Annotated in this window: 53 protein-coding genes and 1 tRNA gene (1 of these 54 running past the window's edge); 18 read left to right on the top strand and 36 right to left on the bottom strand. The window is 46.6% G+C overall.

Annotated elements, in window-relative coordinates:
* Positions 1-114 precede the first annotated feature (114 nt).
* The 14 genes from ACN084_RS04535 to ACN084_RS04600 all read right to left on the bottom strand — a co-directional run bounded on the left by ACN084_RS04535 (position 115) and on the right by ACN084_RS04600 (position 15,665).
* On the bottom strand, positions 115-864 hold the full coding sequence (locus ACN084_RS04535; protein WP_419101719.1) for a polyprenol monophosphomannose synthase: 750 nt from the start codon (positions 862-864) through the stop codon (positions 115-117).
* An 88-nt stretch (positions 865-952) separates the two neighbouring features.
* A complete protein-coding gene (locus tag ACN084_RS04540) occupies positions 953-2,050 on the bottom strand; it encodes a hypothetical protein (RefSeq protein ID WP_419106041.1) in 1,098 nt (365 codons plus the stop codon).
* Positions 2,051-2,056: 6 nt separating this feature from the next.
* Positions 2,057-4,882: a DEAD/DEAH box helicase gene (locus tag ACN084_RS04545; RefSeq protein ID WP_419106042.1), complete on the bottom strand. Its 2,826-nt coding sequence runs from the start codon at positions 4,880-4,882 to the stop codon at positions 2,057-2,059.
* Between the two features lie 87 nt (positions 4,883-4,969).
* Positions 4,970-5,833 carry a twin-arginine translocase subunit TatC gene (gene tatC / locus ACN084_RS04550; protein WP_419101722.1) on the bottom strand — a complete coding sequence of 288 codons (864 nt, stop codon included), beginning with the start codon at positions 5,831-5,833 and terminating at the stop codon, positions 4,970-4,972.
* A gap of 97 nt (positions 5,834-5,930) precedes the next feature.
* A complete protein-coding gene (tatA, locus tag ACN084_RS04555) occupies positions 5,931-6,185 on the bottom strand; it encodes a Sec-independent protein translocase subunit TatA (RefSeq protein WP_419101723.1) in 255 nt (84 codons plus the stop codon).
* Positions 6,178-6,549 carry a hypothetical protein gene (locus ACN084_RS04560; protein ID WP_419106043.1) on the bottom strand — a complete coding sequence of 124 codons (372 nt, stop codon included), beginning with the start codon at positions 6,547-6,549 and terminating at the stop codon, positions 6,178-6,180. Before ACN084_RS04560 ends, tatA begins: the two co-directional genes overlap by 8 nt.
* A gap of 128 nt (positions 6,550-6,677) precedes the next feature.
* The gene (locus ACN084_RS04565; protein WP_419101725.1) at positions 6,678-7,076 is read right to left on the bottom strand and encodes an FKBP-type peptidyl-prolyl cis-trans isomerase; all 399 of its coding nucleotides are present in this window, start codon (positions 7,074-7,076) and stop codon (positions 6,678-6,680) included.
* 36 nt (positions 7,077-7,112) lie between these two features.
* Complete coding sequence (locus ACN084_RS04570) at positions 7,113-8,204, bottom strand: FKBP-type peptidyl-prolyl cis-trans isomerase (protein ID WP_419101726.1); 1,092 nt, start codon at positions 8,202-8,204, stop codon at positions 7,113-7,115.
* A gap of 77 nt (positions 8,205-8,281) precedes the next feature.
* A complete protein-coding gene (pafA, locus tag ACN084_RS04575; protein WP_419106044.1) occupies positions 8,282-9,715 on the bottom strand; it encodes a Pup--protein ligase in 1,434 nt (477 codons plus the stop codon).
* A gap of 70 nt (positions 9,716-9,785) precedes the next feature.
* The gene (locus ACN084_RS04580) at positions 9,786-9,983 is read right to left on the bottom strand and encodes a ubiquitin-like protein Pup (protein WP_419101728.1); all 198 of its coding nucleotides are present in this window, start codon (positions 9,981-9,983) and stop codon (positions 9,786-9,788) included.
* A 2-nt stretch (positions 9,984-9,985) separates the two neighbouring features.
* Entirely contained in the window at positions 9,986-11,581 is a 1,596-nt protein-coding gene (gene dop, locus ACN084_RS04585; protein WP_419106045.1) for a depupylase/deamidase Dop, read from the bottom strand.
* Between the two features lie 68 nt (positions 11,582-11,649).
* Positions 11,650-13,317: a proteasome ATPase gene (arc, locus tag ACN084_RS04590; protein WP_419106046.1), complete on the bottom strand. Its 1,668-nt coding sequence runs from the start codon at positions 13,315-13,317 to the stop codon at positions 11,650-11,652.
* Between the two features lie 68 nt (positions 13,318-13,385).
* Positions 13,386-14,396, bottom strand: coding sequence for a tRNA (adenine-N1)-methyltransferase (locus ACN084_RS04595; protein ID WP_419101731.1), 1,011 nt, complete (start codon positions 14,394-14,396; stop codon positions 13,386-13,388).
* 138 nt (positions 14,397-14,534) lie between these two features.
* Positions 14,535-15,665, bottom strand: coding sequence for a site-2 protease family protein (locus tag ACN084_RS04600; RefSeq protein ID WP_419106047.1), 1,131 nt, complete (start codon positions 15,663-15,665; stop codon positions 14,535-14,537).
* 119 nt (positions 15,666-15,784) lie between these two features.
* Between ACN084_RS04600 and ACN084_RS04605 the strand changes: the two genes are divergently transcribed.
* Positions 15,785-16,648 (top strand): proteasome assembly chaperone family protein, encoded by an 864-nt coding sequence (locus ACN084_RS04605; RefSeq protein ID WP_419101733.1) that lies wholly within the window; start codon positions 15,785-15,787, stop codon positions 16,646-16,648.
* A 10-nt stretch (positions 16,649-16,658) separates the two neighbouring features.
* On the opposite strand, the gene mshC is transcribed toward ACN084_RS04605, so the two are convergent.
* The 4 genes from mshC to ACN084_RS04625 all read right to left on the bottom strand — a co-directional run bounded on the left by mshC (position 16,659) and on the right by ACN084_RS04625 (position 20,418).
* Positions 16,659-17,957: a cysteine--1-D-myo-inosityl 2-amino-2-deoxy-alpha-D-glucopyranoside ligase gene (gene mshC, locus ACN084_RS04610; protein WP_419106048.1), complete on the bottom strand. Its 1,299-nt coding sequence runs from the start codon at positions 17,955-17,957 to the stop codon at positions 16,659-16,661.
* Between the two features lie 128 nt (positions 17,958-18,085).
* Positions 18,086-18,922, bottom strand: a complete 837-nt coding sequence (locus tag ACN084_RS04615; RefSeq protein ID WP_419106049.1) for an undecaprenyl-diphosphate phosphatase — start codon at positions 18,920-18,922, stop codon at positions 18,086-18,088.
* Positions 18,923-19,012: 90 nt separating this feature from the next.
* Positions 19,013-19,276, bottom strand: coding sequence for a hypothetical protein (locus tag ACN084_RS04620; protein WP_419101736.1), 264 nt, complete (start codon positions 19,274-19,276; stop codon positions 19,013-19,015).
* A 179-nt stretch (positions 19,277-19,455) separates the two neighbouring features.
* Positions 19,456-20,418, bottom strand: a complete 963-nt coding sequence (locus tag ACN084_RS04625; protein ID WP_419101737.1) for an L-lactate dehydrogenase — start codon at positions 20,416-20,418, stop codon at positions 19,456-19,458.
* Between the two features lie 523 nt (positions 20,419-20,941).
* On the opposite strand from ACN084_RS04625, the gene ACN084_RS04630 reads away from it, so the two are divergent.
* Complete coding sequence (locus ACN084_RS04630) at positions 20,942-22,567, top strand: L-lactate permease (protein ID WP_419101738.1); 1,626 nt, start codon at positions 20,942-20,944, stop codon at positions 22,565-22,567.
* Between the two features lie 151 nt (positions 22,568-22,718).
* A complete protein-coding gene (locus ACN084_RS04635) occupies positions 22,719-23,207 on the top strand; it encodes a hypothetical protein (protein ID WP_419106050.1) in 489 nt (162 codons plus the stop codon).
* Between the two features lie 126 nt (positions 23,208-23,333).
* On the opposite strand, the gene ACN084_RS04640 is transcribed toward ACN084_RS04635, so the two are convergent.
* Positions 23,334-23,419 (bottom strand) — tRNA-Leu (locus ACN084_RS04640).
* A gap of 242 nt (positions 23,420-23,661) precedes the next feature.
* On the opposite strand from ACN084_RS04640, the gene pepN reads away from it, so the two are divergent.
* Both pepN and ACN084_RS04650 read left to right on the top strand, forming a co-directional pair.
* Positions 23,662-26,313, top strand: coding sequence for an aminopeptidase N (gene pepN / locus ACN084_RS04645; protein ID WP_419106129.1), 2,652 nt, complete (start codon positions 23,662-23,664; stop codon positions 26,311-26,313).
* Between the two features lie 113 nt (positions 26,314-26,426).
* On the top strand, positions 26,427-27,602 hold the full coding sequence (locus tag ACN084_RS04650) for a hypothetical protein (RefSeq protein ID WP_419101740.1): 1,176 nt from the start codon (positions 26,427-26,429) through the stop codon (positions 27,600-27,602).
* 158 nt (positions 27,603-27,760) lie between these two features.
* Here the strand turns inward: ACN084_RS04650 and ACN084_RS04655 are convergent, their stop codons facing one another.
* The 4 genes from ACN084_RS04655 to ACN084_RS04670 all read right to left on the bottom strand — a co-directional run bounded on the left by ACN084_RS04655 (position 27,761) and on the right by ACN084_RS04670 (position 31,332).
* Positions 27,761-29,053 carry an LCP family protein gene (locus ACN084_RS04655; protein ID WP_419106051.1) on the bottom strand — a complete coding sequence of 431 codons (1,293 nt, stop codon included), beginning with the start codon at positions 29,051-29,053 and terminating at the stop codon, positions 27,761-27,763.
* A gap of 157 nt (positions 29,054-29,210) precedes the next feature.
* Positions 29,211-29,468: a type B 50S ribosomal protein L31 gene (locus tag ACN084_RS04660; protein WP_419101742.1), complete on the bottom strand. Its 258-nt coding sequence runs from the start codon at positions 29,466-29,468 to the stop codon at positions 29,211-29,213.
* Between the two features lie 140 nt (positions 29,469-29,608).
* Positions 29,609-30,484 (bottom strand): TrmH family RNA methyltransferase, encoded by an 876-nt coding sequence (locus ACN084_RS04665; protein WP_419106052.1) that lies wholly within the window; start codon positions 30,482-30,484, stop codon positions 29,609-29,611.
* 56 nt (positions 30,485-30,540) lie between these two features.
* Positions 30,541-31,332, bottom strand: a complete 792-nt coding sequence (locus ACN084_RS04670) for an ABC transporter ATP-binding protein (RefSeq protein ID WP_419106053.1) — start codon at positions 31,330-31,332, stop codon at positions 30,541-30,543.
* 113 nt (positions 31,333-31,445) lie between these two features.
* Here ACN084_RS04670 and serB point away from each other — a divergent pair, with 113 nt between their 5' ends.
* Positions 31,446-32,378, top strand: coding sequence for a phosphoserine phosphatase SerB (gene serB / locus ACN084_RS04675; protein ID WP_419106054.1), 933 nt, complete (start codon positions 31,446-31,448; stop codon positions 32,376-32,378).
* Positions 32,379-32,447: 69 nt separating this feature from the next.
* Here the strand turns inward: serB and ACN084_RS04680 are convergent, their stop codons facing one another.
* Positions 32,448-33,191, bottom strand: a complete 744-nt coding sequence (locus ACN084_RS04680; RefSeq protein WP_419106055.1) for an SDR family oxidoreductase — start codon at positions 33,189-33,191, stop codon at positions 32,448-32,450.
* A 28-nt stretch (positions 33,192-33,219) separates the two neighbouring features.
* Entirely contained in the window at positions 33,220-33,936 is a 717-nt protein-coding gene (locus ACN084_RS04685) for a beta-ketoacyl-ACP reductase (RefSeq protein ID WP_419106056.1), read from the bottom strand.
* Between the two features lie 244 nt (positions 33,937-34,180).
* Here ACN084_RS04685 and ACN084_RS04690 point away from each other — a divergent pair, with 244 nt between their 5' ends.
* The 4 genes from ACN084_RS04690 (at position 34,181) to ACN084_RS04705 (ending at position 36,732) form a co-directional block, all read left to right on the top strand.
* Complete coding sequence (locus tag ACN084_RS04690; RefSeq protein ID WP_419101748.1) at positions 34,181-34,627, top strand: DUF3099 domain-containing protein; 447 nt, start codon at positions 34,181-34,183, stop codon at positions 34,625-34,627.
* A complete protein-coding gene (locus ACN084_RS04695; RefSeq protein ID WP_419101749.1) occupies positions 34,628-34,888 on the top strand; it encodes an acetone carboxylase in 261 nt (86 codons plus the stop codon).
* A gap of 102 nt (positions 34,889-34,990) precedes the next feature.
* Entirely contained in the window at positions 34,991-35,959 is a 969-nt protein-coding gene (locus tag ACN084_RS04700) for an SURF1 family protein (protein WP_419106057.1), read from the top strand.
* Positions 35,960-36,036: 77 nt separating this feature from the next.
* Entirely contained in the window at positions 36,037-36,732 is a 696-nt protein-coding gene (locus tag ACN084_RS04705) for a metal-dependent hydrolase (RefSeq protein WP_419106058.1), read from the top strand.
* Positions 36,733-36,739: 7 nt separating this feature from the next.
* Here the strand turns inward: ACN084_RS04705 and ACN084_RS04710 are convergent, their stop codons facing one another.
* From ACN084_RS04710 to ACN084_RS04735, 6 genes are all read right to left on the bottom strand, one after another.
* Positions 36,740-38,338: an ABC-F family ATP-binding cassette domain-containing protein gene (locus ACN084_RS04710; RefSeq protein ID WP_419101752.1), complete on the bottom strand. Its 1,599-nt coding sequence runs from the start codon at positions 38,336-38,338 to the stop codon at positions 36,740-36,742.
* Positions 38,339-38,536: 198 nt separating this feature from the next.
* Positions 38,537-38,869: a metal-sulfur cluster assembly factor gene (locus tag ACN084_RS04715; RefSeq protein ID WP_419101753.1), complete on the bottom strand. Its 333-nt coding sequence runs from the start codon at positions 38,867-38,869 to the stop codon at positions 38,537-38,539.
* 21 nt (positions 38,870-38,890) lie between these two features.
* Entirely contained in the window at positions 38,891-39,646 is a 756-nt protein-coding gene (gene sufC / locus ACN084_RS04720) for a Fe-S cluster assembly ATPase SufC (RefSeq protein ID WP_419101754.1), read from the bottom strand.
* 34 nt (positions 39,647-39,680) lie between these two features.
* Positions 39,681-40,913, bottom strand: a complete 1,233-nt coding sequence (gene sufD / locus ACN084_RS04725) for a Fe-S cluster assembly protein SufD (RefSeq protein WP_419101755.1) — start codon at positions 40,911-40,913, stop codon at positions 39,681-39,683.
* Positions 40,914-40,915: 2 nt separating this feature from the next.
* Positions 40,916-42,373, bottom strand: coding sequence for a Fe-S cluster assembly protein SufB (gene sufB, locus ACN084_RS04730; RefSeq protein WP_419101756.1), 1,458 nt, complete (start codon positions 42,371-42,373; stop codon positions 40,916-40,918).
* Between the two features lie 52 nt (positions 42,374-42,425).
* Positions 42,426-43,187 (bottom strand): helix-turn-helix transcriptional regulator, encoded by a 762-nt coding sequence (locus ACN084_RS04735; protein ID WP_419106059.1) that lies wholly within the window; start codon positions 43,185-43,187, stop codon positions 42,426-42,428.
* Positions 43,188-43,574: 387 nt separating this feature from the next.
* On the opposite strand from ACN084_RS04735, the gene ACN084_RS04740 reads away from it, so the two are divergent.
* Genes ACN084_RS04740 through ACN084_RS04750 form a run of 3 tightly spaced genes read left to right on the top strand, consistent with a single transcriptional unit; the run spans position 43,575 to position 46,480 of the window.
* Positions 43,575-44,600: an ABC transporter ATP-binding protein gene (locus tag ACN084_RS04740; RefSeq protein WP_419106060.1), complete on the top strand. Its 1,026-nt coding sequence runs from the start codon at positions 43,575-43,577 to the stop codon at positions 44,598-44,600.
* Positions 44,597-45,364 (top strand): ABC transporter permease, encoded by a 768-nt coding sequence (locus ACN084_RS04745; protein ID WP_419106061.1) that lies wholly within the window; start codon positions 44,597-44,599, stop codon positions 45,362-45,364. The genes ACN084_RS04740 and ACN084_RS04745 overlap by 4 nt, the downstream gene beginning before the upstream one ends.
* A 39-nt stretch (positions 45,365-45,403) precedes the next feature.
* Complete coding sequence (locus tag ACN084_RS04750) at positions 45,404-46,480, top strand: COX15/CtaA family protein (protein ID WP_419106062.1); 1,077 nt, start codon at positions 45,404-45,406, stop codon at positions 46,478-46,480.
* Between the two features lie 70 nt (positions 46,481-46,550).
* Here ACN084_RS04750 and ACN084_RS04755 read toward each other — a convergent pair whose 3' ends face one another.
* Positions 46,551-47,528, bottom strand: coding sequence for a heme o synthase (locus ACN084_RS04755; RefSeq protein WP_419106063.1), 978 nt, complete (start codon positions 47,526-47,528; stop codon positions 46,551-46,553).
* A 415-nt stretch (positions 47,529-47,943) separates the two neighbouring features.
* On the opposite strand from ACN084_RS04755, the gene tkt reads away from it, so the two are divergent.
* The 5 genes from tkt (at position 47,944) to pgl (ending at position 54,598) form a co-directional block, all read left to right on the top strand.
* Positions 47,944-50,061 carry a transketolase gene (gene tkt, locus ACN084_RS04760; protein WP_419106064.1) on the top strand — a complete coding sequence of 706 codons (2,118 nt, stop codon included), beginning with the start codon at positions 47,944-47,946 and terminating at the stop codon, positions 50,059-50,061.
* 35 nt (positions 50,062-50,096) lie between these two features.
* Complete coding sequence (gene tal, locus ACN084_RS04765; RefSeq protein WP_419106065.1) at positions 50,097-51,200, top strand: transaldolase; 1,104 nt, start codon at positions 50,097-50,099, stop codon at positions 51,198-51,200.
* A 116-nt stretch (positions 51,201-51,316) separates the two neighbouring features.
* Positions 51,317-52,852 (top strand): glucose-6-phosphate dehydrogenase, encoded by a 1,536-nt coding sequence (gene zwf, locus ACN084_RS04770; RefSeq protein ID WP_419101764.1) that lies wholly within the window; start codon positions 51,317-51,319, stop codon positions 52,850-52,852.
* On the top strand, positions 52,849-53,832 hold the full coding sequence (locus ACN084_RS04775) for a glucose-6-phosphate dehydrogenase assembly protein OpcA (RefSeq protein ID WP_419106066.1): 984 nt from the start codon (positions 52,849-52,851) through the stop codon (positions 53,830-53,832). The genes zwf and ACN084_RS04775 overlap by 4 nt, the downstream gene beginning before the upstream one ends.
* A complete protein-coding gene (pgl, locus tag ACN084_RS04780; RefSeq protein WP_419106067.1) occupies positions 53,825-54,598 on the top strand; it encodes a 6-phosphogluconolactonase in 774 nt (257 codons plus the stop codon). The genes ACN084_RS04775 and pgl overlap by 8 nt, the downstream gene beginning before the upstream one ends.
* A 117-nt stretch (positions 54,599-54,715) precedes the next feature.
* Here pgl and secG read toward each other — a convergent pair whose 3' ends face one another.
* The 4 genes from secG to gap all read right to left on the bottom strand — a co-directional run.
* Complete coding sequence (gene secG, locus ACN084_RS04785; RefSeq protein ID WP_419101767.1) at positions 54,716-54,970, bottom strand: preprotein translocase subunit SecG; 255 nt, start codon at positions 54,968-54,970, stop codon at positions 54,716-54,718.
* Positions 54,971-55,159: 189 nt separating this feature from the next.
* Positions 55,160-55,939: a triose-phosphate isomerase gene (gene tpiA / locus ACN084_RS04790; protein ID WP_419106068.1), complete on the bottom strand. Its 780-nt coding sequence runs from the start codon at positions 55,937-55,939 to the stop codon at positions 55,160-55,162.
* Between the two features lie 168 nt (positions 55,940-56,107).
* Entirely contained in the window at positions 56,108-57,331 is a 1,224-nt protein-coding gene (locus tag ACN084_RS04795; protein ID WP_419106069.1) for a phosphoglycerate kinase, read from the bottom strand.
* Between the two features lie 55 nt (positions 57,332-57,386).
* A protein-coding gene (gene gap / locus ACN084_RS04800; RefSeq protein WP_419101770.1) for a type I glyceraldehyde-3-phosphate dehydrogenase crosses the window boundary here: on the bottom strand, positions 57,387-57,671 show its 3' portion. Its footprint extends 720 nt past the window's final position; only the last 285 of its 1,005 coding nucleotides appear in the window; its start codon lies off the right edge, out of view; it ends in the stop codon at positions 57,387-57,389.

The following is a 57,671-nucleotide window of genomic DNA, read 5'->3' on the forward strand; positions in this document are numbered from 1 at the left end:
CGCCAACGATGTGGGGGGTTTTTCGTCACTAACTCGTGACGAAACACCCCCATCATCTTTAACGCATCAGGTGTGATACGACGACTTCTCGCATCACGCCTGATAACAAATGTCTTATGATTTACCGAGCAAAGAACCAGCCAATTGTTTTACCTTCTCATAACGAGAAGTTAGCCCCCAGCCTGTCACTTTGGTCATCGAATCAAGAATGATGGAACTATCCATCTTTGATGTGCCAATAGCACGTTCAACAAAAGTAATCGGAACTTCAACAATATTGAGTCCAGCTTGTTCTGCTCGCCATGCAAGATCAACCTGGAAAACGTATCCTTTAGAATCTGTATCGTTTAGAAGCAAACGTTCAATCGCCCCTCGACGGAAAGCACGATACCCGGCAGTAATATCATTAATCTTTGTACCTAAAATGATTTTGGTGTAAAGATTTGCGCCACGAGATAAAATCTGACGATGAATAGGCCAGTTCTCCGTCTTTCCACCAGGAACGTAACGAGAGCCAATAGCTAAATCCGCACCATTTTCAATGGCTTTGAGAAGCGCAGGTAATTGTTCTGGGCGGTGAGACCCATCTGCATCCATCTCAACAAGGACATCGTACCCTTCGCTAAGACCCCATTTAAAACCAGCGATATATGCTCCACCTAAACCGTCTTTGACAGCACGGTGTAATACATGAACCTGAGAATCTTTAGCAGCAATCTCATCAGCAAGATCACCAGTACCATCAGGGCTATTATCGTCTACCACTAAAATATGGCAGGTTGGAACTGCTGCACGAAGCTCCCTTACAACAACAGGAAGGTTCTCTTTTTCGTTGTATGTAGGAATCACCGTCAATACACGCATTAGCCATTACTCCTTGTGCGCTTTAAAAGAGCGCTTTGAAAAATTCAGATACCAGTATATAAGTTCTCACACAGGTCTTCTGGTAGTTTTAGGTGAGCCTAGGCCATGATTTTGCAGACGATTTACTCAAAATAAGCTGACCGCCAATATATAGCGACGATAAAACTGGCAAATTCGCTTCCTGAAGGTACGGCAAAGAAGGAACTCGAGAACGAGGATCGGTGCTCCAATTCTGCGCTATTCCTTGGTTCTGGGGTGATTCAAGAGAAGTAATCTCCCACAAAGCACAATCCGCCGGCGCAGAAGGGACCAGCTGCCCATAAAAGCTTGAGGACTCCCCCAAGCTGCGATACACGCTACGAGTTAATGTATGAAACATGCCACGTGATGTCACAGAAATCTCAGGCGTGTTGTGTTCCATGAATTGATGGATTAAATTCCATCCTAAAATTTCAGGCATAGAAGAATTCGGATCAGAACCGCAGAAAGTAACTGCACCTGAAGAAATTGCGGCAGATAATGAACGATGGACGTCTTCATTAACGTAGCAAGTAAAGCCTAAAGAAATTTTATACTCTACGCATTGCATGATGGATTCTTGGCTCAGATAGCGAACACCGTCACAGCGTATTGAAGGGAAATGGTGTAGTTCTTGGTCTACTAAACGCTTGATGAAAGGTTGATATTCGTCTTCTCCTTCAACGTGTACTGAAAGGTGATAGTTTCTCGAAGCTGCAACTTCAAGGATGTCCTCTAGTTCCAAACAGGTAGCAGACAGGGAAATACGGTCAACTCCCCTAGATAAAGATTCAACCTCACCTAAAGAGTTAACTTCACAATAAAGGTATCCGTGTACCCCTACTCTAGATAAGAGAGAAGACACCTCATCAAAAATATCGGCAGGAACATTATAAGTAACTCCCCCATAACCGTGCTCTAATAAACGCCTCGTTAACGTTTCAGCCTCAATAACGGTAGAAACACGTGCCATCCCCAAGCTAAAAGCCGCGCACAAAAGGCGTCCACCCATATCGACGCGTTGCATCCGACTATCGTAAAGAGAACGCGCCCCTGCTTCTGAACCTACCCACTCAATATTTGCACCGTCAATAAGAACAGCTGTCGCTTCGGGATCAACAGGGGTATGAACTAAACCAGAATGACATAAAAGAAGAGAAGAAGACATTTTTACCTACCGTCCCTCAAGCTCAGTCATGACAACACCACGACGAATCAAAAGAACTGCAGCTTCACACTGAGTACGAAGCTGAACGTCCGAAACACTAACATGAGAAATCTGGTTAAGAACATCAATGACCTGACGCATCCAACGCACAAAATCTCCCGCAGACATATCAGCATGCTCAAGAACCTCAGATAAAGATTTACCCCTAGCCCACTGGTAAGTAGACCATACAAAACCAAAATCAGGAGCTGATGTTACCGGCAAACGAGAACGTCTTTCAGAAGAACTCAGCTGTTCCCAATGAGAATACACTTTCTGGAGAGATAACTCGATAGAGCGGTGCGGGTACTTCTCTAACGGTACGTATTCCCCACTCTTTGAATGATATACCACAGCCGATATGACAGAAGCAGTCGCGGCAGAATCCAACCCGTCTAAGAAACCGTCCTCTAAACAAAGAGATAGCAAAAACTCCCGTTCTCCATGCAGACGACGTAAGTTCTCTCCGGCTTCTGTCAAATAATAATCATGTTCATCATGATACATATACCCATAATCTTCAAGTAGCCTAGTAATACGCTCAAAGACCTTAGCAATGGTATTAGTCCTCGTATCAATCTGCCGACGAAGAGTTTGAGTGGTAGCGTCAAGTTTACGCCAACGTTCTTCCCAACGGGCGTGTTCTTCCTTGTCAGGACACTCGTGACAAGGATGCTCCTGCATTTGCTGACGCAAATTTTCTAGCTTGTCAGAAGATGGGAAGCCTTCCCATGACAACGAAGTATCCCGGCGGGGAGGACGCCCCTCGTATAGAGCAGTTCTCATACGAGATGCAATATCTTGGCGCTCTTTAACGCTTCGACCCCGTACCTTACGCGGAATCTTTACATAAGAAACAGGTTCGATGGGAGCCTCAACTTTAGAGCTAGGTAAAGCTCTATGCTGAGCTTTCTCATTGATAATATCAACTTCAAGAACACCGTCTCGGGCTTCTCTACATTGAAGAACTGTTGCATAACCGCGATAACGTCCACCGGGCAATTCTATAATGTCTCCAGAACGCAAAGATTTTAAAGATTCAAGAGCAACAGCTTTTATATAGCTACGACGTCTCTTCTCAAGATTCTTCTTCTCCGTTCTAACAGCACGTACCAATTGCGCATATTCAAAGTAGTCACCACGTTCACACGATAATGATTTCTGGTATCCCGCTAAGGCGCGCTCATTTTTACGTACACGCTGAGCTACCCCCACAACAGACTTATCGGCCTGAAACTGAGCGAAGGACGATTCGAGAGTTTTCTTGGTTTCGTAGGTTCCAAATCGTGCTACTAAATTAGCGCTCATATTATAGGTAGGGCTGAAAGAAGAGTCCAAGGGATAGGTTCTTTTCGAAGCAAGTGATGCAACATGGTCAGGGTCTAGACCGCGTTTCCATATCACGACAGCATGACCTTCAATATCAATTCCTCGACGTCCAGCACGCCCGGTTAACTGTGTATATTGTCCAGGAGTAATATCTACATGGTTTTCTCCATTAAACTTTGTTAACTTTTCAAGAACAACAGAACGTGCTGGCATATTAATACCTAAAGCAAGAGTCTCTGTAGCAAAAACAACCTTAAGCAGACCTTGAGAAAAGAGTTTTTCCACAACATCCTTATATAACGGCAATAAGCCAGCATGATGTGCAGCAATTCCGCGAAGAAGACCGTCTTTCCAGCTATAAAAATCTAACGCTTGGAGATCTAAATGGTCAAGATGACGAGTAGCTTCAGTCACGTACTCTAAAATTTTATGTTGTTCTCGGTCTGTTGTAAGACGTACATCTCGCGCAATGCAATGTTTGACCGCGTCATCACAACCATTACGAGAAAAAATAAAGTAAATAGCTGGAAGAAGAGCATTCTTATCTAAATTCTGGAGTATTTGATAACGAGGAATTCGCCCCGGTATCGTCCGCGGATGACGAGAATACCCAGATTTATAGCCGTGGCGACCACGTCCATAATGACTATTTCGAGGAGAAGACTTTAGCTGACGTAGCCTCGGGTTAATAACATACCCTTTAGACGTTTCTTGTGCAGAACGATATTTTGCTAAACGAGGATCTTTCTCATCAGCAAACATATCAAAAAGTTCTCCGCCTGCCATCATATGTTGCAGAAGAGGAACGGGACGATGCTCAGAAACAATAATTTGAGTCTCTCCGCGGACGGTATCTAACCAATCTCCAAATTCTTCAGCGTTTGAAATCGTTGCTGATAAAGACACTAGAAGAATATCTTCAGGAAGGTTAATAATCACTTCCTCCCACACAGCACCGCGCGCACGATCAGCTAAGTAATGCACTTCGTCCATCACCACATAGCCGAGTTCTTCCAAGGTAGAAGAATCATCGTACAGCATATTTCGAAGTACCTCAGTTGTCATCACGACAATTTGCGCTTCAGAATTAATTGACGTATCGCCGGTAAGTAGCCCAATAGCATCCTCACCATAGATTTTCACTAAATCATGATACTTCTGGTTGCTGAGAGCTTTAATAGGAGCCGTGTAAAACGCCTTTTTCCTCTCATGAAGTGCACGATGTATAGCAAATTCACCCACAAGTGTTTTGCCCGCACCAGTAGGAGCAGCAACCAAAACATTTTTATTCTGTTCAATCGCCATACACGCATCTCGCTGAAAACCATCCAGCGGGAAGTTCAACGTATGAGCAAAATCGTCTAAAAGGTTAAAGCTGCCATTATCCATCATCTTCTCCATCATATTTTTAGTGACGTCGTAGGATGGCGCATTTTCTACAACGTAACAGCCTGTGTGAGTCAATCAGTGTTGTTTTCTACCCTATCGCATCTGAAACAAAGAGGGGTGAACGATTCTCGTTCACCCCTCTTTTATTTCAATATTATGATTTTATTCTTGGGTAGTAGGCTCTTCACGTCCCAAGCGTTCAAGCTCTTCAGCGCTTGTAGCTCTATTGAGTTCCTCATCAGTGAGTCCTTGTGCTAGTTTTGCTTGTTTTTTAGCTCGACGCTTATCTGACCATAGACAGATAAGAATTGCGATAAAGAAGAAAACAATCAATGGAGCAGCAAGATAGAACATGGTAGCAACGTCATTGCCAGGAGCTGTAGCTGCAGAAATTGTTGCAATAAAAATAACAACCCAACGCCAAGATTTGAGCACGGTCTTACCAGATAGCAGACCGATGAAGTTTAAACCAACGAGAATAACAGGAGTCACAAAAGCCAAAGCAAAGGAAAGCATAAACTTCACGAGGAAGGATATGTATATTTCTGCTGTCATCACGTTAGTGCCGTTAGTGGGAGTAAACGACGTGAAAGCTGTTACCACGCCAGGGAAGCTATACCACGCAACAATGAGCCCTAAAACAAACATCGGTACAGCACTAAAAATAAAGCCTAGAGCATAGCGACGTTCTTTTTTATACAGGGCAGGAGTAATAAAAGCCCAAAGCTGGTATAGCCATACAGGAGAGGCAAGAGCAATGCCAATATATAACGATACGGACACCAAAAGACCGAAGCCTGATTGGATGGTGTCATAGTTCAAAGAAGCTAAACGGCCCTCTTTTTGCAGCTCCTGTATAGGAACAGAGATTGCCTCGATAAAAGGCATATAAAGAAAGAAACCAGCAATAGTCGTCAATAAGGTAGCAACCGCAGATTTAATGACTCGGTTTTTGAATTCGCGGATATGCTCCTTCAACTCCATATTTGCTTGAGGATTATTCTTACGACTATGTTCCCGTGCCATTCTTACCCTAAAAAACTTGTACCAGCACAACCATGTAAACCCGCACCCTCAATACAGAGTAAAGGGGCGCGGGTCTACTAGTTAGAAGCAGCTCTCTTTATTTTGTCTCAGATTCAGTATGTGAAGGCTTGTTATCAATCACTTCGCCACTTACAACCTCATCTTCAGAAGTAGCAGTAGGAGTTGCATTCTTCTTAGAGTCTTTCTTCATGCCCTCAACTTCTGATTTGAAGATGCGCATCGACTGGCCAAGGCTACGAGCCATTCCAGGGAGCTTAGGAGCACCGAAAACTAGAAGAATAACAACCACCAAGATGAGGAGGTGTACCGGGCTGTCAAATAGTCTACCCATGAGAATCAGCACCCTTTCGTGTGTTTCGATAGAGGTCGCCCACGCGTTGTGGCTGACCGAGTGTATCTCGCTTCTGTATTCTACGCGAGATTCGTTCTTGTTGACGCTGTTTCTTACCTTGCTCATACGAAGCGTAGCTCTCAGATACCGGCGTAAAAATAGCCGGAGGAGATGTACGTTTCACTAAACGAGTAGCAGTAGCAGCAGATTCCTCCCAGGTTTTAGCACAGTTATCGCTCAACCGTAAAAACTCTTCAAAAGCCGAAGCTCCTTTAAGAATCATTCGGTAGGCGTGAAATGCCAGCCAAAGAACTGATACCAGAACTAAGACACTCCATAAAACTATCCAAAACCACCAAGGCATATTTCATAGTATATAAACCATTTACGGCTAAAACCGTAAAAACACTGCCTAAAACACCGTGGAGTTTGCTTAAGGTTTTTAAAAGACCCCATCTGAAACGCTATCTCTCAAGATGGGACCTCCTAAAATTATTGACGAACGTCTAAAAGATCTACAACAAAAATGAGGGACTCCCCCGGCGCAATAGCGGCACCGGCGCCACGTTCACCGTAGGCAAGTTCAGCGGGGATTTCTAAACGACGTCGTCCTCCAACGCGCATGCCCAGTAGTCCTTGGTCCCAGCCTTGAATAACTTGACCGACACCAACACGGAATTCTAGTGGAGTGCCACGATTCCAGGAAGCATCGAATTCTTCACCCGTTGAAAAAGCAACACCCACATAGTGGCAAGAAATAGCGTTTCCTGCCTCAACCTCGGGGCCTGTTCCAATAATTTGATCAATGATGACCAGTTCTTCTGGGGCGCCATTGGCAGGGAAATCAATTTCAGGTTTAGTACGATCGAGTTCGCGTTTACCAAAAGACATAATAATCCTTCTCCTCTGTTAATTATTCAAAGATTTTTATTGAGCCGGTGATTCTTCAGGCGTAGAGGCTTCCGGAGTGGGTTCGTTCTCCGCTGGAGCTTCAGCTTTTGATTCCGCAGGAGCTGGCGTTTCATCGCTCTTTGATTCTTCTGCCTTCTGATGAGCTTCTTCAGCGGCCTTCTGCTGAGCGATAACAGCTTCTGGCGTCGGCATAGCTCCAAGAATGTCGACAACAAAAACGAGAGCGCCACTAGGAGCACCACTTGCTGGATTTTCCCCATAAGCAAGCTCAGGCGGAATAATCAAAAGCACACGAGAACCAACTTTGTGACCAGATAGTCCTTCTTTCCAGCCTTTAATAACGCCGCCCAATGAGATGTCTAAAGGATCACCGTTATAATTGCCGTCGAAGGACTTCCCATCTTCCCAACGGACGCCCTCATACTTGACATATACTTGGTCTGTACTCTCAACGGTACGCCCTGAACCTTCAATGAGGTCCTGTGTAACAAGTTCCTTAGGAGCATCTCCACGGTCATCTTTAAGTTTGATGACACCAGCGCCACTATCTGCAATGTCAAAAGACTCTAAAGCTTTATTCCAGTCTTTTTTATCCAGCGCCTTTCCAGTTGCTTCGGGGAGAAGCTTCTGAACGACGGTATACACCTCAACATTAGTTGGTGAATCAGCAGGAGCAGTCGAAGGAGATGCTCCTGACTCAGAGCTAACAACATTTGTTGAATAGGAGAAAGAAGAACCTACTTTGTGTTCTGTTAGCATCGAATATAGTTCTGGCGCGTTCTCTTTAAGCTTTTCTCCCACCAAAATCATCAGAGGCTTTGACTCATAGGTTGTACCAAGCTCTTTAGCTTCTTTACCGTCAAAAATTGTTGCTTGGATCAGCAACGTATCTCCGTCTTTTACTGAATCTCCATCACCTTCCGAAATAAGGTGCGTTTCAGTTTTCCCCACGCTAAAAGGAGTCGCAAAAGAAACCGAAGGAGCGGCTGTCGCATCTTTGAGATCATAAGATACCTTATCTAGGTTATTATCACTTCCGCCTGAACAGGCAGACAACGCTAAAGATAAAACGATTCCGGCAGTAGTTAATACAATTTTCTTAGGCACGAAATATGACTTTCTGTTGGTTATACAATCTAGGAGCTCATAAGACACGAAGCCCTCACTAAAAACTGTAACAGTATCTAGACAAAAGGAGGAGCCCACTGTTGAGCACTATTATGACGCAAAGTTTCTAAAAGAGCCTGCACCTCAGAGTTAGAAACCTCAAAAGGATCTTGACACACAATATTAAATTGAGGCTTATTATTCAGGCGTAAGTGTACCCAATCCACAGTAAACGGCTCCCCTGCTGCACGAGAAGCACGAATAAACTCACCACGAATTTTAGCGCGAGTTTCTGGAGGAACCATGGTAGCCCGTTGAATACTCTCTGCATTAAGGAGACGTTGTGCTCGTCCTGCGCGTGCTAAGACATTGAAAATACCACGGTCAGGGTCAATATCGTGGTAGGCAAAATCAAGTTGGACGATACGTGGATCAGCATATCCGCTAGCTCCTCGAGCAATATAAGAATCAAGGAGTTTTTTCTTAATAGCCCAATCAATCTCTGTATCAATACTGCTGTACTCCCCTGTTTCAATGGCTTGAAGAGTACGCTCCCACAAGTCCAGAACATACGGAACATGCTCGTGGTGAGCACCATGGTGCTCAATATAGTTCCTCGCAGAATCCAAGTAATGACGCTGCATATCTAACGCACAGCAGAAAGAACCATCACGTAACGGGAATGACTCCCGAGCACTCAAATCATGTGAAACAACGCGTAGAGCAGTTGCCGTATCAGAAATCTCAAAATTACGAAGAGGATAATGATCCTCTAACATTCGAAGAACAATATCCGTAGAGCCAATCTTAAGAAGTGACGTTGTCTCCGACATATTTGAGTCACCATTAATCACGTGCATGCGACGGTACAACGTTGCATCAGCATGCGGCTCGTCACGAGTATTAATGAGAGGGCGAGCGCGAGTGGTTGCAGTAGAGGCGCCTTCCCAAATGTAGTCTGCTCGTTGTGAGAAAGAATAGCTAGGTTCTCCGGCTTTCCCGAGAGGACGTGGAGCCCATTCTGGTACTCCTTGCGGGTGCACTTTTCCTGCGCCGGCAATGATTTGTCGAGTAATCAGAAAAGGTATAAGACTTGTTGTGAGTTTTGCGAACTCTACTTTTCGTTCAAGTAAGTAGTTCTCGTGTGAGCCAAAAGAGTTTCCCGCAGAATCAACGTTATTTTTGAATAAGTAAATTCTGCCGTGATGGTCTTCTGCTTCTAGGGTGTCTTGTGCTTGATTGACGAGGTCAGCGAAGAGGACCTCGCCTGCTTTATCTTGGGCAATCAAATCTGTGATTGTTGCGCATTCGGCGGTAGCGTATTCGGGGTGAGATCCTACATCAAGATAGAGCCTTGAACCATTCGGAAGAAAGACATTTGTAGAGCGCCAAGTATCTACAACAGGTTTGAAAAGTATTCTTGAGGCTTCTTCTGGTCCGATAGGACCTAATGAGTCAGGTACGTAGGTGATTCCGTACTCGGTTTCTATTCCGAAGATTCGTTTTTGCATAGTTCTATTCTGTCAACGAGGGTGCTCTCAATAAGTGAAATCACCGATATTTTATTGGGTGATGGAGTGTTTATTCTCCACCTTTTTGGACGAACCCTTTAACAAAGTCTTCAGCGTTTTCCTCAAGAAGACCATCAATTTCTGCTAGGAGGTCATCTGTTTCTACGATGAGGTCTTGGTTAATCGCAGTGCTCTGAGATGCAATGTTGATGGGGGTTTCTTCTACAAGGTTTTGTTGTTGCTGCGCTTGTATGCGTTGGCGTTCCATTGTTATTCTCCTTCGTGGTTAAGTTGGTCAATTAGGGTGCTCGCATTATCGACGTTTAGTAGATGTTCGATACTCTTTTTAGTGTATGCCTTAGGTTCATCTAATCTCAACCGGTGAACAACAGTATCCCAGGGGCTTCTTGCTACTATGGTGTCCCAGTTGGCGCTGAGTATTTCTTCTGGCCATCGACGAATCATCGTGCCTCGTAGATAGGCGCGGGTGTCTTCTGGTGGGTAGTGGCTGGCAAAAGCAATCTGTTCTGGTGTAAATAGCGTTTTCATTCTGCCTAGCTGAACAAGCTTATGGTACAGGCCTTTATGTGGGCGGATATCTGCGTATTGAAGATCGATAGCTTGTAATTTGGGGTTATCCCAGTTAACACCTTTTTGAACATATTGATGTATGAGCTGGTATTTTGCGACCCAATCGAGAGTGTCAGCTAAAGCGAATAGGTCAGTTTCTAAGAGAGTGAGGGTTTTCTCCCAGAGATCTAAGATTTCTTGTGTGTGCGAATCTGGGTTTTGTTCATATTTTTGTGCAGCTTCAAGATACAGTCGTTGAATCTCTATAGCTGTTAGGGATGTGCCGTTCGTTAACGGTAATTGCTGTTTCAAGGTTAGGTCGTGGCTGACGGTGTGCATGGCTTTGACGGGGTCAGCTAATGCTATTTGAGGGGCTTGATGATTCTCAATCAAGTTCAATACTAAAGAAGTAGTACCAAATTTGAGAAGGTTCGAATAATGAGAGAGGTTTGCATCTCCGATAATGACGTGTAAACGTCGATATTTATCCGAATCTGCGTGTGGTTCGTCGCGAGTGTTAATCATTGGACGACGAATCGTTGTTTCTAAGCCGATAGTCCGTTCGAAGAAGTCGGCTCGTTGCGAAATCTGATAGCCAGGTTTTTCAGAAGCTGTGCCGATGCCAACACGTCCAGCACCAGTCATAATCTGTCGTGTTGCAAAGAACGGTAAGAGCGCTTCAGAGAGTTTATCAAAGTCTATTTTTCGTTGAATCAGATAGTTTTCATGCGAGCCATAGGATTGACCTTTGGAATCAGTATTGTTTTTATAGAGTTGCAGGTTAGGTAGTTTTGTCTCTTCTGCTGTTTCTTCAAGAGCTTGAATGGTTCGTGCTGCAAGATAATCTCCAGCAGCGTCCCATAGTACGGCGTCCCGCGGTGAAGAAGTTTCCGGTGATGAATACTCGGGGTGTGCGTGGTCAACGTAGAGGCGTGCACCGTTTGGCAAGATAGCGTTCATGGTAACGGCATCAGGGTCAAGGCGTTCTGCATACGCACCTGACTCTAACAATGCTTCTGCAGCAATATCTTCGCTGGTGAGTACCGCACTTTGGTGGGTGAGCTGGCTGGGATGAGCGGATTGTTCTTCTTGGGTGTGTCCGTAGGCGTCTTGTAGGGGTGTTTCAGAGTCGTATTCCCATATTGTTGAACTATTTTGTGCAGAAAGTTCTCGGCGGAATAGTTTGTTATAGGTATCAACCACTTCGGCAGAAAGCATCGTCGGGTTGGCGTGAGGGTGGGTAGGGGCAATAATCCCGTATTCGGTTTCTGCTCCGATAATGCGCTGTACGCTCACAATATGCTCCTTTGAGACGATGCTTGAGGTAACGCTCTACCTGTTTTTTCGGCTGAGCGTAGCTTTGGTTAGTATGCAGGTTCGACAGAGACAATGTTCTCTCGAATATGGCGTTGAGCTAATACTTGTTCAATCTCTGACAACGGGGGTATCTCCCGGTGCCCACCAAATTCTGCAGCAATGGCTCGGTTGATATGTTCTTGTGTTATGCCGCGGGTACCATCTCGTAGTTCATCTTTAATAGCATAGTTTTTTGCGGTATCAACGATATTTCGGATGACTGCCCCCGAAAGAAAATCTCCTCGTTTAAGCCAAAGTGTTTGGCCGTTGTCTAACGTGATGTGTAGATACCTGTTATGTGCAGAGTCTTCAAAAAGCTGGTTTAGCGCGCCGTTAATAAGGTGTTGCACTGTTTCGCTAGCGTTTTGTGCGCCTTGTTGGTCAGTCGCTCCAAGAGGAAGGTCCTCTGTAATATAGAGGCTAAAAATTTCTCGGGCACCGTGAATGTCGGGACGATCAATTCTTATTTTAATGTCAAGGCGTCCAGGTCGTAGCACTGCGGGGTCAATCATGTCCTCACGATTGGTTGCTCCGATGACAATCACGTTATCGAGCCGTTCAACACCGTCAATTTCAGTCAATAATTGTGGGACAATTGTTGTCTCGACATCAGAGGAACGACCGGTGCCACGTGTTCTAAAGAGTGATTCCATCTCGTCGAAGAAGACGACAACGGGGTTTCCTTCTTCTGCTTTTTCACGGGCAGCGGTGAAAATATCACGGATTTGTCGTTCCGTTTCGCCAACGTATTTGTCAAGAAGTTCGGGGCCTTTGATATTGAGAAAGTACCCAGTTTTCGCTTCCTTAGGGTGCACGCTTGCTGCCCTTTTTGCAAGAGAATTTGCAACGGCTTTAGCAATCAAGGTCTTTCCATTACCGGGAGGACCATACAGCAAGATACCGTGTGGTGGTGATAGCTGGTATTGGCGGAAAACATCAGGGTACAAGAAAGGAAGCTCAACAGCATCTTTAATCTGTTCGATTTGGGTATTTAGACCACCAATATGCTCGTAGGTGATGTCAGGAACCTCTTCAAGAACGAGTTGTTGCGCTTCTAAGCGAGGAACTCGTCCAAGCACCATCCCAATACGTGAATCGTAGGTGAGGTTATCCCCCGCTGAAAGTTCTTGTGTCTGTATCGCGCCGCTGACTCGGGCAACAGTCTTTGTTTGTTGTCCAAGGTCAATGAGCACACGCTCATTATCGAGAACCTCACGTAAAGTAACAACTTCACCATAGTTTTCGTAGCCGAGACTGATGACTGCTTGAGTCTGATCATTGAGCAGGACTGTCATACCTGGGGCAAGCGTTGTAATGTCTAATAATGGTGAGCAGGTGATGCGCACTCGCCGCCCAGAAAGCATGACATCAACGTATTCTTCTGCTTCTGCCGGTGTAACGCCCTGTGCGAGGTCGTCGTATGTCATCCGCCCTAAGCTGACGGCTAAAACGATAGCAGAGTTCAAAGGTGGGGAGACTTCTTGGGAGAGGCTCAAACGTAACCGTTCGATTTCAGCTTTAGTTTTACCAAGCGCGAAAACAAGTTTTTGGTTTCGTTCTCCGGCTTCTCGAAGCTGTCGGTCAAGGTTACGCCGGCTGTCTGTTGACACACTGAGCTGACGTAGCACTCTCTCGTAGTCTTGGGATGAAACAGTTTTGTTCGTTGAGTCAGTCATGATTCGTACCAGATTCTGCGGATAGGTCTCTAACGATAGATGAGGGTGCGCCCCCTATCGAATCAGGTTTATGGTGTATGGGTTGTTGATTGTGCAGATTTTTCAGCAAGATTTTGTGCGTCTCGTGCTGCCCTGCGTAATTTTCGGTCAGAAACGTTGCGTTCGCCTAGAGCTGCAGGAGTCCATGCGTTAAGGTCTTCTTCTGAGAAATCTGTTTTTGAAGCGCGACGTTTCGGAGCAAGTCGTTCTGCGCCGTCAGCAAGGCGACGAGCGGTGATGAGGAACCCAGTATGTGCCACCATACGGTGGTCGGGTCGAACAGCCAGACCTTCAACGTGCCAACCGCGAACCATAGTCTCATGCGATTCAGGCTCAGTAAATCGGCCGTCTGCACGGAGAGCTTCAGCAACTCGAGAAAGCTGCGTTACGGTTGCTACGTAGCAGATGATAACGCCGCCTGGTGTTAGTGCTTGTGCTACTGCGTCAAGGCATTCCCAAGGAGCTAACATATCAAGAACAGCGCGATCTACGCTTCCAGGTTCTTCAACGTCGCCGAGAGTTTCAGCAAGGTCTCCTAAAGTAATGTCCCACGCCGGATGCGGTCCACCAAACATGGTTTCGACGTTTCCTCGTGCGATTTCTGCAAATTCTTCTCGACGTTCAAAAGAGCGGAGGTGTCCGTAATCGCCGATAGCTCGTAGAAGGGCGATAGAAAGCGCACCAGAGCCTACGCCTGCTTCGATAACGCGAGCGCCAGGGAAGATGTCAGCCATAGTAACGATTTGTCCAGCATCTTTGGGGTACACTACGGCTGCCCCGCGGGGCATGGAGAGGACAAAATCTCGGTAGAGTGGTCGGAATGCTTGAATTTTTAGCCCCGAGGAGTTTTCGATAACGGTTCCTTCGGTTTTTCCGATGAGTTCTTCGTGGGTGAAGAAACCGTGATGAGAGTGGTATGCCCCGTTAGTTTCTAGGGTGATGGTAGTAATCTTTCCGCGTTCGTCGGTGAGTTGTACGCGTTCTCCGGGTCGGAAAGGTCCACGACGGTTGTTGCTTCCGGTGGGGGCATGATTGGTCATAGGGAGTTGTTCTCCTTGAGGTGTATAGGGCTCATGAGCTGCTGTTAGGTTAGTGTTCTTTATTTATTCTCTCAGATACTAGGCTGAGGTGTTGCATGTTGTTGTTCAATGAGGCTGACCTAACATTTAGCGGTGTTTTTAGATGAAGTCTTGATAGAACAAGATTCTTTGTTGTTTTTGTGATGTTGTTGTCATCCACGCAATAGGTTGTTCGCTGGCGTGTATGGGATCTGGTACCTGTTTTCGATGGTATTCGTAAAAGTGTTCGCGTAAGTCTAGGTGTAAGGCTGTATAGGGTATGTATTCGGGGGCGCTCGGATGTGAGATGGTTTTGAGGGGCTTGTTGAGAAGGTTTTGAAGTAGTTGGTCGTCGTTGGGTCCGGCGTGTTCGATGGAGGTGAGGACTGCAGGGTCTACCCAGTAAATGGTGTCGTGTTCTTGGTAGATGGGTACATCATGGTGGTTCCAGGTGCTGAGGAATTCTTGAATAGGTGTTTCTGGTGAAATGCGGATGGTTTTTCGTGACAGTTTTGCTGCGCTGATGGGGTAGTTTCTACTTTTTTGAGTCACGATGCGTTGTAGCGCTGGGTATGAATTTTTCCAAAGGGTGATGCTTAAGAATGCTGTCACCAGCAGATATATGGGTGAGGTGATATTTTCTGAGGTCACCAGGAAGAGTATGACTAACGGTAAAAGAAGTAATCCGATGAGGGCGGTGTAGAAAATTCCGGTGGATCGTTTTTTGCTGGTAAGAGTGATGAACGCTTCTAGAGCGTGTGCTCCGTCGAGTGGGTATACAGGAATGAGGTTGAAAAGAGCGATGAGGAGGTTAATATGGCTCGCTAGTAGTATTCCTAGGCTGATGTTGTGCTCTGTTGTGAGGGATTCTAGCATTCCAAGGAGTAGGGCGTACAGGATATTGATAGTTGGTCCGGCAAGGGATATGAGGATGGAGCTAAGAGGGCGGCCTTGGTCGCTTCTTGTGATTCCACCCCATAGGGTCATTGAGATGTAGTGAACTTTAAGGTTGAAAAGGTGTGCGGTAAGAGCATGTGCTAATTCGTGGATAAGCACCCCGAGGGCGATAAGTAGCGCCAGTATTGTAGAAGTGGTTAGTGCTGCAGTCCAGTTTGTGATGTAGGTTGTTTTTTGGGTGAGGTAAGTGGCGTATCCAAAGATGGTTATTGCCATGAAGATAAACCATGATATTCGAAGATAGATGGGGATACCGAAGAGTGTTGCGATGTTGAGCTCTGAAGGTCTTCTCAAGGTGTTTGTCCTCGTCCTCATGGTGGTGTGCTAGGCCTTTTCTCACTCTAGTGTATGCGGTGATATCTCACGTGGCGTTGGTGTGAGTCGTGGAAGATAATGGGCGTAGAATGTTGTTTGTGTCTACTGCCAAAAAATTTCCTCATAATATTTATTCTCTTTCGGAAGCTGATCAGCAGCCATGCACGGTGATGTTATGTGCTTTTGAGGGCTGGAATGATGCAGGTTCTGCGGCGACAGAGGTTATTGACTATTTGATGCGAGTTTTTCCGGCAGAGCCTATTGCTGGATTTAATACAGAATCTTTTTATAGTTTTACGGAGTCGCGTCCTCGTCTGGAGTCTTCTGCTGATGGTACTGGAAAAATTATTTGGCCAGAGCTTCGTTGTGTGGCGTTGCAGGTTCGTGAAAATCTTCAGTTGTTAGTGGTTTCTGGGCCTGAACCGAATGTTCAGTGGCGTAGTTTTGCAACGGCGTTATTGCAGTATGCGCAACAACTTTCTGTTGATCATTTGTTGTTCTTGGGCAGTCTTTTGGAAGAGATTCCCCATACTCGCCCTTTTCCTGTTTCAGTGAGTAGTTATACTTCTAAGTTGCGAGCCTTTGAAGGTGTGCAGGTGCAGTCTTATTCTGGTCCGACGGGGATTGTTGGTGTTCTTGCGTTGATGGCGGAGGATTACCCTATGACTGATGTTAGCTGTTGGGTGTCTATCCCTCATTATGCGGGTTTGCCGCCTCATCCTAAGGCGACTTTTGCGCTTTTACAGACGGTGGAATCTATTTTAGATATTCAGGTTCCGCACGGTCGTATTCTTCAGGAGGTACAGGCGTGGGAAGACGGTGCAGAGGCGTTATTGGAGGAAGACCCAGAGCTCGCTGCTTATGTGCGCGAGTTAGAGTCGCAGTCGGAGAATCTTGTGCAGTTCAGTGGCGAAGATATTGCTGCTGAATTAGAGCAATATCTTCGCCGTCGTGAGGAGTAAAAACAAGTATTTAGCAGGAGATACCTAAACGTGCTTCAAGTAAGTCACGCACGAGTTTTCCTCCTTTACCGCCGTTGTGGCAGATGTGGTGTGCCCATTGATCAATACGTTCAAGGGCTTCTGGAGTGTTCAGGTCGTCTGCTAGCAGTGCTCTAACATCTTGTACGAGTATTTGGGCTTCTTCGTCAGTCTCTTCAGATAACGCGCAGCTGAGGGCTTGTTGGTAAAGCTTATAACGTTGTTGTGCCTTTTCGAGGAGGTCTTCAGTCCAGAACCAGTCGCTACAATAATGGTTACTCATAATAGCAAGGCGGATAACGTTAGGGTTAGTGCCTTCTTTTCTGAGGGTAGAGACGAGTACGAGATTTCCAAGGGATTTACTCATTTTTTCACCGTCTAGTCCGACCATTCCGGTGTGCACATAGTGGTGAGCCATGGGTTTATCGTTCAGGGTGTAAGCGTGTCCTGCTCCCATATCGTGGTGTGGGAATTGGAGGTCAGATCCGCCGCCTTGAACGGTAAAAGGGGAAGGGAGGAATTTTTGTGCGATGGTGGTACATTCAATATGCCATCCGGGGCGTCCTTTCCCTAAAGTGGCACTGTCCCATGCTGGTTCGCCTTCGCGGTGAACACGCCACAGTAGAGGATCTAATTCGTCTCGTTTCCCTGGACGTTGAGGGTCTCCACCGCGTTCTCCAAAAATGTTGAGCATTTGTTCTCTCGTGAGCCCGCTAATATCTCCGAGTTTCCAGTGTTCGGGGTCTGCTGGTGCGTAGTGTTCTGCTGCTTTGATATCGAAGTAAATGTCACCATCAGGGTGAGTTGTTCCGTTTTCTTCGGTGTATCCGGGGACGGTGTAGGCAAGGTTTTTTGCAAGCAGTTCTGTAACAGCTTCAATGACCCAAGGAATAGATTCCACAGCACCGATATAGTGTGTGGGTGCAATAACGTTCAGTGCTTGCATATCGCTTCTGAACAGTTCAATTTGTTCTTGTGCGAGGTCTTCCCAGTTCACTCCGGTGGCTTCAGCTCTTTCTAGTAGTGGGTCGTCAACGTCGGTGACATTTTGGACGTATGTTACTGGAATTTTTGCATCGAGCCACGCGCGGTGTAGCACGTCAAAGGCAACGTAGGTAGAAGCGTGTCCCATATGGGTTGCATCGTAGGGGGTAATGCCGCAGACGTATAAGCTTGCGGTGTTCTGAGGAGTTTTGGTGAGGGTTTTTTCTCCCTTTGAGCTGTCAAAGATAGTAGGTTGTGGAGCTTGTCCAGGTAGTGTCGGAACCGATGCATATTCCCACGCTCTCATCAGATGTCCTTTCGTTGTGTGTTGTAGTTCAAAGAATACCCGCTTACCTCTGAATGAGGTAAGCGGGTACAGTCTTTCGTGATATTTCACGCAATATTATGGTTGAGAAAGTAGTCTCTCATCAGTGTTTAGGCATGCGCTGATAGTACGCCGAAGCCTAAAAGGACATATAGTGTTACACCGATGACGATACGGTACCAGACAAAGATGGTGTAACTGTTATGTGATACGTATTTGAGGAACCATCCAATAATGAGGTATCCGACCACAAATGCAACCAATGTTGCTACCATCGTTGAGCCAAAACCGTAGTATCCGTTGAAGCCTTCCGAAAGGCTACCGTAGAGCTCGTATAGGCCTGAAGCGAATACAGCCGGAATAGCTAAAAGGAACGAGTATCGAGCAGCTGCTTCGCGTGTGTACCCCATCAATAGGCCGGCAGTAATAGTTCCGCCAGAACGTGAGACGCCAGGAATTAAAGCGAGTGCCTGAGCGAAACCATAGATGATACCGTGTTTGACGTTAAGCTTGTCGAGGGTTCGTTGTTCTTTACCGATGCGGTCTGCGATAGCGATAAATACTCCAAAAACGATGAGCATTGTGGCGGTAATCCATAGTGACCTGAAGGTTGTGTCAATATACTTTTCGAGACCTAAACCTAGCAGCGCAATAGGAAGTGAGCCGATAATAATAAACCAACCCATCCGTGCATCTGGGTCTTTTTTGTCGACTGTTCCACGTAAAGAACCAAACCATTTGCTGATAATGCGTACGATGTCGCGCCAAAAGAATACTAGTACCGCAGATTCTGTGCCTAATTGTGTAATAGCAGTAAAGGCTGCACCGGGATCAGAAGTATTTGGTAAAAGCTGGCTGACAAATCTAATATGACCGGATGAAGAAACCGGTAGAAACTCTGTAAGACCTTGAACTAAGCCAAGGATTATTGCTTGAATCCATTCCACTTAACAGACTCTAGCGCTTTAAATTCGAGACAGCGACCCTATAGGGTCGCTGTCTCGAATTTAACAGTATTTTATAAGTTGAAAGAAAAATTAGTTTTCTTCTTCATAGTCAATGTCTTCGTCATCAAAATCTTCATAGTCATCATCGTCATCTTCGATATATACCTCAAGAGGTGTTACTTCCTCATATGTATCAAAGAGGACTTCTTCATAACGCTCAAAAGCATTAGCAATGGCCACATAGGCGTTATCGATTGCAGGGTCATGTTCACCGCGTCGGTTAATGATAGCGGTAAGATGCTCTTCAAGAGCATTGGTAAAAACTGACAGTGCAGCGCGAGGGTCGTTACTCATATATAGAACGTTATCGTGAAATGTAGCTACACGGTACTATTTAGGAAGAAAAGTTCTAAGAACGTGAGATATCGTACTCAAATAAGCAAAAATAACCTACCGGTAACAATGTATCGGCTTTTTAAAAGTAAACGGTGGTAGAGCTAAGTTGTTCTACCACCGTCTATTTTTGATGATGTTTAGTACCCCAAAGAAGCGAGGGAAGCGCTAATGGCGTCAGCAGAATTCTTGAGTTTTTGCAGTTCCTCATCGTTAAGAGGCATTTCGAGAACTCGCTCTACGCCGTTATAGGAAAGTACCGACGGTAACGAAACGGCAGCTTCACTGTGGATGCCGTAATATCCTTTCAGCTGGGTCGCAACAGGCAGAACCGCTTGCTCCCCTTGCAAAATGGCTTCAGCAATACGAGCAGCTGAGATGCCGATAGCGTAGTTAGTGGAACCTTTACCTTCAATAACGCGATATGCAGCCTTCATAGCTTCTTCTCCAAGGGCCGCTTTAACCTCGTCCGTGAAGACGCGCTCGCCGTGTGTTGTCCATTCGTCGAGGGGCACGAAGCCAATATTGGCACTTGACCATACGGGAAATTCCGAGTCGCCGTGCTCGCCAATAATGTTGACGTGAACAGATTTGATAGCCACACCAGCTTTGTTGGCGATAAGCCAACGTAGGCGAGAAGAATCTAGTGTGGTTCCGGAAGCAAAGCAACGGTTGGTGGGAAGTCCAGTAATTTTTTGTGCGACAACAGCTAGAACGTCACAGGGGTTTGTGACAATCATGAGCATTGTTTCGGGTGCTACTTCCATGACTTTAGGAAGCATTGCTTCAAAGATTTTTACATTAGCTTCAGCTAGTTCTAGGCGTGGTTGCCCTGGTTTTTGTCGTGCTCCTGCTGTGACAATAATGAGGTCGCAGTCTCGTAGTACTTCGATATCATCTCCACCGTAGACGATTGCTTCGGAGGCGAACATGCTTCCGTGAGCAATATCGAGCCCTTCGGCGGTGGCTCGTTCTCCGGCAATGTCGTAGATGGCGATTTCATCTGCAGTGCCACGCAATGTTGCCGCATAAGCGACGGCGGATCCTACTCCGCCTGCACCAATAACGCCAAGCTTGGTTCTCTTATGTGAGTGTGAAGCCATGATGGCTTTCCTTTCAATTTTGTTAGCTGGGACATGGCATAACAAGTATGGCACGAAAACATGAGGGTTTATGTTGGATTTTTGGGTTTTCGTTTGATAATTAGCGGGTAAATAGTTGATAATCGCTTCAAAAACCCGCTAAAAAACAACGCTTAAAGGTTACTTTTTGGCATTGGTCACATTTTCTATCATGAAAAAAATATTACAAAACCCTTAGTAAGTATGACAGGATCACCATATCTAGCATTGTGAACGATTGTTACTCGGCACTATTTGTACCATTCGTCACAATATTCTTCTTAGAGTCTAAGACACTAATAGTCAAAACTGGTGCAGAAAATCAACTAAAACCAATCAAAACAACAATTTTATGGTGGACTCAACCACCGAAAACATCCAAACATTTCACTAGTGAAAGATAAAACAACAGTGATAACTTCAAATATGGCATCTAACCACACACCATATATTCCCTTTCACAACACATAAAGATGCCCCTTGCTTCACCCGAAAGGAACGCCGCATGTGGCAACAGATTTATGACCCGCTCAGCTCAAGTGCGCTCTCAGCCGTTATCGCAGCACTACCAATTATCATCTTTCTTCTGGGACTAACGGTCTTCAAACTCACTGGTATCAAAGCAGCAAGTATTTCTCTAGCCAGCGCCTTAATCATCGCTGTCGCTGTCTTCCATATGCCGTGGACAGCGTCCTTATCTGCACTAACATATGGTGCGCTCGGTGGACTATGGCCTATTGGGTGGATTGTTCTCATGGCGGTCTGGCTCTACCGCATTGCAGTCAGAGCTGGAAACTTCAAAATTATTCAAGATTCTATCTCTGCCGTATCAGCTGACCAACGTATCCAAGTCCTCCTCATCGCATTCTGTTTTGGAGGGTTTCTTGAAGGTGCCGCAGGCTTTGGTATCCCCATCGCAATCTGCGCTGCACTTCTCGTAACATTAGGATTCGATGCTATTAAAGCTTCTGTCTATGCTCTTATTTCAAATGCTGCTTACGGAGCATATGGAGCAATTGGTATTCCTGTTATCGTTGGAGCAAAACAGGGGTCCGTCGAGCTATCTGCGTTAAGTGTCGAAATGATTCTCACGATTCAGCTCACGACCGCACTTATTCCGCTCATTCTCGTCTTTGTTCAAGACGGAATTCGAGCAGTCAAAGAAACTGGGCTCATTGCACTCATTATCGGTTTTGTGGTCTCAGGGTTACAGGCACTTATGCTTTGGACGCTAGGGCCAGAGCTAGCAGATATTATTCCGCCCCTTATTGGACTCGTAATCCTCGCTCTTGTGATGCGCCGTTGGCAACCTGCGCATATCTACCGAGAATCTGGGGCACCAGAAATTACATCAGAAAATGCCCCGACATTTACAGCTGTAGAAGTAGCAAAAGCATGGAGCCCTTTCTGCATTCTTTCAGGAATGATTCTGCTCTGGTCTACACCTTTTATGAAAGCTCTTTGGGCTGTCGGCGGACCATTAGACTTCACAACCATTAAGTTCTCTATGCCCTATCTGCACCAGAGTATTCTCCAAGTAGCCCCTATTGTTGCAGAACCTAAACCGATGTCGGCAATCTTTAGTTGGGGCATCCTTTCCGCTTCAGGAACTGCTATTTTTATTGCAGCGTTACTAACCATTGTTACCTCAAATATCACCATCGGCGCTGCTATCCAAGAGCTCCAAGGAACAGTTAAACAACTATGGAAGCCTATTGTGATGATTTGCCTCGTTATGGCGGTAGCAAATGTCATGAATTTTGGAGGCCTTAGCTCTTCTATCGCTCTAGCAGTTGCGGCAGCAGGATCTATTTTCCCGTTGCTCTCCCCTATTATTGGCTGGATTGGTGTATTCGTAACGGGATCTGTCGTTAATAACAACACCCTCTTTGCCGCGTTACAGGCAACCACTGCACAACAGATTGGAACAAGCCCTACCCTTCTCGTTGCGTCAAATACTACAGGTGGCGTGATGGCTAAAATTGTTTCCCCGCAATCCATTGCTATTGCAGCTGCCTCTGTAGGACTATCTGGTGAAGAGTCAAAGATTACTTCTGCAGCATTTAAATATAGTGTCGTGCTCTTAGCATGGACGTGCCTCTGGGTCTTCGCTCTATCGCTGGTACTCTAAAATTCCTTCATATCCAGAAAAACCCTGTTAGTACCTCACCTTGATGAGGCACCAACAGGGTTTTCTTTAATCTACAGTAATTAACTGTTTTTCTTTTTCTAACCTATTATCCTTATTAACTTAGGTAACCCTAAATAACATGTGAGGAAATATGAAACACCTGTCAGCATCTCTTGCTGTAATTCTTCTGACATGCAGCGTGTGTGCATGCAGCAGTTCTTCTCAAAAATCAGAGAGTCCCGACCAGTCAACCAACACAACAGTGAACAGCTCTAATGCAGCAACAAGGCAGAACACGAATACTCAAACCCCAAATTTGACGGGTACGTGGAGCCAGAGAAACCCCAAAACTGACGGCATATGGTTAGAAGCTCTTGTTCATGACAACACCATTAGTATTCATTGGGTTCATGAAGAAGATGGAGCGCGCACTTTGTATTGGGAAGGTAGCTTTGAGGCTCCTCAGGCGGCAGGTGACTACACATGGGTTTCGCAGACAGCAGTAGAGAAAGATGCAGAGTCTTCTCAAACCTCACGTGAACTGACAAAAACTTTCCGATATTCTCAAGATGGAACCTTGCATTACGCTGTCACAACACCTGATGGTGACCAAGAAGAGGTAACAATGCAAAAACCCTAGACGGTAGTCAAACGAATATATCTTGAGCGGGTAACTGTTAGGGAAGGTTACCCCTCCCCTGATGTTTGTAGTGCTTTTAAAAGCATTGAAGCCCCTACGGTAACCGTAGGGGCTTCAAATTTGTTGTGCGCGGAGGGGGACTTGAACCCCCACCCTCTAATACGAGGACTAGCACCTCAAGCTAGCGCGTCTGCCTATTCCGCCACCCGCGCAGGTGACATAGTGATGTTGACTTTTCGTAACATCTCTCGACAACAGGTAATAATCTACACGACCCGAAACGGGGTTGCAACTTGAAACAGCATTTTTTACAGCGACGCTCGTCACATACATGCTAACAGTAGCCATATTTACAGAAAAACACCTAGTCAAGAACATATTTAAGAGAATAAATTTTTTTACTTCACCTAAAAACTCCTCATCGACCCCATCTATCCGATACATTAAAACTGTGATGAATGAAAACCTAACCCAAGAAGAAGCCAGCGCCAGAGCAGAACTACTCACCGTCGACAGCTACGACGTGCTCATCGACCTTACCTACGCCAAAGACACAACATTCGACTCCTACCCCGTAGTAACAACAGTCCGTTTCACAGCAACAGAAAACGCCGAAACATTTATCGACTACATCCACCACAGCGTTGAAAGCGTTAAACTCAACGGAAAAACACTCAACATTAATGACTGTGTTGTAGGTTCACGCATTGTGCTCACCGAATTACGCGCAGAAAATATCCTCACCATTCATGGGCGCTCATTCTTCTCGCGCTCGGGCGAAGGACTACATCGCTATCTCGACCCCAAAGACGGAAAAATCTACCTCTACACCCAATACGAACCAGCAGATTGCCGTAGAGTCTTCCCAAACTTTGAGCAGCCCGACCTCAAAGCAATCTTCAATTTCCGTATTACAGCCCCTAAAGACTGGGTCGTCTCATCAAACGCCCCGCTCATAGAAGAAATACCAGACCCCACAAACGAAAACATCACTAAACGAGTCTTTGCACCCACCGAAAGAATCTCAACCTACATCACGACAATCCTCGCCGGTGAATACTTTGCAGCGTACGAACACTACAGCCCACGCACAAAAGTCTCAGACTCATCCTTTGAACTCGTAGCCTATTGTCGCCAATCGCTAAAAGAATATTTTGACTACGACAATATCTTTACCATCACCAAAGCTGGACTAGATTTCTTCCAGACGCTCTTTGACACCCCATACCCCTACCCCCAATACCAGCAAGCGTTCGTACCCGAGTACAACCTTGGGGCTATGGAAAACCCTGGGCTTGTTACTTTCACCGAATCCTACATTTTTGAATCTGGAGCGACAGAAGCTCAATATGAGGCACGAGCGAACGTCATCTGCCACGAGATGTCTCACATGTGGTTTGGGGACCTCGTCACCATGAAATGGTGGAATGACCTATGGCTCAAAGAATCATTTGCAGAATATATGGGCACCCTTGGCGCACATGAGGCGGCAGGCTTTAATAATGCTTGGGTCTCCTTCGCTAACCAACGTAAGGCGTGGGCATATACTCAAGACCAGCTTCCAACGACCCACCCCATTGTGGCAGATATCCAAAACCTTGAAGCTGCAAAACAAAACTTTGATGGAATCACGTACGCAAAAGGTTCCTCAGCACTCAAACAACTCGTTGCCTATGTCGGATTTGATACCTTCATCGCAGCATCACGTCTTTATTTTCAACGTTATGCAGGATTAAACACCACCCTCAACGATTTTCTTGAAGTACTCGATGAATGCTCCACCGAAGACGTTTACACATGGGCGCAAGCATGGTTACAGACGAGTGGGTTAAGCACCCTCATCGTGGAACGTCACTACACTCAGCAACAAGAGTTTAAATCACTAACGATTTCTCAGCTTCTACCAGAAGACGTCCCCACAGAACTTGGAAGGCCACACCATCTGCTCCTAGAAACATTCCAGCTTCAGGAGGATCAGCTTATCTCAACGAGCCTTATCGAATGTTCTATTCCAGCTGGCCCCGTTGAAGACATGGAATTGCCACTCAACGAGGAAGAAAGAACACACGTCGCGCAAGCAGAACTTTTGGTACTCAATAGTGGTGATTTGACGTATGCCAAAACTGTTATTAGCAAGGAAAACGGTCAAGAACTTGCACTATCACATGTACATACTATTGAGAATCCCCTTACACGCGGCATTATCTGGAGCAGCTTGTGGAATCAAGTCAGAGACGGATTCCTTGAAGTTGAAAAGTTTTTAACAGCAGTCGAAAAGACACTCGGCTCAGAACCGGTTTCTGTCATTCTGTCAAACCTCTTAGCTCAAACAAACCTTGCTATTTCAAGTTATGCGCAACCGGCTCTTCGAAAACAGCTATGGGATCAGTTCACAGATTCTCTTAAAACAGCCTTGTATCAGGCACCGGAGGGAAGTGACGAGCAGCTAATCATTACTCGCGCTTTCTTAGAAGCAAGCGCCCACAATCTCAACGGGGAATCCCTAGTACGCCATATTGCTCGTTATGCTAGCTCTGAAGAATCCATCACGTCTACTGAAATTCCCGGGCTAGAGCTTAACTCCACTTTAGGGTGGAACGCGCTAATTGCTCTAAGCGTTCATGGGCTCACCACCGTAGAAGAGCTTCAACAGCAACAGCAGCAGTTACCCGGTTCCATTTCGGAACGCAGCTACGCTCAGGCTCAAGCTTCTTTACCGCATCAAGATTCTAAAATGGCAGCTTTTGAACGTGTTCTGACCCAAACTGATGTATCTAACGATATTCTCACAGCAACAGCACGCGGATTCCAGCAAGGAGGATACCGGTTATGCCCGTCATTGATTCAGCAGTACTTTGATGCTCTCAATGGTGTGTGGGAAAACCGTTCAATTGGCATGGCGACACGTACTGTTTCTGGGCTGTTCCCTCCAGCTAATCTCCAAGCAGATCAAGCAGTAGAGCAAAATCCTGTTATCGTAGGAGCCCAACAGTGGCTTGAGCACAACAGTCAAGCGCCGGGAGCTTTACGTCGTTTGATTCTAGAGCATCTTGATCAAAGCAAACGTGCCCTCAAAGCACAGCAATTCAACGCAGAGTCTGTGTAAATACTCTCATCTGAAAAACTTGTTGCCGGTTTAGCGCTAAATTGTTAGTGCTAAACCGGCAATTCATGAGAAGCTATTAGGTGAGTAAAACTGTAGGATAAAGGAGCAACACTTTGACCGATTATGCACTGGGTGATCGTGGAACAGTTGAAGTCATTACTCATGACTTCTACGATGCCGAGATTCTTCAGGTCTTTGAAGAGCTCCAGATGGATCGTGAACGCGTATGGAATGGACAAGCTCGTCTAGTACCAGAACCGGATAACCCTTATGAACCGGGTAGCATCGCTGTTTACGTTGACGAACTTAAAATCGGTCGTTTGCATCCTCATGATTCTAAAACCTATTGGAATCCCATTACTCGCGTTATCGCCTCTGGGTATGATGCGGTAGCGCATTTACAGCTGTCTGCCGTTGCTCGAAGAAAATCTGGGCATAATATGATCGAAAGTTCCGGTATTCTTTCGTTGAGCGCACCGGGGTCTTTGTTCCCGCTCAATAATGCCCCCACGCAAGCAGCTCTCCTTCCTCAAGGCCCTTCTATGAAGGTTCTTGATGAGAAAAACCATGCAGAGTATCTTCATTCGATTCTTCCGCCGAGCGGTGAAGGACGCGTCATCCTCACGCTTGAAGCAAATCGTCTACGTCAAGGAGACGGTAGCTTTATTGATTCAGTAGAAGTATTCCACGACCGCAAAAAAGTAGGGCGCCTGAGCACTCAGATGTCTGAACAATTAGCGCCCGTGATTCGTTATGCTTTCGAAAAGAATAAGCTCACGAGTGCGTGGGGAACGATTCGTGGTAATTCCTTTGAGCTGTCGCTCACGGTCCAGGCCGTTCGTGCAGAAGATTTACCAGCGGAATGGTACGAAGAACTACCTAATAACGTTCCAGAGCTCTTGAGTCCAGCTGATGAGTATGAAGTAACAACGGTCTATGTACCGACTCAAGGTGAAATTGACGCTCAAACTCCTCAACGGAAAAAGCGTTCTGGTTTTGTGAGCCCGTTCAGTTCTGCTCGTCATCATTCCGAAGAAGAATCCGTTGAAGAGTACGATACGTTTACCGAGTTAAATCCTAACCGACGGGTATCCATCTTGATGGGGGTTGTAGGTGCAGCAGTATTACTCTTTGGTGTGTTCCTCATTTTTTCTTATCCGATGCTTGGACTCATCAGTATTGTCTTAGGTTTTTCTCTAGCACTTCTTGCTCTATTTATGGGAAGAGCTCCTGAAGATCATGAAGAATACGAACATTATGAAGAAGATTTAGAAGAACACCACAAGTAGCGTTTCTTACCCCATAAATTTTCGGGGTTCTTTCTCATAGCCAGCGATGGAGAAAGAACCCCTTTTCTATGCTCAAAAGTTTTTAAACCTAAGGCGGGTACGAGATTCCTCGTACCCGCCTTACTCATAAATCGTCTATATCAAAGATTCACAAGATTTTAGTCTTCACCATAGACTGCGGTATATGACCCCATGGTATCAGAGCGTAATGCTTGCGAAAGTGCAGCTGTCGCGTTGCTATCAAGAACCACAATAGACTGACCATCAACAGACCAACCCGTTCCAGCATTAGGAAGAGTGAGCATATGCATCCGAGTACCGCCAGAGGAGATATAAGGTGCTCCCATGGAGAAGAGCGTAGATGCGTTTAGGCCACTATCTACGGTGACGTACGGTGCAATAGAATCAATCACGGAGCGAAGCTCTGTTGCGCTGGTGAAAGCTCCCTTAGAAGTAATTGTTTGGAGCAAGCCGCGCATGAATGCACGTTGGTTACGTACACGTTGGTAGTCACCATCACTGAAGGCGTAACGTTGACGGACAAAGGCAAGAGCTTGGTTACCATTCATATGGTTAGGTCCTGCAGTGAAGCTATAAGAGTCAGCAGTAAAGTTGAAAGGAACCTGTACAGTTACACCTCCGAGCGCATCAGTAAGACTTTTGAAGCCAGAGAAATCAATCTCAGCAACGTGGTCGATACGCACGCCGAGGAGCTGTTCGAGTGTTGCAATTTGTAACCCCACGCCACCATAGTTGAGTGCAGCGTTAATTTTTGCAGCACCATATCCGGGGATGTTAACCCAAGTATCACGCATAATGGAAATCAGGTAAGGGTCAGCTCCCCCACCGGGAACGTGAAGAATCATGATGGTATCGGCTCGTTGTCCGCTCACGTGGATTGATTCTGGAGTTCCAGCGCGAGAGTCGCTACCTAGGAGCAGAATATTTTTTGCTCCTGTTGCGGCTGGGCGAGGAGTTACGGCCCCACCTTCAACAGAGTCTGGGATACCATCGCCATCAGAATCTTGTTCGGTAACGTTGTTGATACCTTGTGAGTTGACAATTTTCCCTTTATCTCGTGAAGCACGAGTATCTGAGGTATCTGAGTCTTTCGACTGTTCTTCGTCGTTGTTCTTCGAATCTTCTGCATCAGCTTTGTCAGAAGAACCCTCCTGTTTACCGTCTTCAGATTCTGTTACTTTAGTCTGCGCGGCTTCGTAGTTTTTCTTAAACTCTTTGAGGGTTTCTTCGTCGACAGCACCATCATCGCCGGGGAATACCTGTTCTTCACTAAACTTCTGAGTACCGTTATTCCATGCTGAGCTGATGGAAGCGACGTAGGAGCAGCCGGCAATGCCGAGAATCAGTAAAAGGGTGAGCAATACACCCAATGTGATTTTTCCTTTTTTGCTTTTTTTCTGTGGGGCTGTCTCCGGTGATGGTTCTGCCATATGTGTGTTCTCCTAAGGTTTGAGTGTTTCAGGTGCGATACGACGATGCGGAAAACAGAGTCGTTCACTCTCATTGTAGCTACCGAATATAGAAAAACACCCCACAACAGGTGACAAAAACCTGTGTGAGGTGTGATTCTGATTTCTCAATCTAAACTTATGCGGATTTACCGAAGTTCTTGAAACGTGCGTTGAATCGCTCAACACGACCAGCGGAGTCCATAATGCGCTGCTTGCCAGTGTAGAAGGGGTGGGATTCAGAGGAAATTTCAACCTCAACAACAGGGTATTCGTTGCCGTCTTCCCATTTCTCAGTCTTAGCAGAAGTCATGGTTGACTTGGTGAGGAAGCTCTTGCCAGATGCAAGGTCGCGGAAAATAACGGGATTGTAGTCTGGGTGAATTTCAGCCTTCATAATTATACTTTCTTTAGTGTCTCTGGATTTTGCCAGAAACTATGATGAGTCACTAAAACGAATGTTTTAGTAGTTTTACAACCAGCTAATAACGATATCACTTCTTACGAGAAGATGGCGTACCAACTCTAAGAAATACGTCACTTTTGATAACGTGTCTCCCAGAAAGCCACCGCGCTAGCAGCTGCAACGTTTAAAGAATCTACCTGAGCTGCCATCGGAATCATCACAGTATCTTGAGCTGCAGCCAAAGTTTTAGACGTCAACCCGTGACCTTCAGAACCAAATATGAGTGCAAGTTTCTCGTCATCACGTGCAGAAAGTTCCGAAAGAGACAGCGAATCTTGAGATAGGGCAAAAGCGGCGCTACGAAAACCTAACGTATGAAGGAGTTCAAGATCTTCAGGCCACGATTGAAGACGACCCCACGGAACTTGAAATACTGTTCCCATCGAAACACGGATAGAACGACGGTATAGTGGGTCAGCGCATCGGGGAGTTACCAGAACCGCATCTACCGATAACGCGGCAGCTGAACGAAAGATAGCGCCAACATTCGTGTGGTCCACGATATCTTCTAAAATTGCAATACGATGAGCACCAGAAACCAAAGAATTGATACTCAACGGTTCAGGGCGACGTACCGCAGCAAGAGCGCCACGGTGCAAGTGAAAACCGACAATTCCTTCCAGTTCTTCTTCACTGCCAACGTAACATACCGTCTCAGGGTGCGAAAGAACTACATCTAAAAGATCGTCAGCCCATTTTTCGCTCATGACCATAGCTACAATAGGATGCCCAACAGCTACGGCTCGGCGAATCACCTTTGATGATTCTGCAATATAAATACCCCATTGAGGTTCTGCTAGTTTTCGTAAATGAACATCAGTCAATGCATGAAAATATTCTTTGTGTCTGATGCTCATCTCACGAAGAGGAAGAACATTTGGGTAGGAGAAGACCCGCTGTTTTCGCTCATAAATATCTTGCTCAGAAAGCTGCTTTTTTCTACCCATTATTAAGAAGGTTCTTTCTTACCTAAAACACCATGCACAACAGCTTTAACTGTGTGTTAAGAATTTTTTGCGAAAGCAGAATAACGCCCTTGAGCGTTAATAGTCAGTTCAAAATCCATACCATAAGTTTTTTTCAAGTTCTCTGCTGTAATGGTCTGAGCAATCTCACCAGAAGCGACAACTTCGCCCTCTCGGAGTAAAAGAGCATGAGTGAAGCCGACAGGGATTTCTTCAAGATGATGAGTTACTAAAATAGTCGCTGGAGCATACGGGTCTTGTGTTAGATGGTGTAGACGTTGCACTAAATCTTCACGTCCGGCTATATCCATGCCTGCGCCGGGCTCGTCCAAAAGAAGAAGTTCGGGGTCTGTCATCAATGCTCGAGCAATCAACGTACGCTTCTTTTCGCCTTCCGACAAGGTTCCAAAACGACGCTGTGCTAAATCCGCGATACCCCAGTCACGTAGCAATTCTTCTGCACGTGTGTTATCTAAAGTATCGTAGTCTTCGTTCCAACGCCCTGAGACCGCGTATGCTGCCGTCAAGACAACGTCAAGAACTTTCTCATCATCAGGAATGGTTGCGGCAAGCAAGGAAGAAGAAATACCAATACGTGGACGCAAGTCAAAGACATCTACAGCGCCTAAAATCTCATCAAGAATATCTACCATCCCGTTCGTTGGGTGCAAACGTGCACCAGCAATAGCAAGAAGAGTAGACTTTCCTGCGCCATTTGGGCCTAGGACAATCCATTTCTCACCTTCGTTGACCGTCCAGTTAACATGGTGCAAAAGATTCTTTTGCTGACGGACAACATCTACCTGTACAAAATCAAGAACTGCGCTCATATCTTTAACTCTAACGGTTCTCAACACTCTCTTTGGACATTCAACGAACAATACTTCTGTTATATGGCCATAGTTACGCTCTCTATCTCATCAGGCTGAGTACACTAACTCTTATGAGCATTGCCGTACGTATAACTTCCTTATGCACCGAACCAGAGTTCTTTTTGCAACAACACTCCCACCTCTCTCAGATAGTTTCAGCCACACCTTCTTTATCGGTAAATTCCAACCAAACATCAGAGGTGTTCTCTCCCATTCACCATTCACAAGAAGCGCCCGGCCCCGGTTACCAGATGGTACAAGTATGCGCACACTATGAGGGTTCAATACAAGAACTACGGAAAGAACTTAACCAACAGGTGAAGAATACTGCAACGTTAAGTGTTCATGTCGTCCAAGAAGAACTCTATACCTCCGCAAAAAAGCTCATAGTTTTAGACGTTGATTCAACACTCATCCGAGAAGAAGTGATTGACGAACTGGCACGGCACGCTGGTAAAGCAGAGCACGTGCAGTACATCACCGAACGTGCCATGAACGGTCACCTTGTTTTTGAGGAATCGCTCAAAGAGAGGGTGAAAGTCCTTGCTGGAGTCTCCGTTGAAGCCATTGAACAGGTCACACACCAGTTAACGCTCTCCCCCGGAGTTTTGCACCTTATTGATTCTCTCCACTCAAAAGGCCATAAGATTGCGGCTGTTTCTGGTGGTTTTATACAGATTCTTCGTCCTTTATCCCAACGTATTGGACTTGATAATGCTCAGGCTAATACGTTAGAGATTGTTCATGAAACACTCACTGGAAAAGTCGTAGGTGAGGTGGTAACACCAGAAACCAAACGCTTATATCTTCAAAAGTGGGCGGCAGAAGAGAATGTTCCGTTATCGTATGTTGTTGCAATTGGGGATGGAGCCAATGACATTCTCATGTTAGAGGAAGCGGCTTTAGGAATTGCTTTTTGCGCGAAGCCTTCACTTCAGTTAGCATCTGATGTTCAGCTCAATTTCTTACGTTTAGATGCGGTGCAACATTTTATGGGTCTTTAAAATGAAGAGTCCCCTTCGATAAGAATTACTCTGTTCGAAAGAGACTCAACAATAAAAAGTTATCCTACTCTATTTGATAAAACCTTGTGCGCCACCGACTAATTCAATATGCCCACTGGGGACATCTTCTGTCACCATCCGCGCAATTTCCTGAGCAAACTCATGAACGGTATAGAGTTTTCCTGCCTCTTCACGGCGTTGTTCTAGCGCCCCCGGATGCAGACGGTTTAATAGCGTCGCAGTAACAGTTCCTTCAATCATGTCAGCAGAGACAACAACTAAAGAGATTCCTTGTTTCTGCAGTGCTGGCACCTCTGCAAGAAGAGCATCTTCTCCTGCACGTTTAGATTCAGCTACAGGCTGGTACTCTGCCATCGTAGGCACGTCACGAATAAAATGTGCTTGGTGGCTAGTCACAAAGACGATACGTGATCCTGGGTTCATATGTTCTGTGGCTAAACGGGCTAGACGTAGTTGCGAGTCACGGTTAAGAACCATAGCGTAGTCCTCTGGCATTCCACTTTCCATGCCGCCTGAGGCGTTAAGAATGAGGTAGTCAATAGGGCCGTATGCTGCGACTGCATCATGAATCAGTTTCTGCGCTTCAGCTTCTACCGTGATGTCTGCACCAATGGCGGTGGCTTCGCCACCTGCTTCGTGAATTGTGCGCACAACTTTTTGTGCCCTTGGAGCTTTAGAACGATAGTTAACAACGACTCTTGCTCCTTGATTGGCAAGGATTTCTGCGGTATCTGCTCCGACTCCTCTCGAAGAGCCGGTAATAATAATGTGTTTTTGGTGTAGTTCTGTCATCGTCTTAGTACCTTTCGATAAAGCGTTGTTAGTGTCCCATGCCTAATCCACCGTCTACGGGGATTACTGCACCGCTGATGTAATGGGCTTGTTCGCTGGCAAGCCATGTTGCCACGTGTGCGATATCTTCTGGTTCAGCAAATTTTTTGGCAGGGATAGCGTCTCGATATTGTTGTTGAACTTTTTCGGGTAGAGCGGCAGTCATTTCAGTGTTAACAAAACCTGGGGCGATGACGTTAGCAGTGATGTTGCGAGCACCGAGTTCTCGGGTGATGGAGCGTGCCATTCCGATAAGGGCAGATTTTGAGGCTGCATAGTTTGTTTGTCCGGCACTTCCGTAGAGTCCTACGACGGAGGAAATGAAGATAATACGTCCTCGTTTAAGTTTAAGCATTCCTTTGACGGCTCGTTGTACTACGCGGAAAGCTCCGGTGAGGTTAGTGTCGATAACGTCGGTAAAATCTTCTTCGGTCATGCGCATGAGGAGAGTGTCGCGTGTGATACCGGCGTTAGCAATGAGTATTTCTACTGGCCCGTAGGTTTTTTCGATGAGTTCGTAGGCGTCGTTGAGGGATTTGGTGTCTTTTACGTCAGCTTTGACGCTGAAGAATTCTTGTGGTGCTTCTCCACTACGGTAGGTAATACAGACGTTGTGGCCTTGAGCTTTGAACGCTTGTGCAATAGCGTATCCGATACCTCGGTTTCCACCGGTGACGAGGATAGTTTTGGGTGTTTGTTCGGTCATTATTTTTCTTTTCTGGTGGTTTGGTCGTAGTGTCTTGTGGGTAATACTACGCTTTTTGGGCTTTGGTTACTGGAGTTGTTTTTGCGGCTAAAAGCTTTTTTGAAGATATTGTGGGGTTTTGTGCAGAATTCTATTCTTAGTTGCACTTGCTAGTTTAAGTGTCATAAAAATTGTTGTGTTCTTCGGTTAAAGTTCTAGACTGGTGTGTGCATGATGCTCTCTGAGGTTGAGGGAAGGAGGTTCCGTGTCAAAGAAATATTGGACAGCAGAAGATATCGAACAATTAGGGTATGTCGGTTCATCTGAGCCTGAGGTGTATTCCATTACTCACGCTCCTAGTCCTCATTCAGAAAGTGTCGATTATCGGTGGCGTTTATACTCCATTAAGATGGCTTTGCGCGTGGTATGCATTATTGGTGCGGTACTTACTCACGGGTGGGTGTCTGTCGTATTCTTTATAGGTGCTGCTCTTTTGCCGTGGTTTGCTGTAGTAGTTGCTAATGGGCATCATCGTGGCGCTGGTGGTGATTTTTCGCCCTATCATGTTCCTAGTCAGGAGCCTTTAGCTCTTTGTACTGATATGGGTCAGGATTCGAGGAACCGTACCTCTGATGAGAATGACTCAGCTGAGGTGTGGGTTATTGATGGTGAGGTTATTCCTCCTTCGGATTCTCTAGGACGTGATGTTTAAGTGGATATTTTAGGTGCGTTATCGGATACGGGACAGCTTCCGGAGGGGCCGGTAGAGGCTCCTTTATCGTATTGTTCTCGTCGTGGTTGCCAAGAAATAGCCCAGTGGAAATTACTGTGGAATAATCCTAAAGTTCATACTTCTGAACGGCGAAAAGTGTGGTTGGCGTGTTCTGAGCACCGCCAGTTCTTAGAAGATTTTCTAAGTTCGCGTTCCTTTTTAAAAGAGGTTCTGCCTTTTTCTGCAGAGGATGAGCTGTAGCGTACTGCGAGAGTTGTGCTTCAAGGTAGACTAGTGTGAGGTTCCCTTACGTAGTGGTGAAGCAAGCATAATCCTTCTTTTAGGTCTTGAAAGCATGAGGCAATGGTGTACAGGTTTTTATTCTCTGGTAAGTGGATTGCTGGTTTCATTTTTTGTATCTTATTTTCGTTGTTGTGCCTTTATCTTGCGCAATGGCAGATGAGCCGTAAAGAAGCTTTAGATTATAAAAATTCTCTGATTACAGATAACTATCATGCTGTTGCGTATCCTTTTGAGGAAGTACCTCATATCTTTGACGATTTTCAGATATCTGAACAGTGGCATCCGGTAAGTCTTCGTGGAGAGTATGTTTCAGACCAGACGCTTCTTGTGCGCAACCGACCTTTTGAAGGTCTCAACGGTTTTGAGGTGTTAGTTCCTTTTCGAGTATCTGATAGTTCGACGGTCGTGCTGGTGGATCGTGGTTGGATTCCTGCAGAACTTTTTGATACTACAGCTGAAAATATTGAGGTTCCTCCGGCTCCAGCAGGTCACCTTTCCGTCGTTGTTAGAGTTCATCGTGGTGAGTTATCAACTGGTAAAGATTCTCCATCGGGGCAGATTCCGTCTATTAATTTAGCGGAGGCAGCCAAACGTACTGGGCTAGATATTGCTCAAGGCGCTTATGGAATCCTCGTATCGGAATCCCCTGCTCCCCCCGTTGCTCCGGAGAAACTTAAAGAACCAGAATTAGATGTTGGACCGAATCTTTCATATTCGGTGCAATGGTATGTTTTTGCGGCGATGAGTTATATTGCCTTTATTTGGTTAGCTCGTCAAAAAGTACGCAATGACGAAATTGATCGCCAAGTTGCTGCGGAGTTAGAGCAATATTATCGCCAGTTTTACGATGAACACGGAAATTATATTGGCGAAGAAGATGAAGAAGTTGTTCTTCGTAAAATGGAAATGGCAGATGATATGCCGGCCCATATGAAATCTATTGTTCGCCCAAGAATTCAGAAAAAGCGTGCTCGCCCCAGTGATGAGGAAGAAGAGGATGCTTTATTAGAAATGTATGATAACCCATAATTTCTACCCCATAATAGCGTTCTGACTAGAGAATATGTTAATCTTTTATCTTTGCTGTTGATGAGAGCGAGATAATTATGATGGGTTATACACATTCTCTAAGCGCTGCAGCCGTGTGGTTAGCGTTAGTCCATCATGGCGTTGTTCCTATCAGTGATCGTCCAACCATACTCGTGACGACATTAGCGTGCGCAGGGGCAGGAATGCTCCCAGATATTGACCATAAAAACGGTACTATTGCACATTCCATACCGCCTATATCTCGTTGGACATGTGCAGTTATACAACGTATAAGTGGTGGTCATCGTCAAGGCACTCATTCGTTAATCGGTGTGGGAATCTTTTGGGTTCTTGCACTGAGTTCTCCTCACTACCTGTGGTGGGGAGTTCCTTGGGTATCTATTATTCTGGTTGCGTATGCCGGTGGTCTAGCATTACGAACTTTTGGTGCACCAGGTGGTTGGATAGGTGCTGTTGCTGTTGCTTCTTTCGCCTATTATTCTTCACAGCCTATAGAGTTTTTCCCTCTAGTCATTGGTGTGGGTTCAAGCGTTCATATTCTGGGAGACGCGCTGACTCGACGTGGAGTTAACCTATTATGGCCCTTAACTGTCAAAGCTCCTATTTCATCCATTTTCTGGAAAAAATCTGGCAATATGGCGTTACCTATTCTTGGGGCGTCAGGGTCACGACGAGAGCAATTTCTCGCCGTGGCTCTGATGTTCTATGTGGTATGGGCGCTCATATCTTTAACCGGTTTTATCAAGTTTTAGTCGATGCTTATGCCAGACTAATGAGGTCTTCATACGCTTTGCTCCAGAGGTCCTCGACACCGTCTGGTAAAAGCAGTACACGTTCTGGTTTGAGAGCTTTTACCGCACCTTCGTCGTGTGAGACCATGACAATTGCACCCTCATATGTTTTTAGAGCTTTAAGAATCTCTGCACGAGATGCGGGGTCGAGGTTGTTTGTCGGCTCATCAAGTAGTAAAACATTTGCTGAAGAAGCAACCAAGGTAGCCAAAGATAGTCGAGTCTTTTCGCCACCAGAGAGTACGCCTGCGGGTTTGTCGACATCGTCTCCAGAGAATAAGAAGGATCCTAGGATAGTGCGAACCTTAGTATCGTCGAGATCTGGTGCGGCAGAACGCATGTTTTCAACTACGGACCGTTCTGGGTCAAGAATTTCATGTTCCTGAGCAAAATACCCGATTTTGGCGCCGTGACCATAATGCACTTCACCGGTATCAGCGGTAGTGACTTTAGCGAGCATACGAAGTAAGGTAGTTTTTCCGGCACCGTTGAGTCCGAGAATCACCACGCGAGAGCCACGGTCAATAGCTAGATCTACGTCCGTAAAAATCTCTAAAGAACCATATGATTTTGAGAGACTTTCTGCCGTAATGGGGGTTTTACCGCATCGTGCAGGTGAAGGGAAACGGATGGCGGCAACCCTATCAACAGCCCGTTCTTCTTCTACGCTACGCATTAGACGTTCGGCACGTTTCATCATTTGCTGAGCAGCCACTGCTTTAGTTGCTTTGGCGCGCATTTTCTGGGCTTGTTCCATCAAGGTTGAAGCTTTTTTCTGTGCGTTAGCTCGTTCACGTTTACGTCGCGCTTCGTCTTGTTCACGCTGTGTTAGATAGTTTTTCCAGCTCATGTTGTAGACGTCAACTAGGCAGCGGTTCGCGTCAAGGTATAGCACCTTGTTGACGACTAATTCCATCAGCTCCACATCGTGGCTGATAATGAGCAGCCCGCCTTGGAAGTTTTTAAGAAATTCTCGAAGCCACATCACAGAGTCAGCGTCAAGGTGGTTGGTTGGCTCGTCAAGAAGCATTGTATCTGCGTCAGAGAATAGGATGCGTGCTAATTCGACACGTCGACGTTGACCGCCAGAAAGTGTCGACAGTGGCTGGTTGAGAATACGTTCAGGTAAATCAAGGTTATTGGTAATTGATGCAGCTTCTGATTCGGCAGCGTATCCCCCACCGGCGATGAACTCTGCTTCAAGTCGGTCATACCGGCGCATTCCGCGAGCACAGATGGCAGGGTCTTCGCTGGCCATTTCTTCTTGGGCTTGACGCATTTTACGTGATATTCCGTCTAGCCCGCGAGCAGAGAAAATACGATCTTTTGCCAGTTGAGACATGTCCTCAATTGCTGGATCTTGAGGAAGGTACCCGATTTTTCCTTGACGTTTTATCTCGCCGCCGGCTGGCAATGTTGCCCCTGCAAGAACTTTGGTCATGGTGGTTTTTCCGGCGCCGTTACGTCCCACTAAGCCGATTTTATCGCCCTTATCAATACGGAAGTTTACATCTTCCATGAGCAGACGAGCTCCGGCTCTTAGTTCGAGGTCAGAAACAGTAATCAAGGAAAAACCTTTCACCTAAAGTAAACGTATTTATTTAGTCTAGTACGACTTATCAAGAACACCTCGTCTTCTACGCGTTCTTTGATAATAGAGCTGTAGAACACCCTGTTAAAGAACAGATTGCCTTGGTGCAAGAATAACTTTTCATTCTTACACCAAGGCAATCACATATGGGTTTCTAATCTATACATGAAGTCATTAGATATTAAACCCTAAAGCGCGCATCATATCGCGTCCGTCTTCGGTAATACGTTCAGGACCCCACGGTGGCATCCATACCCAGTTCACATGCCAAGCGTCAAGGATAAGCTCCAGGTTTTGTTTAACCTGTTCTTCGATGACGTCTTGTAGCGGGCATGCGGCTGTTGTGAGTGTCATATCAAGAACAAGGATGCCTTCGTCATTCCAGCGCATACCGTAGAGTAGGCCGAGGTCGACGATGTTGACTCCAAGTTCTGGGTCAATCACGTTTTTGAGGACTTCTTCAAGTTCCTCTTGTGAGGGACGACCAGCTGCGGTTGTCTCGTCCATGGGGTAGGTCCCTTTCGTTCGTTACTTACCGAGGTAGGAAACGTAGCCTTCTTCTTCTAGACGGTCTGCAAGTTCGGGTCCGCCTTGATCTACCATGTGTCCGTCAACAAAAACGTGAACGAATTCAGGCTTGATGTAACGAAGGATACGAGTGTAGTGAGTAATGAGCATAACACCCATATCGTTATCTTGGTGTGCACGGTTGACACCTTCAGAAACAATCTTCAACGCGTCAACGTCAAGACCTGAGTCGGTTTCGTCAAGAACAGCAAATTTTGGTTTGAGCAGTTCAAGCTGAAGAATCTCGTGGCGTTTCTTCTCGCCGCCAGAGAAGCCTTCATTGACGTTACGAGAAATGAAGTCTGCATCAATTTTGAGCTTGCTCATTGCTTCTTTGACGTCTTTTGTCCAGGTACGTAGAGCTGGTGCTTGTCCGTCAATAGCGGTCTTTGCAGAACGCAAGAAGTTGGACATTGTTACACCGGGAATTTCGACGGGGTACTGCATAGCAAGGAAAAGACCTGCGCGAGCACGCTCGTCAACAGACATTTCTGTGACGTCTTCACCGTCGAGGAGAATCTCACCGGAATCTACACGGTATTTAGGGTGTCCGGCGATAGTTGCTGCCAAAGTAGATTTGCCAGAACCATTGGGTCCCATAATAGCGTGGATTTCACCGGAGTTAATGGTGAGGTTAACGCCTTTGAGAATCTGCTTAGAGTTTTCATCGTCAAGGATGACAGAAACGTAGAGTTCCTTAATTTCGAGAGTAGACATTGTTCTCCTAAAAACTTTTGTACCGTCGTAACCGTTAGTTATTGCTGATTGCAAGTTCTGCTTCAAGAGCTTGCATGAGTTGTTCTTCCAACTCAGGGATACGTACTTGCTGAATGATTTCGTTCAAGAATCCACGCACGACAAGGCGACGAGCTTCGTCTGCGGGGATACCGCGAGCTTGTAGGTACCAGAGGTGCTGCTCATCGAGCTGACCTGTAGTTGATGCGTGTCCGGCACCTTCGATAAGACCAGTCTCAATTTCTAGGTTTGGCACAGAGTCTGCACGAGGTCCGTCTTCAAGAAGAAGGTTACGGTTGAGCTCGTAGGTGTCGGTTCCTTCAGCTTCTTTACCGATTAAGACGTCGCCAACCCATACGGAGTGGGCGTTACGTCCCTGAAGCGCACCCTTATAGGTCACACGGGATTTACAGCGAGGAACACTGTGATCGACAAAGAGTCGTGATTCAAGGTGCTGACCGGCATCGACAAAGTACAGTCCGTACATCTCAGTTTCGGCACCGGGCGCACTGAATTTCGTTGAGGGGGTGACACGAACGAGGTCTCCACCGAGTGAAATACTCACGTGTTTGAATCGGCTGTCACGTCCGAGGGAAGCGTATTGTGCTGATGCGTGAACTGCGTCGTCATCCCATTCTTGAAGGGAGATAACGGTCAAGGTGGAGGAATCGCCAACGACGAACTCAACGTTCTGGCTCAACACTGCAGAACCGGTATGACGTAGTACAACGACAGCCCGAGAGAAAGGCTTCGTCTCGATAAGTAGATGTTGTGCAGTAGGTTCGCTGTGTTCACCGTGAATTTCTACGTTGATGCGCTGGTCTAGCTCAGTTTCTTGAGGAATAGTGAGCACAGTTGCTTCTGCAAAGTGTGACCATGCGTTCGCTGCAACACGATCTTCGGGGATACCGGCAGAACCGATACGAGAGTCTTCTCGTGAGACAGTCTCAACCAGTACGGCGTCTGGAGCGTCGATAGATGTTGATACCGGTGTTCCAGTCAGTGCGTCGGTGTGTAAACCTTTGAGACGTTTGAGAGGGGTAAAACGCCAGTCTTCTTCACGTCCTGTGAGCGCAGGGAAGTCTTCTACTCGATATGAGGTTTTACGACCTGCACGTGAAGAGTCCACGCTTTGAGTTTCAACACGTAGGGTGTCGTCATGTGCGTGTTCAGTCGCTAGTTTTTCTCCTTCATCGTCCATTCCGGGGATTGCAGGAGAGTTATGGGTGATGGTTTCTTTAGCTGTCATCGTTAGCCCACAGATCCTTCCATTTGAAGTTCAATAAGGCGATTGAGTTCAAGAGCGTATTCCATAGGAAGCTCACGAGCAATAGGTTCTACGAATCCGCGAACAATCATGGCCATTGCTTCTTCTTCGCTTAGTCCTCGCTGCATGAGGTAGAACAATTGTTCTTCGGAAACACGAGAAACGGTTGCTTCGTGTCCCATGGTGACGTCATCTTCTCGTACATCCACGTAGGGGTAGGTGTCCGAACGAGAGATTGTGTCGACAAGCAGCGCGTCACAGACAACGTTTGATTTGGAGTGTGATGCGCCTTCACGAACCTGCACTAAGCCACGGTATGCGGAGCGTCCGCCATTACGTGCGATGGATTTAGAGATAATAGAGGAAGAGGTGTTTGGGGCGATGTGCACCATCTTGGATCCAGTATCTTGATGTTGTCCTTCACCAGCAAATGCGATGGACAGTGTCTCGCCTTTAGCGTGTTCACCAACCATGTATACGGCGGGGTATTTTTGGGTGACTTTAGAGCCAATGTTACCGTCGACCCATTCCATGGTGGCACCTTCATGGCAGATGGTGCGTTTGGTAACGAGGTTGTATACGTTATTGGACCAGTTTTGAATGGTTGTGTAGCGTACACGTGCGTTCTTTTTAACCACGATTTCTACAACAGCTGAGTGCAAGGAATCAGACTTGTAGATAGGTGCGGTGCAGCCTTCAATGTAGTGAACGTAAGATCCTTCATCAGCAATGATGAGGGTACGTTCGAACTGTCCCATATTTTCAGTATTGATTCTGAAGTATGCCTGGAGAGGGATTTCGACGTGGACTCCAGGAGGAACATAGACGAAAGACCCGCCAGACCATACTGCGGTGTTCAGTGCAGCAAATTTGTTGTCGCCGGTGGGGATAACGGTGCCAAAGTATTCGCGGAAGATGTCTTCGTGTTCGCGTAGTGCAGTGTCGGTGTCGACGAAGATGACCCCTTGTTTTTCGAGGTCTTCACGAATTTGGTGGTAGACCACCTCAGACTCGTACTGGGCGGCGACACCTGCAACGAGGCGTTCACGTTCTGCTTCGGGGATACCGAGCTTTTCGTAGGTGTTGCGAATATCTTCGGGAAGGTCTTCCCAGCTTTCTGCTTGACGTTCGGTAGAACGCACGAAGTATTTGATGTTGTCGAAGTCAATTTCTGATAGGTCTGCACCCCATGTGGGCATGGGTTTACGTTCGAAGAATTTGAGTGCCTTAAGACGCATTTTGAGCATCCATTCGGGTTCGTTCTTCTTTGCAGAGATGTCGCGTACAACATCTTCGTCGAGGCCACGTTTAGCAGTTGCACCAGCTACGTCGGAATCTTTCCAACCGTACTCGTAGGTACCGATACCTTCGAGTTCAGGGTTGGCCTCGAGAATCTCTGAAATGACGGTGTTGTTGACGTTACGTTCAACTTGTTCAGTCATCATGGCCTTTCTTGTAGGAAATCTATCAGTTGTGTGATGGTCGAAAGAATGTTTATTTCTTTGCCTGTATTTCGCTGTTTTCACTCATGTCACGTGCTAGAGGTACGTGTGTGGTGCACACGTGTGCTCCTGCTGCCATGGTGGATAGACGGCGGACATCTACTCCCAGTAAGTCAGCAATAATTTTGGTTTCTTGGTCGCAGAAGATTTGGAAGTCTTCTGCGAGGTCTCGCACTGGGCAGTGCCCTTGGCAGAGTTGAATACTTGCCAGTAGGTGGCGAGGCAGTGTCCTGCCGCGTGGGGGTTCCATCACCTGTGCGGTTGCGACGAAGCCGTCGCGGGTCATTGCTTCGGCAAGGGCTTGTGCACGGTTTGCGACGTTCTCCCCTGCCGCTTCAACGATGGGACGGTATTTTTGTTCCATCTCTGAAGCTCTTGCTGAGGCGAATGCGCGTAGTGCGTCTTCTCCAACTTGTTGTTGCAACATTTTGAGTGCTTCTCGAGCGATGTCGAGATAGTCGTTGCCAAGCTGGGTGTGCCCTTGGGGTGCAATGACGTATCGTCTGGCAGGGCGTCCTGCGCCGGCTCCGTATTGTTTGAGAGGCGCTACGACAATGAGTTCTTCTGCTTCGAGTGCGTCGAGGTGACGACGCACCGCTGCAGGAGTGAGATTGAGTTCCTCGCCGAGACTAGCAGCAGAAACTGGACCGTGATTAAGTACGCCACGCAAAACTCTGTCTCGAGTTTTTTCTTCTGTCTCTGCATTGCGCGTACCAGGTACCTTCTTTTTGGAAGTTTGATTCGCTGAATACACAACTAAAGTATGTCCTAATTATGAGTAGTTCTCTAGTAAGGTTTACCTATCTTCAGATTAGAGGAGTGTCACACTTAGGTGCAGATAGGAACTTTTAACGCTGGTTGACACCCTCAAACAATGAGGCTATCACCTTTTTACAAGGGTCAATAAAGACAATAAAATGTGCTTTGACTAGCTAATTTGTAAATTATACGCTGTTTTAAAAATCTTTTTTGAGAATAATTTTTACTACCGTGCACAACAAGAAAAATATTTTTTAGAGTAGTGTCGCAAACTTATGAAAGGGAAATAGACAGCTATTTCCAAGGTTTTTACAGGCATCATTAAGGAGTTTTCGGTTATCGATTACCTAAAAACTCTAGTGTGAGCACGTAGAATGATACGGTGCCACAAGATAGAGACAAGAGTTCACGGGACAGTAGGGAGAAACCCTCCTCACTGAGAATTTCTCGGTTAGTCAAAGAATATAAGCCCTCAAAGAGTTACCGCAAAAAACACCCTCATCATCTAACGCATCGAGGGACAGTTCGAGCAGTAGATGGAATCTGCCTTGAAGCTCTTGCCGGAGAAGTAACCGTTTTACTTGGTGCTAATGGCGCAGGAAAAACTACTACCTTAGAATGTGCGCAGGGGCTTCAAAAACCCGAAAGCGGAGAAATTCATCTTCTAGGACATAACCCGTGGGGTGCTTCTGCAGAGCTTCGGGCGCGAGTTGGCATCATGTTACAAGATGGCGGATTACCTCAATCTCTGCGCCCTATTCCGCTGCTTGAACACATCGCGACAATGTATCAGCAGACGTATCCTCTTGATGAACTCATTCAGAGGCTAGGCATTGACACTTTTAACGGCACCAGCATTAGACGGCTTTCAGGCGGCGAGCGCCAACGGGTTGCTTTTGCGGCAGCTCTTATTGGGAAACCTGAGATTCTCTTTCTCGATGAGCCTTCGGCAGGTCTTGATCCACATTCTCGTCAGGTAGTTTTTGATTTAATTACCGAGCAGAAAAAGCGGGGTACTGCTATTGTTTTGACAACTCATCTGCTGGATGATGCTCAGAGGCTCGCCGATTATGTTTATATTATTGGTGCCGGACGGAACGTATTAGAAGGAACTGTTCCTGAACTTGTTGAGCAGTCAGCAACAGATGTTAAAACGCTTCACTTTTCGCTCTCTGATGAATCGTTGAGCATGATGCAACTCCTACCGACCTTATCGAAAGGTTTAACGTTAAGTACCGCGCATCCTGGTTCTTATACTCTAACCGGTGAGATTACTCCCCCCGTTTTAGCTGAGTTGACGGCTACTTTAGCGGCCCGTAACATTCTTCCACAACGTATGGAACTTTCTTCACGAACCCTCGAAGATGTCTTTCTTGATATCGCAGGAAAGGAAACGTCCTCATCATGATTTCGACACCGCGTTCAGCTTCTTTGAGTACACGCTTACGTGCACAGGGGCGATATGAGCTTGTTGCCATGTTGAAAAATGGTGAACAGCTGATGCTCAACATTGCGTTTCCGATGATGGCTCTTTATGTGATGAGCTGGACAAGTTTCTTAGATTCTTTTGCTCAAAAACTACAAAGCACTCGCATTGACATTGCGGTTCCAGGCGTTCTTGCCTTGTGTGTTATTTCTACTGCGTTATCGGGACAGGGTATCGCTACAGGTTTTGACCGCCGTTATGGTGTTTTGCGTTTTTTGTCGACGACTCCTCTCGGTAAAACTGGTCTTATTGTTGGGAAAGTATGTGCTGTCTTAGGAGTGTTATGCCTTCAGTACATTCTTGTTGTGTTGGTGGCGTTGACGCTTGGTTGGTCTCCTCAGTGGGGTGCCGTAGTGGCTTCTCTTCCCACATTATTATTAGGTGCAGCGTCTTTTACGTCTTTGGGGTTGCTCATTGCGGGGACGGTGCGCGCTGAAGCAACGTTGGCCATCGTTAATATGGCGTGGGCTGTTCTTGCAGCGGTCGGTGGCACTTTATTACCTACACATCATTTACCGAGTGTTTTGGGAAGGTTGGTGGATATTCTCCCTTCCGGCGCTCTAGGTAATGCTCTACGAGCCGAATTTTTAACTCATGAGTTTGCTCTGATTCCTCATCTTGTACTTCTTATGTGGACGGCACTTTGTATCGGTTTAGCTACAAAGTTTTTCCGCTGGTCCGCATAAATACATCACACCCTGCAATCCCCTTTGAAGGTGGTTTATTTGTCTTCGTTAACAGAACGTATTCATGAGCTAAAAGAACGTGTTGCTTCTGTGTGCCTGCCGCGTACACCAAATCTTTATGTTCTGAGGATGGCCTATGCTGTGGTTATCGCTAATATCGTTTTAATCGTCTCCGGTGGTGTCGTGCGACTGACCGGTTCGGGGTTGGGATGTGATACCTGGCCTAAATGTACGTCTTCTGGTTCGTGGACAACGACACCAGAGATGGGTATTCATGGTCTTGTAGAGTTTGGCAATCGAATGCTGACCTTTGTCTTAATTATTGTTACGGGATTGACGTTTCTCTCAATTCTTCGAATTGCTATGCCTGAAGCATCCTCGTTGTCTCAATGGTGGAAGAAACTTTTTACGGGTTTATCTCACTCACGACACCAGTATTCGGACCTTTTTAATCTTTCTCTCTTGTTGCTTTGGGGAATCCCTATTCAAGCTGTTGTGGGAGGCTTGTCTGTTCTGCTTAAACTCAATCCATGGATGGTTACAGTGCATTACATGCTTTCTGCCATCATGATTGCTTTGGGTGCATGTTATCTCAACCGTGTACGTCGATATTTTGCTTCAGGCGTTATTGAAAGTGAGGGAGTTCTCGATAGTTCCCTTCCTCAGGGTGCAGTTTTTCTCAAGTATTTGGGTTGGACTAGTTTGGTGCTGGTATGTTTCCTTATTTTTATGGGCACGGTAACAACTGGCACCGGACCTCATGCCGGTGATCCTAGCGCACACCGACATGCGTTTAATCCGTGGGTTGTAACTCGTATGCATTCTTTCTCAGTGTGGGCCTATCTTATGGTTATTCTTAGTTCCCTCTATTTGGCACGAAAATATCAGTGGTCTCAGGCTCTACGCCGTAGCTGGTATTGGGTTCTAGCTGTTGTCGTCTATCAGGGGGTTGTTGGGTACATACAGTTCTTTAATGGTCTTCCTGTGTGGCTGGTAGAGATGCACCTATTAGGCTCTGCCTTATTTACGTGGGCGGCTATTACTGCTGTAGAACGTCAGCTTGTTATGGCTTCTCAGCCGTCACGAAGATTAGCTCAACAGCGTCGTATTGTGTAAAGATAAATGGATGCATAAAGGAGGGGTGCCCCAGATGTTCTGGGGTACCCCTCCTTTATTATGTGGTGTTTTATAAGGTAATCAGTGCGTGTCCGACGAATGGGTCAATCGCCACGGCAATAAAGAGTACGGTGAGATAGGTGATGGAGCCGTGAAATACGGTCATTGCGGTTCTGCTTGTTGCTTTTCCAGCAATAGCTAAAGCGTGCAGACGGTGGCAGTGGTAGAGGAACCATGCACCGCTGGCAATAGCCGTGAGAGTATAAACCCATCCTGCCCCACCCAGTGGCACTAGGAGCAAGGAGCAGATAACCATGGCCCAAGAATATAGGACGACTTGCACAGAGACACTTTTAGCCGGTGCGATAGCTCCGAGCATGGGGATTCCTGCTCGTTGGTAGTCTTCGGCGTATTTCATAGATAGTGGCCAGTAGTGTGGGGGTGTCCAGAGGAAGATGACGGTGAAAAGGACTACTGCTGCCCAGCTGATGGTGTTTTCGACGGCAGCCCATGCAATAAATACGGGCATACATCCGGCCAGTCCTCCCCAAACGATGTTTTGGGTGGTACGACGTTTAAGGTAAAGCGAGTAGAACACAACGTAAAGGAGGATAGCGATGAGCCCTAGCATACTGGCAAAAGGATTAACTAATACCCATAGGTAGATGATAGAGATGATCGCTAAGGCCCATGCGAAGATGAGTGCTTCTTTATCGCTGACCTCTCCGGTGACGAGTGGGCGACGTTCTGTTCTTTTCATGAGACGGTCTGCATCTCGGTCGATATAACAGTTGAAGGCGCCAGAGGCGCCAGCTGCCATAGCTCCACCGACCATGGTGTTGATGATGAGCCAGAATGGGGGCATACCGCCCGCTGCAAACATCATGGTTGGAGCGGTTGTCACTAGCAGAAGTTCAATAACCTGAGGCTTTGTCAGGTGAATATAGGCGATGAGCTTACGCATAAGGCTCACTTTGTGCGATCCTTTGGGCGTGTCTGATGCTGTTGCGTGAGCTTCAGTGACGCGATGTGTATTTAGACCCTTCACTAACGTTGGGCTCCCTACCAGAATCGTTGTATGTGTGTAGTTAGTGTTCCCGTTGTTTATTTCATATGGTGAAATATTCTCGGGTGAGATTAAGTCCTCACTCTTGAACTCTTTTCGGTGGTGTCGCCTCTACTTTGGGGATACATACAACCGATTTTGAGCACGTTAAAGGAGCGGACTGTCAAACTAATGCTATACCTTTTAGAAGAATAATCATAATAAAGCACGCGATATATCAAGGAACAGAACCGACATCACGAGAAGTCTTAGAAAGTCCTTCTTCCTGCCGTATTTTCAATTATCCTTAGAACTAACTTAATGTGCAGTTGTGCAGCTAAACATCCTGAACTATTTGTACTAATGTCGTTCCTGTAACCGCTGTATCTCATCACTATCTCTATGAAAGGGAGACAACGTGCCACATCTTGATCAGAAACTCAATTGGACGGAGAAGGATCAACGAGCTGTTGATACTGCCCGAATCTTAGCAGCGGATGCTGTTGAGAAGGTAGGTTCGGGGCACCCCGGTACTGCAATGAGCTTAGCTCCCGTGGCATATTTGCTGTATCAGAAGGTGATGCGCCATGATCCTCGTGACGATCGTTGGGCAGGGCGTGACCGCTTCATTCTCTCCCCCGGTCACAGCTCACTTACCGCTTATATTCAGTTGTACCTGAGTGGTTATGGTCTTGAGATGGAAGATCTTAAAGCGCTTCGCACTTGGGGCGCACTCACTCCCGGTCACCCCGAGTATGGTCATACTCGCGGTATCGAGATTACAACAGGCCCATTGGGACAGGGCTTAGCTTCAGCTGTAGGTTTCGCGTATGCTCAACGACGGATGCGCGGGCTATTTGATCCTGAAGCTCCTGCTGGTCAGTCACCTTTTGACCACACCATTTATACGATTGCTTCTGAGGGAGATATTCAAGAGGGTGTGACCGCTGAGGCATCTGCTCTTGCTGGGCATCAGGAGCTTGGAAATCTGATTGTTATTTTTGATCGTAACCACATTTCCATTGAAAACGACACCGATGTTGCTTTCACTGAAGATGTTCTCAAGCGTTACGAATCCTACGGCTGGGATACTGCACATGTTGATTGGACAAGTAGCGGTAACTATGTTGAAGACCTCGAAGCGCTGTATGCTGCGATTGCACGAGCTAAAGAAGTTACAGATAAGCCTAGTATTATTGAGCTGCGCACTATTATTGGTTGGCCTGCACCCAATAAGCAGAATACCGGCGGTATTCACGGTTCTAAGCTCGGTGCTGACGAGGTTGCTGCAACAAAGGAAATTCTTGGTTTTGACCCTGAAAAATCATTCTATATTGATGATGAGATTCTTGAGCATACCCGCAGTGTTCAGCAACGTGCAGAACAGTCTCGACGGCAGTGGGAGACTCTCTTTGAAAAGTGGCAGCAGGAGCACCCTGAAGAAGCTAAACTTTATGCGCGTCTAAATGCCGGTGAGCTTCCAGAAAACTATGAGCAGGCTTTCCCTACCTTTGAAGCTGGCTCAAGCATTGCAACACGTGCTGCTTCTGGAAAAGTTATTAATGCTATTGCTGATACGTTCCCTGAGCTTTGGGGCGGTTCATCAGATCTTGCTGGTTCTAATAACACCACTATTGACGGCGCGTCATCTTTCAATCCTGTTTCTCATAGCACTGATAGTTGGAATGCCAGCCCATATGGTCGAGTCTTGCACTTTGGTATCCGTGAACATGCTGCAGCAGCTATCTGTAACGGCATAGCGCTCTCTTCGCCTACTCGCCCGTTCAATGGCACGTTCTTTGTGTTCTCTGACTATCAACGTCCGGCAGTTCGTCTTGCGGCATTGATGGGTGTACCTAATATTTTTGTGTGGACTCATGATTCCATTGGTTTGGGAGAAGATGGTCCAACGCACCAACCGGTAGAACACCTTTCAGCTTTGCGAGCAATTCCTCAATTGGATGTTGTGCGCCCTGCAGACGGTAATGAGACGTCAGTTGCGTGGCGTAAAGTTCTTGAAATTCAAGATCGTCCGGTGGGGTTGGTCCTTTCACGACAGAATCTTGTGAATATCGCACGAGAAGACCTTCATCCTGAAGCTGAGGGTGAAAAATTTGCTTCGGCGGAAGGTGCTGCACGTGGTGGTTATGTTCTTGCCGAGACAGAAGGCACTGCTGATGTTCTGCTTATTGCGACTGGTTCAGAAGTAGAAATTGCACTTAGCGCACGTTCTTTGTTGAAGGAACAGGGAGTAGCTGCACGCGTTATCTCCATGCCTTCTCGTGAATGGTTTGTTCAACAGCCTGAAGAATATCGCCATAGCGTTATCCCTCCAGAAATTAAAGCTCGAGTTACGGTTGAAGCAGGATCTGCGATGAGCTGGTACGACGTCCTTGGCGATGCCGGCCGCGCTGTCTCTCTAGAGCACTTTGGAGCTTCAGCTGGTGCAGACGTTCTCTACCGTGAATTCGGTATTACCCCAGAAGCTGTTGTACAAGCAGCTCAAGAATCTATTGCTGCCGCAGCAACCCGATAAACTTTGACACTCTCTATCACCGTTAGGATGTACTGATGACGACCTCAACCCAAAAACTCACCGATGCTGGTGTATCTATTTGGCTCGATGACCTCTCCCGTGAGCGCATCACCTCTGGGAGCCTTGAAGAACTTATCTCTTCTCGCAATGTTGCAGGTGTAACTACCAACCCCACCATCTTCGCTGGCGCACTTGCCCAAGGAGAGTCTTATTCTGAGCAGGTTAAAGAACTTGCAGAAGAAGGCGTAGACGTTGAAGAAGCTGTTTTTACTATTACAACAGATGATGTCCGAGCAGCCTGCGATATTTTTGCTCCTGTCTATGAATCATCTCAAGGACGCGACGGTCGCGTCTCTATCGAGGTAGACCCGCGTCTAGCTCGTCAGTCAGCTGAAACTGCAGCTATGGCAAAGGCCTTAGCTTCTCGTGTTGATCGCGAAAACGTGATGATTAAGATTCCAGCTACAGAAGAAGGTCTTGAGCCAATCGCTCAAACTCTAGCTGAAGGCATTTCTGTTAACGTGACGCTTATTTTCTCGTTATCCCGTTATCGCGCAGTAATCAATGCATATATGCTTGGTTTAGAGCAAGCATTAGAAAATGGTAAAGATCTGTCAAAGATTCATTCTGTAGCTTCGTTCTTTATCTCTCGTGTAGATTCTGAGATTGATGCTCGCCTTGAGGCTATCGGCACAGACGAGGCTAAAGCTCTCAAAGGTAAAGCTGGTTTGGCAAACGCTCGTTTGGCCTATCAGGTTTTTGAAGAAGCATTCTCTTCACAGCGTTGGGAACGTCTCGCCGCAGCTGGTGCGAATATTCAGCGTCCGCTATGGGCTTCCACTGGAACCAAGGATCCAGCGCTTCCTGATACTTTGTATGTTACGGGTCTTGTTGCACCTCAATGTGTTAATACTGTCCCCGAAAAAACTCTTGAAGCGACTTATGACCATGGTGTTGTTACGGGAGATACCATTACCTCTACCTACGATGAGTCCGATAAAATCCTTAACGCTATCGAGTCTCTAGGTATTTCGTATCAAGAGGTCGTTACGCTTTTGGAAGACGAAGGACTTAAGAAGTTCGATATTTCGTGGGAAGAGCTTCTCGAAACTATTCGTCAAGCACTAGCTTCAGCATAATCTTCTAGCGTTAGGCGTCATCACCCTACTGGCGCGAACTCGCTCTTGGCGGCAGCTTCCCCTACGATGGAGAGGTTGCCGCCAATACACAACAATCTTTCTAAGGAATATGTACTGTGCCTAACGGTCACGAAACTAACCCGTTGAGGGACTCTCGCGATAAAAGACTGAGTCGCGTTGCCGGCCCGAGTTCTCTGGTCTTTTTTGGAGTTACCGGCGATCTTGCTCGTAAAAAGCTACTGCCCGCGGTTTATGACTTAGTCAATCGTGGTTTGCTTCCTCCTAATTTTGGTCTTGTCGGTTTTGGGCGTCGCGAGTGGTCAGATGATGATTTCCGTCATCAAGTGCGCGAATCAGTCGAAGCACATTCTAGAACTCCTTTTAGGGAGGATGTATGGAACCAGTTCTCTTCTGGTATCCGCTTTGTTCAAGGTGCTTTTGACGATGACCACGCGTTTGAGCAGCTCAAACAGACTCTCGACGAGCTGAAGGAGAGCCGTGGAACTCAAGGGAACCACGCATTCTACCTGTCAATACCGCCCAAAGCTTTTGAGCAGGTCCTTCAGATGCTTGCAAAGCACGGGTTAGCACAGCAACAAGAAGGCTCACGTGAGTGGCGTCGTGTTGTTATTGAGAAGCCCTTTGGGCACGATTTAGAGTCTGCACGAGAGCTTAACTCTATTGTTGAGTCGGTGTTCCCTCAGGATTCGGTATTCCGTATCGACCATTATCTTGGCAAAGAAACAGTACAGAATATCTTGGCAATGCGTTTTGCTAATCAGATGTTTGAGCCACTTTGGAACGCTAACTATATCGACCATGTACAGATTACGATGGCAGAGCCTATCGGTATTGGTTCGCGGGCAGGCTATTATGATGGTGTCGGCGCAGCTCGAGACGTCATTCAAAATCATCTTTTACAGCTATTAGCTTTGACAGCCATGGAAGAGCCCATTAGTTTTAACGCTCATCATCTACGCGCAGAAAAAGAGAAAGTTCTTGATGCGGTGACTCTTCCAGAGAACCTTGCAGAGGCTTTTGCTATTGGGCAATATGCCGGTGGTTATCAAGGTGGAGAAGAAGCAAATGGTTTCTTTGACGAAAAAGATATTCCGGCGGATTCTCGAACAGAAACTTTTGCTGCAATCAAGCTCAATATTAATACTCGACGTTGGGCGGGCGTGCCGTTCTATCTACGGACAGGCAAGCGTCTTGGGCGACGTGTAACGGAGATTGCGTTAATACTTAAAAAGTCACCTAATCTACTATTTAACAATAGTGATGATGCTGGGCAGAACGCTATCGTGATTCGAGTCCAACCCGATGAAGGTATCACTATTAGGTTCTCTTCTAAAGTTCCTGGAACTCAGATGGAGATTCGAGACGTGAACATGGACTTTGGGTATAGCCATTCTTTCACAGAAGAATCTCCTGAAGCCTATGAGCGTCTTATCCTCGACGTTCTGTTGGGTGAACCGCCTTTGTTCCCCCGCCATGAAGAAGTTGAGCTGTCATGGAAAATTCTTGATCCTTTTGAACAGTATTGGCAAGAACACCAGGTTAAGCCGGAGCCTTATGCTCCCGGTTCTTGGGGGCCTGAATCTGCTCACTTACTATTAGCTCGCGATCATCGTGTTTGGAGACGCCCATGATTTCTCATCTTGAACAGACAGATACTGCTCGTATTGAAAAAGAAATCTCGCGTCTTCGCGAAGAGACCGGTAACACCACATCGGGTCGAGTTCTTACCCTCGTCATTTTGGCTGATCCTGGGCATTCTTCTGCCGCGTTAGAAGCTGCTCAGCGAGCATCTCATGAGCATCCTTGTCGTATCATCATGCATATTAGCGAAGACGCAGACGCTAAGAACCGGTTAGATGCAAAGATTGAGGTTGGTGGAGAAGCTGGAGCTTCTGACCTCATTGTGTTGAGAGGTTGGGGGCAAGCTGCTCACGCAACAGAATCTCTCATCTCGGGGTTGCTCCTACCAGATTCTCCTATTGTTGTGTGGTGGCCACATTCTGTTCCTGATCATCCAGCACGACATTCTATCGGTCGGATAGCTCAGCGCCGTATCACCGACTCTGCCCGTGAGGCAGATCCGATGATTACGTTGGAAAAACTTTCTGAAAGTTATTCTGCTGGTGATACTGATCTTGCATGGAGCAGACTCACCTTATGGAGAATACAATTAGCGGCTATTCTAGATCAGGTGCCACCTCAAAAGGTTACACGAGTTGTGGTTTATGGTTCTGCTCAATCGCCTTCTGTTGTTTTGCTTGGTGCGTGGCTTGGTCATCGGCTCGATGCGCAGGTCCATTTGGCAACTACTAAATTAGAACGTGGTTTGTATCGAGTTGTTTTAGAACGTGAAGACGGTTCGATTGTGATAGATCGTCCTGAAACAAATATTGCTACAGTGTCCTCTCCCGGTACTCCTCATCAGCAGATTGCTCTTCCAGTGCGGACCCTTGCTGAGTGTTTAGCGGAGGAACTTCGACGTCTTGACCCCGATGAAGTCTATGGTGAAGTCTTACAAGAGGCTCTCCACCAAGGTAATATTTTGGTTGAGTTGAGCAGCGATGAAGATAAACCTGAAGGCATAGAATGGACGGAGCCTTTCGATGCTTAAAAAGCCGGAAATTATTTCTTATACAACGCCAGAAGAACTTGCACAAAATGCGGCTCAACATTTTTTTGAGGTAATACAAGAGTCTTTACGTGCACGCAACCGTGCTGATGTGTGTCTCACCGGTGGCAGTATGGGCACTAAATTGTTAGAGACTCTCCCCCACTATATTCAGTTTTTAGAGGACTTTTCGTGGGAGAACGTGCATTTTTGGTGGTCTGATGAACGTTTCCTTCCGACGGGACATGACGACCGTAACGAAAAGCAGGCATATGATGCCTTCTTTTCACAGGTTTCTGTTCCTTCTGGCAATATTCATCGTATGGGTGCTAGTGATGTTTTTGATAGCCCAGAAGAAGCCGCAAAGGCATATGTTCGTGAGTTAGCAGAACATTCTTCAGCTCATCAGAGAACTCCTCTTTTTGATGTTCTACTTTTGGGAATGGGACCAGATGGGCATATTGCTTCGTTGTTCCCTGAGCGGGATGAAGTGTTCGATACCGAGAATATTGCTGTTGCTATCCATCAGTCTCCTAAACCTCCAAGTACTCGAGTTTCGTTGACGCTACCTGTTATTTGTTATGCTCGTCGGATATGGTTCTTAATCTCTGGCGAAGATAAGGTTCAGGCGGCTTCTCGACTCGTAGAGACGCGAGATTTACCGTATGAGAAAATTACAGCTCAAATGCTTCGCCAGACGCCTGCTCGTGGGGCGAGGGCATTAGAACGAACGACTATTCTCATCACAGATTCTGCTCATCAGAAATAGTGGTACGGTATTGAGAAGATGTCCTATAGAATTTTAAAGAAGTAAAAAAGAGTTGGGGTTCTCATTGCTATTAGTGAGAACCCCAACTCTTTAATGTTGTTATATAAAAACTTTTCTTTAGACCATTGCGCTTTCGAAACGAAGCACCAAACCGTAGCTGACAATAGCAAATACCCAGATGAGGATAACCGTAATGGTTAGTCGCACGAGGTTCTTTGAGGCAGATCCTGATGAGTTCAGGGAGGTAGTCATGCCACCCCCGAACATATCTGAAAGGCCGCCGCCCTTGCTACGGTTCAGGAGCACCAACAAGATTGTTAGTACGCTCGCAATAGCGATAATCACCATCAACGTGATTTTGAGAGTCTCCACGAGAGCCTTTCGTCCGCAATTGTGTATTAAGCCCGATAAAGGGCACAAGAAAACTATACGCTAATTTTTGCTCCGATGGCTAATGAGTTCTTCTATATTCTGAACTTCTTCGCCATCTATAGGTACTTAAACTTCTGGTGATATTGATGTTCTGTATATACCACCAGAAGTTTAAGCCCCTTGGATTATTTAGCGTGCGTCGAAATGTGCAATCTGAGCGAACTCAGCAGCATCGAGAGAAGCGCCACCGACAAGAACGCCGTCAACATCGTTTTCTGCCAAAATTTCTGGGGCAGAAGTCGCTTTAACAGATCCGCCGTAGAGTACACGAACTTTTTCAGCGACGTCAACGTTGTAGAGTTTCTCCATTTCAGCTCGGATTGCTGCAGACATATCTTGTGCGTCAGCAGAAGTTGCTACTTTTCCGGTGCCGATTGCCCATACTGGTTCGTATGCAATCACAAGTGTTTCAGCTTGTTCTGCGGTGAGCCCTTCAATGGAGCCACGAAGCTGTTCCAGAGTAAATTCAACGTGGTTTCCAGCTTCACGAGTTTCTAGCCCTTCACCAACACACAAGACGGGCGTGAGTTCGTGACGGTATGCAGCTTGTACTTTTGCTGCGCAGATAGCATCGCTTTCGGCGTGGATGGTACGACGTTCTGAGTGTCCGACGAGAACATAGCGTGCACCGAGTTTTGAGAGGAATGCTCCGGAGATATCTCCGGTGTATGCGCCAGAGTCTTTATCGGATAGGTCTTGTGCCCCGTATCGTACCTGAAGTTTGTCCCCATCTACGAGGGTCTGCACGGAGCGAATATCGGTAAAGGGCGGAAACACAACAACTTCGGTGTTGTCGTAGTTGAAGTTTGCGTCGTCAAGAGTCCACGCAAGCTTCTGCATCAAAGTCACACCTTGGGTGTGATCCATATTCATTTTCCAGTTACCGGCAATAAAAGGTTTGCGGGTCATATTTGTTGAGTCCTTTTCTCCGCTAATGCGGCGATGTTAAAGTACGTCTAGATGTGAGCACCGAGTTAGTTTACGGTTTTGAAGAGCTTACGTCTCTAAGCATATCTACTGGTGCTGTTATACGACAATGGCGGGTCACCAAAGGTAACCCGCCATCTCTAGATATTTTTAGGCACCTAGTGCGTCTAATCCGGGAAGAGTCTTACCTTCAATGTATTCGAGGGAAGCTCCACCACCGGTGGAAATGTGTCCAAACTGTGCATCGTCAAAACCGAGGTTGCGAACAGCTGAAGCTGAGTCGCCGCCGCCAATAATAGAGAATGCTTCTGAAGAGACGAGTGCTTGCGCAACGCTCTTGGTTCCTTCAGAGAATGCTGGAATTTCGAAGACACCAACTGGGCCGTTCCAGAATACGGTCTTAGCGCCCTTAATCTTTTCAGCAAAGATTTCACGGGTTTTAGGACCGATGTCTAGGCCTTCCGCTTCAGCGCCGAGTTTTCCGCCTTCGAGGTCTTCGATGGGGCGAATCTCGGTGTTTGCGTCGTTAGAGAAGTCATCAGACCAAACGATGTCGCTTGCGATGATGATTTCGGTTCCTTTTTCAGGAGCTTCTTTCAAGTATCGCTGAACGTTCTCGATTTGGTCTTCTTCGAGGATGGACTTACCTACTTTGTAGCCTTGTGCAGCTGCAAAGGTGTAGCCCATACCGCCACCGATGAGCAGGGTGTCTGCTTTACCGATGAGGTTGTCGATGACGGCAAGCTTATCGGAAACTTTGGATCCACCCATGACCACGACGAAAGGACGCTCTGGATTGTTGAGGGTCTTTGCTAGAACGTCAACTTCTTTTTTGACGAGGTCGCCAAGGTAGGAAGGAAGACGTTTTGCAACATCGTAGACAGATGCATGTTTACGGTGAACGGCACCGAAGGCGTCGTCAACGTATGCTCCGTTTTCGCCAGTGAGCGCTACGAGCTCGTCAGCGAATGCGCCACGTTCAGTATCGTCTTTTGAGGTTTCACGTGCGTCGTAACGAACGTTCTCTACAACGAGTACTTCGCCGTCCTTCAAAGCAGCAGCTTTAGATTGTGCATCTTCACCAACAACGTCAGTTGCAACAACAACGTTGAAGTCTGCAAGTTCTGCAAGACGTGCAGCTGCCGGCGCGATGGAGTATTGTGGATCCACTTTGCCTTTGGGGCGGCCGAGGTGAGCGGTAACGATAACACGTGCTCCGGCATCTGCTAGTTTTTTCAAAACTGGCAATGATGCTTTAACACGTCCGTCGTCCGTAACGGTGGTGCCTTTAAGTGGCACGTTCAAGTCTGAGCGAACGAGAACGTGACGGCCCGATACACCTTCAGCGATGAGTTCATCGAGAGCGTGTGCCATGATGTTCTTCTCCAATACAGTTGGTTGAGACAAAGTACCTAAAAGGCAGTCTAGATTAGAGAGCTGCTACGACTTTGTTGGTGAACATAACAAGGCGTGATACGTAACCGTATTCGTTGTCGTACCATGCGAAGACCTTAACCTGGTTACCAATAACCTTGGTCAAAGGTGCGTCGAATACGGTAGAGATAGGCTCACCTTCGATGTCCTTGGAGACGATGGGGTCTTCGTTGTACTTGATGATGCCTGCGAATTCGCTTTCAGCTGCTTCACGTACTGCTGCGTTAACTTCTTCAACGGTAACTTCTTTAGAAGCTTCGAAGGTCAAGTCAACAACAGA

The organism is Rothia sp. P7208 (assembly GCF_048512915.1).
Lineage (GTDB): Bacteria > Actinomycetota > Actinomycetes > Actinomycetales > Micrococcaceae > Rothia.

Excerpts from the sequence above, each read along its gene's own strand:
- mshC (WP_419106048.1), bottom strand. The coding sequence starts at position 17,957 with ATGAGAGCGTGGGAATATGCATCGGTTCCGACACTACCTGGACAAGCT.
- tpiA (WP_419106068.1), bottom strand. The coding sequence starts at position 55,939 with ATGACCCGCAAACCTTTTATTGCCGGTAACTGGAAAATGAATATGGAT.
- ACN084_RS04745 (WP_419106061.1), top strand. The coding sequence starts at position 44,597 with ATGATTTCGACACCGCGTTCAGCTTCTTTGAGTACACGCTTACGTGCA.
- tatA (WP_419101723.1), bottom strand. The coding sequence starts at position 6,185 with ATGGGTAGACTATTTGACAGCCCGGTACACCTCCTCATCTTGGTGGTT.
- ACN084_RS04540 (WP_419106041.1), bottom strand. The coding sequence starts at position 2,050 with ATGTCTTCTTCTCTTCTTTTATGTCATTCTGGTTTAGTTCATACCCCT.
- ACN084_RS04625 (WP_419101737.1), bottom strand. The coding sequence starts at position 20,418 with ATGGCTTCACACTCACATAAGAGAACCAAGCTTGGCGTTATTGGTGCA.
- ACN084_RS04595 (WP_419101731.1), bottom strand. The coding sequence starts at position 14,396 with ATGACCAATCATGCCCCCACCGGAAGCAACAACCGTCGTGGACCTTTC.
- ACN084_RS04660 (WP_419101742.1), bottom strand. The coding sequence starts at position 29,468 with ATGAAGGCTGAAATTCACCCAGACTACAATCCCGTTATTTTCCGCGAC.
- pgl (WP_419106067.1), top strand. The coding sequence starts at position 53,825 with ATGCTTAAAAAGCCGGAAATTATTTCTTATACAACGCCAGAAGAACTT.
- ACN084_RS04535 (WP_419101719.1), bottom strand. The coding sequence starts at position 864 with ATGCGTGTATTGACGGTGATTCCTACATACAACGAAAAAGAGAACCTT.
- pepN (WP_419106129.1), top strand. The coding sequence starts at position 23,662 with ATGAATGAAAACCTAACCCAAGAAGAAGCCAGCGCCAGAGCAGAACTA.
- ACN084_RS04795 (WP_419106069.1), bottom strand. The coding sequence starts at position 57,331 with ATGGCACACGCTCTCGATGAACTCATCGCTGAAGGTGTATCGGGCCGT.
- serB (WP_419106054.1), top strand. The coding sequence starts at position 31,446 with ATGAGCATTGCCGTACGTATAACTTCCTTATGCACCGAACCAGAGTTC.
- ACN084_RS04680 (WP_419106055.1), bottom strand. The coding sequence starts at position 33,191 with ATGACAGAACTACACCAAAAACACATTATTATTACCGGCTCTTCGAGA.
- ACN084_RS04565 (WP_419101725.1), bottom strand. The coding sequence starts at position 7,076 with ATGTCTTTTGGTAAACGCGAACTCGATCGTACTAAACCTGAAATTGAT.
- ACN084_RS04705 (WP_419106058.1), top strand. The coding sequence starts at position 36,037 with ATGATGGGTTATACACATTCTCTAAGCGCTGCAGCCGTGTGGTTAGCG.
- ACN084_RS04685 (WP_419106056.1), bottom strand. The coding sequence starts at position 33,936 with ATGACCGAACAAACACCCAAAACTATCCTCGTCACCGGTGGAAACCGA.
- sufD (WP_419101755.1), bottom strand. The coding sequence starts at position 40,913 with ATGACAGCTAAAGAAACCATCACCCATAACTCTCCTGCAATCCCCGGA.
- tal (WP_419106065.1), top strand. The coding sequence starts at position 50,097 with ATGACGACCTCAACCCAAAAACTCACCGATGCTGGTGTATCTATTTGG.
- ACN084_RS04620 (WP_419101736.1), bottom strand. The coding sequence starts at position 19,276 with ATGAGTAACGACCCTCGCGCTGCACTGTCAGTTTTTACCAATGCTCTT.
- ACN084_RS04655 (WP_419106051.1), bottom strand. The coding sequence starts at position 29,053 with ATGGCAGAACCATCACCGGAGACAGCCCCACAGAAAAAAAGCAAAAAA.
- sufC (WP_419101754.1), bottom strand. The coding sequence starts at position 39,646 with ATGTCTACTCTCGAAATTAAGGAACTCTACGTTTCTGTCATCCTTGAC.
- ACN084_RS04560 (WP_419106043.1), bottom strand. The coding sequence starts at position 6,549 with ATGCCTTGGTGGTTTTGGATAGTTTTATGGAGTGTCTTAGTTCTGGTA.
- ACN084_RS04580 (WP_419101728.1), bottom strand. The coding sequence starts at position 9,983 with ATGGAACGCCAACGCATACAAGCGCAGCAACAACAAAACCTTGTAGAA.
- ACN084_RS04630 (WP_419101738.1), top strand. The coding sequence starts at position 20,942 with ATGTGGCAACAGATTTATGACCCGCTCAGCTCAAGTGCGCTCTCAGCC.
- ACN084_RS04670 (WP_419106053.1), bottom strand. The coding sequence starts at position 31,332 with ATGAGCGCAGTTCTTGATTTTGTACAGGTAGATGTTGTCCGTCAGCAA.
- ACN084_RS04700 (WP_419106057.1), top strand. The coding sequence starts at position 34,991 with ATGGTGTACAGGTTTTTATTCTCTGGTAAGTGGATTGCTGGTTTCATT.
- ACN084_RS04665 (WP_419106052.1), bottom strand. The coding sequence starts at position 30,484 with ATGGGTAGAAAAAAGCAGCTTTCTGAGCAAGATATTTATGAGCGAAAA.
- ACN084_RS04775 (WP_419106066.1), top strand. The coding sequence starts at position 52,849 with ATGATTTCTCATCTTGAACAGACAGATACTGCTCGTATTGAAAAAGAA.
- sufB (WP_419101756.1), bottom strand. The coding sequence starts at position 42,373 with ATGACTGAACAAGTTGAACGTAACGTCAACAACACCGTCATTTCAGAG.
- tatC (WP_419101722.1), bottom strand. The coding sequence starts at position 5,833 with ATGGCACGGGAACATAGTCGTAAGAATAATCCTCAAGCAAATATGGAG.
- pafA (WP_419106044.1), bottom strand. The coding sequence starts at position 9,715 with ATGCAAAAACGAATCTTCGGAATAGAAACCGAGTACGGAATCACCTAC.
- ACN084_RS04715 (WP_419101753.1), bottom strand. The coding sequence starts at position 38,869 with ATGGACGAGACAACCGCAGCTGGTCGTCCCTCACAAGAGGAACTTGAA.
- ACN084_RS04635 (WP_419106050.1), top strand. The coding sequence starts at position 22,719 with ATGAAACACCTGTCAGCATCTCTTGCTGTAATTCTTCTGACATGCAGC.
- arc (WP_419106046.1), bottom strand. The coding sequence starts at position 13,317 with ATGACTGACTCAACGAACAAAACTGTTTCATCCCAAGACTACGAGAGA.